A 57,671-nucleotide genomic window follows, 5' to 3' on the forward strand; every position below is an offset into this window, starting at 1 on the left:
CGATTGTGGTGAAGTGGATGATCCTATGCTGTCGAGAAAAGCCTCTAGCGAGTTTCATGGCGGCCCGTACCCTAAACCGACTCAGGTGGTCAGGTAGAGAATACCGAGGCGTTCGGGTGAACTATGGTTAAGGAACTCGGCAAAATGCCCCCGTAACTTCGGGAGAAGGGGGGCCATTCCTGGTGATGAGTCTTGCACTCTGAGCTGGGGGTGGCCGCAGAGACCAGCGAGAAGCGACTGTTTACTAAAAACACAGGTCCGTGCGAAGCCGTAAGGCGATGTATACGGACTGACGCCTGCCCGGTGCTGGAACGTTAAGGGGACCGGTTAGTGATCTTTCGGGGTTGCGAAGCTGAGAACTTAAGCGCCAGTAAACGGCGGTGGTAACTATAACCATCCTAAGGTAGCGAAATTCCTTGTCGGGTAAGTTCCGACCTGCACGAATGGCGTAACGACTTCTCGACTGTCTCAACCATAGGCCCGGTGAAATTGCACTACGAGTAAAGATGCTCGTTTCGCGCAGAAGGACGGAAAGACCCCGGGACCTTTACTACAGTTTGATATTGGTGTTCGGTTCGGCTTGTGTAGGATAGGTGGGAGACTTTGAAGCGGCCACGCCAGTGGTTGTGGAGTCGTCGTTGAAATACCACTCTGGTCGTGCTGGATGTCTAACCTCGGTCCGTGATCCGGATCAGGGACAGTGTCTGATGGGTAGTTTAACTGGGGCGGTTGCCTCCTAAAGAGTAACGGAGGCGCCCAAAGGTTCCCTCAGCCTGGTTGGCAATCAGGTGTTGAGTGTAAGTGCACAAGGGAGCTTGACTGTGAGACCGACGGGTCGAGCAGGGACGAAAGTCGGGACTAGTGATCCGGCAGTGGCTTGTGGAAGCGCTGTCGCTCAACGGATAAAAGGTACCCCGGGGATAACAGGCTGATCTTCCCCAAGAGTCCATATCGACGGGATGGTTTGGCACCTCGATGTCGGCTCGTCGCATCCTGGGGCTGGAGTCGGTCCCAAGGGTTGGGCTGTTCGCCCATTAAAGCGGTACGCGAGCTGGGTTTAGAACGTCGTGAGACAGTTCGGTCCCTATCCTCTGCGCGCGTAGGAATATTGAGAAGGGCTGTCCCTAGTACGAGAGGACCGGGACGGACGAACCTCTGGTGTGCCAGTTGTCCTGCCAAGGGCATGGCTGGTTGGCTACGTTCGGAAAGGATAACCGCTGAAAGCATCTAAGCGGGAAGCCTGCTTCGAGATGAGTATTCCCACCCCCTTTGAGGGGTTAAGGCTCCCAGTAGACGACTGGGTTGATAGGCCAGATGTGGAAGCCCGGTAACGGGTGGAGCTGACTGGTACTAATAGGCCGAGGGCTTGTCCTCAGTTGCTCGCGTCCACTGTGTTAGTTCTGAAATAACGAACGACCGTGAAGTCACCCGGTTTCGTTAATTTCATAGTGTTTCGGTGGTCATTGCGTTAGGGAAACGCCCGGTTACATTCCGAACCCGGAAGCTAAGCCTTTCAGCGCCGATGGTACTGCAGGGGGGACCCTGTGGGAGAGTAGGACGCCGCCGAACAATTTTTAGCCTCAGCCCTGGACCGTTATGGTCCGGGGCTGAGGCATTTTTGCGTTCACGGGCAGTTTTCATATCCAGGCCGATAAAGGATGTGGGCGGTCGTGCTCAGGAGGCCATAGGGGCACGGTCCCGGCGCCCCTGCACCCCCGGCGTGCGGTGGGCGCTCGGATGTCCCCGGGGCGGGTATCGCGGTCGCTGGGGTGGTCTTGGCCGCTTAGTTGGGACTCGGTCGCGACCGGGCCACCGGGGGTCCGGTCGGCACCGCCCGGTTCGGATCGCTGAGGCGGAGATGTGCCGGCTCGTCGGCGGTGAGGCCTCCCCGTATCCCCCCGTATGAAGTCCCGAGCCGCTGTGCGCCCCAGCAACGCCACAGCGGCCTTCGATCCACCACCGGATGTGGTTGGTGGATCGAAGGCCGCTGTGGGTTCGGTTCGTGCTCCGGGTGCGTCGGCTCGGGATGAGCTACGGCGCAGTGGCCGTGTTGCCGTCGCCGGCCCGTATCAGCTCGCGGAGTTCTCGTAGCCGGGTACGCCCGCGGATCGTGCGAGATCGATGTCGAGCGCCTCGCGGCGGATGCGCTGGTCGACATAGAGGAGCACCGTCACACCGGCTGTGAACGGGTAGGTGAGCGCCGACGTGAGCATCGCGCCGATGCCGCTGATGATCAGGTACGGCCAGCCGAACACCGGGGTCTTGCTGGAGACGAGGTCGCTGATGCCCTTGCCGTCGGCGATCGTGGCGGCCGCGTTGAACGGCAGGTCGATGAGTCCCGACACGAGGGCGGTCAGCAGCAGGGCCAGCAGCGTGATCCCGAAGATGCGCCACCAGACGCCCTTCACCAGCTTCGCCGAGCGGTGCAGTGCTGCCGCGATGCCCTGCCGCTCCAGCATCAGTGCTGGTCCGGCCAGGCTGAAGCAGATCCACAGCCAGACGACCACGACGACGGCGGCGATCCCGCCGAGGGCGGCGAGTCCGGCGCCCTCGGAGCCACCGACCAGGAGGCCGGGAAGAAGACCGACCGTCATCACCGCTGCGTAGCCGACGGGCAGCAGCAGGCTCAGCCCCATCAGCCGGGGGAGCTGCGGCCTGGCCTCGCGCCAGGCGTCGGCGAGCGTCACCGGGCGGCCCAGTACCGAGCGGCTGACGACCATGGTCAGTACCGCGGTGGTGAAGATCGTGCCGATCAGCGTGATCGCGTACACCGGACCCAGGCTGAGCAGGGTCGTTCGCAGCGACTCGACGCTCTGGTGCAGCTGCTCGGACGGGCTGGCCCCGCTGTCGATCTGGGTGGGCTCGGGGAGCAGGTAGTGCTGGATGAGGACCGAGCAGAGCTGGACGACGGCTGCCACGCCGATCGTGAGGCCGAGTGCGGTGCGCCAGTGGGCGCGCATCGTCGACACCGCGCCGTCGAGGATCTCTCCCACGCCGAGCGGCCTGAGCGGGATGATGCCCGGCTTGGCCACGACCGGCTGCTGGTGTCCCCAGCCGTCCTGCGGCGGTCCGGCCCAGCCGGTGTTCTGCCGGCCGTTCCCGCTACCGGCCCGCGCGCGCGGACCCCGGCCGGACGTCTGCTGCGAGGGCACGGGAGGGGCGCTCGGCGGGGTCCACTGTGCGGCCGGCGGCTGGTTGCTGGACCACTTCGGAGCGGCTTCTCCCTGGCCGGTCGGCTCGGCGGGCCGGGGGACGCCCGGCTCCTGGCCGTCGGAGGGGGCGGATCCGGGCGAGGCCCAGCCCGGAGAGTCGTTCATTGTCGCTCCTTCACATGCCTGTCCGCCACATGCCTGTCCGCGCGTCGAGGCAGCAGGTCGGCAGCCATCGTGTCATGGGAGATACAGCGGCGGAGTCGCTGCTGTATCTCCATTGCACCTTCAATTGTCGGTGCCACACGGGGCAGACTGTGCGGATGGCTGATCAGGACGAGCAAATCCCGCTGGGTGCGGGGCCGCCCATGCTTCCTTCGCTTCGTTGGGACGAGCCGCCGGAGGGGCCGGTCATCGTGCTGCTCGACCAGACTCGATTGCCCGGCGAGGAGGTCGAGCTGGTCTGCACGGATGTTCCCGCGCTGGTCCGGGCGATCCAGACACTCGCTGTCCGGGGGGCGCCGCTGCTCGGGGTCGCCGGGGGGTACGGGGTCGTGCTCGCTGCCGTACGGGGATACGACGTGGAGGAGGCAGTGGCGCTCCTCGCGGGTGCGCGGCCCACCGCGGTGAACCTCGGGTACGGGGTGCACAGGGTGGCCGAGGCGTACCGGGCAGCTGTCCGGGGCGGTGCGGACACCGGTGCGGCAGCGGCGGCGGCGCTCACTGAAGCCAGGGCACTGCACCAGGAGGACATCGAGGCCAGCCGGCAGATGGCGGTCCGGGGCCTGGCGCTCCTCGACGAGCTGCTGCCGGGCGGCGGGCACCGGATTCTGACACACTGCAACACCGGGGCGCTGGTCTCGGCCGGTGAGGGCACCGCTTTCGCCGTGGCACTGGCGGCGCACCGTGCGGGCAGTCTGCGGCGTCTGTGGGTGGACGAGACGCGGCCACTGCTGCAGGGGGCGCGTCTGACGGCGTACGAAGCGGCCCGCAACGGGATGGCGTACACCCTGCTCACGGACAGCGCGGCCGGTTCGCTCTTCGCGGCGGGCGAGGTGGACGCCGTGCTGATCGGTGCCGACCGGATCGCCGCGGACGGCTCCGTGGCCAACAAGGTGGGCAGCTATCCGCTGGCCGTGCTGGCCAGGTACCACCATGTGCCGTTCGTGGTCGTCGCTCCGACGACCACGGTCGACCTGTCCACGCCGGACGGTGCGTCCATCGAGGTGGAGCAGCGTGCGGGCGGGGAGGTCATGGAGTGCGGCGGGGTGCCGGTGGCGCCGCTGGGGACGCAGGCGTACAACCCCGCGTTCGATGTCACACCGCCCGAGCTCGTGACGGCCGTCGTCACGGAATCGGGGGTCGCGTCCCCTGTCACCAGGGACGCACTCACCGCATTGTGTGGCAGGTCACGCCAGGTAACGATTAGCTAATGGGATGATGTCGGTATGAAGGGACGCGTCCTTGTCGTCGATGACGACACCGCACTGGCCGAGATGCTCGGCATTGTGCTGCGTGGTGAAGGTTTTGAGCCGTCATTTGTAGCGGACGGCGACAAGGCACTGGCTGCATTCCGTGAGGCCAAGCCGGACCTGGTGCTGCTCGATCTCATGCTGCCCGGACGGGACGGCATCGAGGTCTGCAGGCTGATCAGGGCCGAGTCAGGTGTGCCGATCGTGATGCTCACGGCGAAGAGCGACACCGTCGATGTGGTGGTGGGGCTCGAATCAGGGGCCGACGACTACATCGTCAAGCCGTTCAAGCCCAAGGAACTCGTCGCCCGTATCAGGGCGAGGCTGAGGAGGTCGGAGGAGCCCGCACCGGAACAGCTGGCGATCGGTGATCTGGTCATCGATGTGGCCGGTCACTCCGTGAAGCGGGAGGGGCAGTCGATCGCCCTGACCCCGCTGGAGTTCGATCTGCTGGTCGCGCTGGCCCGTAAGCCCTGGCAGGTGTTCACCCGCGAGGTGCTGCTGGAGCAGGTGTGGGGGTACCGCCATGCCGCGGACACCCGGCTGGTCAACGTGCACGTCCAGCGGTTGCGCTCGAAGGTCGAGAAGGACCCCGAGCGGCCGGAGATCGTGGTGACCGTCCGCGGTGTCGGATACAAGGCGGGACCGAGCTGACATGGCCCGCAGCAGTGCCGCTCCGGCGCCCGGGGAGCCGGGAGCACGGCCGGAGCGGGCTGCCGGACCCGCGGTGAACGCGTCCCGGTTCACCTCGTCGACCGGTTCCGCCGGTTCCGCCGGTTCGTCCGGTGCGCCGGACGTATCCGGTACATCCCGCTCGTCCGGCTCGTCTGTCGGAGGGGCCGCGCTGCGCAGGTTCGGCGAGCGTTTTCTGCGGGGCGGCCGGCTGCTCCAGGACGGAGCGCCCGGCGGTCCTGTGCTGCGGCTCTTCGCGCGCTGGGTGCGCCGTCCGCTGCTTCCCGCTGTGCGCCTCTGGCGGCGCAACATCCAGCTCAGGGTGGTCGCGGGCACGCTTCTGATGTCGCTTGCCGTGGTCCTGGTGCTCGGATTCGTCGTCATCGGCCAGGTGCGCAACGGTCTGCTGGACGCCAAGGGGAAGGCCGCGGTCAGCCAGGCCGCGGGCGGTTTCACGGTCGCCAAGGACAAGGCCAACGCGACAACGGTGGCCGACAGCGACTCCGCCGACACCGGGGCGGCCAGCAACTCCCGCCAGTGGCGTACCGACCTCGTCGCCCAGCTCGCCAGCGGCGGTCAGGGTGCGTACAACGTGGTCACCCTCGCCCCGGCCTCCGAGGAGACGGGTGCGGGCAACGGCGGGGAGCGTACGTCCGGCCAGGTGAGCCCCGACAGCGTCTCCGGGAAGCTGCGCCAGAGCGTTGACCAGGGCACGGCGCCGTACAAGACGTACACGGACATCAGGTACGTCGACGGGCGGGCGCCGGAGCCCGGTCTGGTCGTGGGGCAGCGTCTTGAGGACATCGACCACAAGCCGTACCAGCTCTACTACCTCTTCCCGCTCTCGCAGGAGGAGAAGACCCTCAGCCTGGTCAAGCGCACCCTGGCCACCGCCGGGCTGTTCGTGGTGGTGCTGCTCGGGGCGATCGCCTGGTTCCTGGTGCGGCAGGTGGTCACGCCCGTGCGGATGGCCGCCGGGATCGCCGAGCGGCTCTCGGCCGGGCGTCTCCAGGAGCGGATGAAGGTCACGGGCGAGGACGACATCGCCCGGCTCGGTGAAGCCTTCAACAAGATGGCGCAGAGCCTCCAGTTGAAGATCCAGCAACTGGAGGACCTCTCCCGGATGCAGCGCCGCTTCGTCTCCGACGTGTCGCACGAGCTGCGCACCCCGTTGACGACCGTACGGATGGCCGCCGACGTCATCCATGACGCGCGCAGCGACTTCGACCCGGTGACCGCGCGCTCCGCCGAGCTGCTCGGCGATCAGCTCGACCGTTTCGAGTCGCTGCTCGCGGATCTGCTGGAGATCAGCCGGTTCGACGCGGGCGCCGCCGCGCTGGAGGCGGAGCCGATCGATCTGCGGGAGACCGTGCGCCGGGTGATATCCGGTGCCGAGCCGCTCGCGGAGCGCAAGGGCAGCCGGATCCGGGTCGTCGGTGACGAGCAGCCCGTGGTCGCCGAGGTCGACGCGCGGCGGATCGAGCGCGTGCTGCGCAATCTTGTCGTCAATGCCGTGGAGCACGGCGAGGGCAACGACGTGGTGGTCCGGTTCGGTGTCGCGGGGGGCGCCGTCGCGATCGTCGTGCGCGATTACGGTGTGGGGCTGAAGCCGGGCGAGGCGACACGGGTCTTCAGCCGTTTCTGGCGGGCCGACCCCGCGCGGGCCCGTACGACCGGCGGTACCGGGCTCGGTCTGTCCATCGCCGTCGAGGACGCGCGGCTGCACGGAGGCTGGCTCCAGGCGTGGGGCGAGCCGGGTGGCGGTTCACAGTTCCGGCTGACCCTGCCGCGTACCGCGGACGAACCGCTGCGCGGCTCCCCGATACCGCTGGAGCCCGACGACTCGCGGCGCGCCCGCGCCACACAGGCAGAGGCGGGGCGGCTGATGGCGGTGCCGGCCCAGCCCGGTGCGGACCGTTCGCCGCTCCCGCCGCTGCCTCGCGCGATACCGGCCGACCCGACGGCGCTGCCGGGCAGTGGTGCCCGGGTGGTGCCGAGGGCCGGTGACTGTGCAACGCACGCCGGTGAATCCGCAGCGCACGCCGGTGATTCTGCAACGCAAGCTTCGGACCGGGAGGACACCGCCCGTGGGCGATGATCGTGGGGGCAGCCGCGGCATACGGAGACTTCGGACGTACGCCTGGCTCGGCTGCGGCGGCATACTGCTGGCCGGCTGTGCGTCGATGCCGAACAGCGGGGACATCGAAGCCGTCGATCCTTCGCAGCGCAGCGACTCGCAGGTCAAGGTGTACGCGGTGCCGCCGCGCGAGGGGGCCGCGCCCGCCGAGATCGTGGACGGTTTCCTGGAGGCGATGACCAGCGACGATCTGCAGTTCGCCACGGCCAGGAAGTATCTGACGAAGGAAGCGTCGCGCAAGTGGGATCCGGGCGCGCGGACCACGGTGCTCACCGACGGGCCCACGCGCCGGGCGAATCCGGCCAACGACCGGGACGCGCCGCAGGTCTCCTCGACGTTCGAACTGAGCGGCACGGAAGTCGCCGTGGTCGACAAGCAGCACGCGTACCAGCCCGACAAGGGCACGTACCGCAACTCCATCCACCTGGTGCATCAGAACGGCAACGGGTGGCGCATCGACGATCTGCCCGCGGGTCTGCTGCTCAGCCTCTCCGACTTCCAGCGCAACTATCACTCCGTCAACAAGTACTACTTCGCCTCCGCGCCCACGTCCGGGGTGCCCGGGGGGTCGGGGGCCAACGGCTCGTCAAGCAGGAACTGGCTCGTCGCCGACCCGGTCTATCTCCGTCAGGGCATCGACCCCGAGACGAGGATGGATCCGCTGACGCAGACGGTCGCCTCGCTGCTTGACGGGCCGACCAACTGGCTGCGTCCGGTGGCGGATTCGCGCTTCCCGGCCGGAACGGCGCTCAAGAAGGGCGTCCGGTCCCTGACGCTCGACGACCGGAACAGCCTGAAGGTGCCGCTCAACGAGAGGGCGTCGGGCGTCGGTCAGGGGCAGTGCCGGCAGATGGCGGCCCAACTGCTCTTCACCCTGCGCGATGTGACGTCCATGCGGGTCGGGCAGGTGGAGCTGGAGCGTGCGGACGGCTCGCAGCTGTGTGTGCTCAGTGCGGACCAGTCGCAGGAGTACGCGCCCGACCACACATCGGGCAGCCCGGCCGGCGAGTACTTCGTGGACGCCAAGGGCCGGCTCGTACGGATGCAGGCCATCGGCGGTGACACCTCGGCGAAGGCGGAGCCCGAGCCGGTCGCGGGTCCGCTCGGCACGGGCGCCAAGCCGCTGAGCACGGTTGCGGTGGCGCGCGACGAACGCCGGGCGGCGGGTGTGTCGAAGGACAGCAGCACGCTGTCCACGTCGTCGATCGTCTCCGGGGACGAAACGGCCGAGAAGTTGTACACCAGCCATGCGAAGCAGGAGAAGAACCGTCTGTCGGCCCCTAGTTGGGACGGCTGCGGAGATCTCTGGGTGGCTGACCGGAACCCGGCGAATCCGCAGTTGCTGCGGTTCCCCGGCGGTTCGGGCGATCCGCAGTCGGTGCCGGTCCTCGGGCTGGACGGCGCGCGCATCGCGGGGCTGCGGATGTCGTCCGACGGGGTACGGATCGCGCTGCTGCTGACGAAGGACGGGCATACGACGCTGAAGGTGGGACGGGTGGTACGGCAGGGGAACGTCGACAGCCCGACGGTCTCCGCCGTGGACGAACTGCGCCCGGCCGCACCGCAGATGGCGGATGTGACAGCGGTGTCCTGGGCGGGTCGCAGCCGGCTCGTGGTGGTCGGCAAGGAAGCCGGCGGGGTGCAGCAGGTGCGCTATATGCAGGCGGACGGTTCGGTTTCCGGTGTGAACCCGCTGCCGGGCGCCAACCGGATCACCGCCGTGGCCGCTTCGGACGACGACAGGCTGCCGCTGATGGCGCTCTCGGACGAGGACGGAATTGTGCGGCTGCCTCCGCGTGCGAATTGGAAAACGGTGGTGGAGGAAGGTAAGTCGCCGGTCTATCCCGGATAGGCGGCTTATCCGGGGACAGCTGTCCGGATAGCTTCCGGATAGCTGTCGCGCGGCTTCCGGGTGGCTTCGGCATTGTTGTCGGGCAGCTGCTGGACAGCTGCTGGATGGCTGCGGGACTGCGGTATCGGGACTGTTGTATGCGGCAGTCGTCCGTGATCGCCCCCGGGTTATCCACAGGGGTGGCAGGAAGCGCCGCTGCTTGGCAGAGTGGAAGCCATGAGGGGGTGGTGGCGGGAAATCTCCGAAGTGGTGCTGCCGAGCGCATGCGGAGGCTGCGGCAGATCCCGCACGGCGCTCTGCGCGGAATGCGCCGAGGCTCTCTGCGGCGGTCCGGTGCGCAGGGCCAGACCGGATCCCGAGCCGTCGGGACTGCCGGCGGTGTGGGGCGCCGCGGCGTACGAGGACGCGGTGCGGGCGGTGCTGCTCGCGCACAAGGAGCGGGGAGCGCTGGGGCTGGCGGGGGCGCTCGGCCGTGCGCTCGCCGCGGCGGTGCGGGCCGCGGCACGGCATCGCGTGGGTGGGGAGACGTTGCTGCTCGTCCCGGTGCCCTCGTCGCGTGCAGCGGTGCGGGCCCGGGGGCATGACGCGGGCCGCCGGATCGCCTGCGCTGCCTCGGCCGAGCTGCGCAGGAGCGGGACACCGGCGCGGATGCTGGGGGTGCTCCGGCAGCGGCGTGCGGTGGCCGATCAGGCGGGCCTGGACGCCCCGCAGCGGCTGGCGAATCTCTCGGGGGCACTGGAAGTGGTGCCCGGGGGCGTAGGGCTGCTGGACGGGGGCAGGGTGGTGTTGGTGGACGATCTCATGACGACCGGAGCATCACTCGTGGAGGCGGCGCGTGCTGTACGGGCAGTGTCAGGCAGGGAATTCCCCGGAGCCGGGGAACCGATGGCCGCGGTCGTGGCCGCACCGCCGTTGTCTTTCGAAATAAACCGGAACTGATAGCTAACTTGCATCGTTGCAGGTAGCGAGGGACAAAAACCACCTGAACGGGGGTACGCGTCAGTAGCGGGTGCCGATACCCGTCCCAGCGAGCTATGTTCGGTTGTGAGGAATGGCGAAAGCTGTGGCTCACTTGAATACACGGACGTGCATGGCGCTTTCCGGTTTCCGCCGGTTCCGTGGAAACCCGGATGCTTGCGAGGCCGGAGGTTGGTGTGGGTGGGGATCTTCCCGACGGGGGAGGAGGAGGTGAAAGTCACCAAGTCCGAGACTCCGGTGCTCACCGGGGTCTGGTGCAAGAGGGAGCTGCTCCGCCGCTGAGCGGAGCGATCCGGGAACGGAGTTCTGCGTGGACATCGTCGTCAAGGGCCGCAAGACCGAAGTACCCGAGCGGTTCCGCAAGCACGTCGCCGAGAAGCTGAAGATTGAGAAGATCCAGAAGCTGGACGCCAAGGTGATCAGCCTTGACGTCGAGGTGTCCAAGGAGCCCAATCCGAGGCAGGCCGACCGTTCGGACCGTGTGGAAATCACGCTGCACTCCCGAGGCCCGGTGATCCGGGCGGAGGCAGCGGCAGGCGACCCGTACGCAGCGCTGGATCTGGCCACGGGCAAGTTGGAGGCGCGGCTGCGGAAGCAGAACGAGAAGCGCCACAACAGGAGGGGCGCGGGCCGTATTTCGGCGGCCGAAGTCGTCGACGCGGTGCCGGAAGCGGCGCCGATCAACGGCAACGGTGAGTTCACCGCCGATGTGGCGGCCCAGACCATTCCGACCACCAGGATCGGTTCGCTCGAAGTCCAGGGCGAAGGCCCGCTGGTGGTACGCGAGAAGACGCATATCGCGGCAGCGATGTCGCTCGACCAGGCGCTCTACGAGATGGAGCTGGTGGGGCACGACTTCTATCTGTTCGTCGACGCGGAGACAAAGGAGCCCAGTGTCGTCTACCGGCGGCACGCCTACGACTACGGTGTCATCCACCTGACGACCGACCCGCTCGCCGACATGGAGGCGGCGGGCGCCGGCGGTGCGCTCGGCGGATGACTTCATTACCCGTCGCGGTGCCCCCGGACGTGTACATGCGCACCGGGGGCGCCGCCGTGCGGTGGGGATCAGGGTGAGGGATCGGGGCTGGGGACCACCGTTCCGTCGTTCCGGCATGAAATCATGGCGACGCGCGCCAATCGGGCTTCTGTGAGCTGCGGTTGGTGTCGTAGTTGAACGTCGTACATGAACTTCGGGCCCATGCTTCAGGGGGAGGAACGATGGCGGACCGCTTCGGTCCCGCGCACGACCGGGACGAGGACCCCATGGACCATGGTGCGGCGGACCATGGTGGTGTGGACCGCGGTGGTGTGGACCACGGTGGGGCTTCGTGCAAGGAGCCGATCCGGGTCCTGGTGGTGGACGACCACGCGCTTTTCCGGCGCGGTCTGGAGATCGTTCTCGCCGCGGAGGAGGACATCCAGGTCATCGGCGAGGCGGGTGACGGCGCGGAGGCGGTGGACAAGGCCGCCGATCTGCTGCCCGACATCGTGCTGATGGACGTACGGATGCCCAAGCGCGGTGGCATCGAGGCCTGTACCTCCATCAAGGAGGTGGCACCCAGCGCGAAGATCATCATGTTGACGATCAGCGACGAGGAGGCCGACCTCTACGACGCGATCAAGGCCGGGGCCACCGGCTATCTCCTGAAGGAGATCTCGACCGACGAGGTGGCGACGGCGATCCGGGCGGTGGCCGACGGGCAGTCGCAGATCAGCCCCTCCATGGCGTCGAAGCTGCTCACCGAGTTCAAGTCGATGATCCAGCGCACCGACGAGCGCAGGCTCGTACCGGCCCCGCGGCTCACCGAGCGCGAGCTGGAGGTTCTGAAGCTGGTGGCCACCGGGATGAACAACCGGGACATCGCCAAGGAGTTGTTCATCTCCGAGAACACCGTGAAGAACCACGTCCGCAACATCCTGGAGAAACTGCAGCTGCACTCCAGGATGGAGGCCGTGGTCTACGCGATGCGCGAGAAGATCCTCGAAATCCGCTGAGACCGGAGGTTGAGTTCGGAGGTTGAGTTCGGGGCCGCTACCGGGCCGCGTCCAGTGCCCCGCTCAGGGACGCTGCCAGCGGGGCCCGCAGCTCCGGTTCGTTGATGCGCTCCACCCGCACGTCCGTGCACCCCACCCAGGCCGCCGCCTCGGCCAGCGCATCGGCCATCGGCCGCACCGCCTTACGGTCCGCCAGGGAGATCTGCCTGGCCACCAGGGTGCTGCCCTCCCGCGCGGGGTCGACCCGCCCCACCAGCTTCCCGCCGGCCAGCAGGGGCATGGAGAAGTAGCCGTGGATCCGCTTGGGCTTGGGGACGTACGCCTCCAGCCGGTGGGTGAAGCCGAAGATCCGCTCCGTACGGGCGCGCTCCCAGACCAGTGAGTCGAACGGCGAGAGCAGCGTCGTACGGTGGCGGCCGCGGAGCGGGGACGACAGTGCCTCCGGGTCCGCCCAGGCCGGTTTGGACCAGCCCTCGACCCTGACGGGGACCAGGCCCGAGTCCGCGACGACCGCGTCGAACTGCTCGCCCTTGAGACGGTGGTAGTCCGCGATGTCCGTACGGGTACCGACCCCCAGGGACTTCCCCGCTAGCGCGACGAGCCGCCGGACACACTCCAGGTCGTCCAGCTCGTCATGGAGCAGTGGGCCGGGGATCGCGCGCTCGGCCAGGTCGTACACCCGCTTCCAGCCGCGCCGCTCCGTGCACACCACCTCTCCGTACATCAGCGCCCGCTCGACCGCGACCTTTGACGCCGACCAGTCCCACCACTCGCCGCCGTTCTTCGCGCCGCCCAGTTCGGTGGCCGTCAGCGGGCCCTCCGCGCGCAGCTGCTTGATCACGGTCTCGTAGGCCGAATCGGGCAGGTCGTGGTTCCAGTGCGGGCGGTCGCGGTAGGCGCGGCGGCGGAAGGCGAAGTGCGGCCACTCCTCGATGGGCAGGATGCAGGCCGCGTGCGACCAGTACTCGAAGGAGCGGCCCCCGGACCAGTACGCGTCCTCGACGGTCCTGCGCCCGACGGCGCCCAGCCTGGCGTACGGGATGAGCTCGTGCGAGCGCGCGAGGACCGAGATGGTGTCCAGCTGCACCGCGCCGAGATGGCGCAGCACCCCGCGCACCCCGCCCCGCCGGTCGGGCGCGCCCAGGAACCCCTGGGCGCGCAGCGCTGTCCGGCGGGCCTCGTCGGCGGAGAGTTCGACGGCTGGGGGCGGCACAGGAGTCATGCCCCGAACGATAGGCGGCAGCACTGACAACCGGGGTGGCGCCGGTGGATCCGGATCAGCGGAGCGGGCGGATCCGGACGCGGGGGTGAGGGCGGGCTCGGGTCACGGACCGGCCGGGAGGTACGCGTGTTCCGTGGGCAGCCCCAGGTCGGAGGGGAGTATCGCGCCCAGCCAGCCGTCTCTGCGGGTGCCCTTGTTCAGCAGGTCCGCGCGCAGGACGCCCTCGACGCGGAACCCGGCCTTCTCCGCCACCGCCCGCGACCCGGTGTTGCCGACCTCGGCCCGCCACTCCAGACGCTCCGCTCCCAGCTTGGTCAGCGACCAGTGCGTGAGTACGGTCACGGCCTCGGCCATGTATCCGTTGCCCCGGTGCTCCTTCGCCATCCAGTAGCCGATCTCCCAGGTGCCTGCCTGTCCGCGCTGGAACACGGAGATCGCACCGACGAGCCGGGCGTCCGCACGGGCCAGCACGGCGAAGGCCAGGCTGGTGCCGGCCCGCCAGCCGTCCGGGACCAGCCGGCTGGTGAAACTCTCCGCGTCCTCCCGGCGGTAAGGGGAGGGGACGACCGTCCAGCGCTGGATGTCGGGGTCCTGACAGGCCCGGAACACGGGCTCGGTGTCAGCGGCGGTGAAAGGGCGCAGCAGCAGCCGCTCTGATGTCAGTGTCACGGGGTCCATCGGCTGATTCTGCTGCCCGTGGGGAGCAGGTGCCATGGCTTTTTCGGGGTTCTCCCGGCACCTTCCGGACGCCCCGACCGTTGTCCTGAGCGGCAGGCCTCCCGGCGCGGCGGGGTCCTCGCTTACGATGGCCGTTGCTCTACCCCGGTTTGCCGCGTGAAAGTAAGCCGGGCTCCCTGGTCGGTCTGTTTCTCCGGCCCGGGTCCGGGGGTAGCACCCCGGGAGGTTCAGACCATGAACTCGACCGCGCCAGGCCCGACCGGCAAGGAGACCAACCCCCGTGTCCGTCTTCAACAAGCTCATGCGTGCAGGCGAAGGAAAGATCCTGCGCAAGCTGCACCGCATCGCGGACCAGGTCAACTCCATCGAAGAGGATTTCGTCAACCTCTCCGACGCCGAGCTGCGGGCCCTCACCGACGAGTACAAGGAGCGGTTCGCCGGCGGCGAGAGCCTCGACGACCTGCTGCCCGAGGCCTTCGCGACGGTCCGTGAGGCCGCCAAGCGCGTCCTCGGCCAGCGTCACTACGACGTACAGCTGCTGGGCGGCGCCGCCCTGCACCTCGGCTATGTGGCCGAGATGAAGACCGGCGAGGGCAAGACTCTGGTCGGCACGCTCCCCGCCTATCTGAACGCGCTGTCCGGCAAGGGCGTCCACCTGATCACGGTGAACGACTACCTGGCCGAGCGCGACTCGGAGATGATGGGCCGGGTCCACAAGTTCCTGGGGCTCGAAGTCGGCTGCATCATCGCCAACATGACCCCGGCGCAGCGCCGTGAGCAGTACGAATGTGACATCACGTACGGCACGAACAACGAGTTCGGCTTCGACTACCTCCGCGACAACATGGCGTGGGCCCAGGACGAGCTCGTCCAGCGCGGCCACAACTACGCCATCGTCGACGAGGTCGACTCGATCCTGGTCGACGAGGCCCGTACGCCGCTGATCATCTCCGGCCCGGCCGACCAGGCCACCAAGTGGTACGGCGACTTCGCGAAGCTCGTCACCCGGCTGACGAAGGGCGAGGCGGGCAACCAGCTCAAGGGCATCGAGGAGACCGGCGACTACGAGGTCGACGAGAAGAAGCGCACGGTCGCCATCCACGAGCCCGGTGTCGCCAAGGTCGAGGACTGGCTCGGCATCGAGAACCTCTACGAGTCGGTGAACACCCCGCTCGTCGGTTACCTCAACAACGCGATCAAGGCCAAGGAGCTCTTCAAGAACGACAAGGACTACGTCGTCATCGACGGCGAAGTCATGATCGTCGACGAGCACACCGGTCGTATCCTCGCCGGCCGCCGCTACAACGAGGGCATGCACCAGGCCATCGAGGCGAAGGAAGGGGTGGACATCAAGGACGAGAACCAGACGCTCGCCACGATCACCCTGCAGAACTTCTTCCGCCTGTACGGCAAGCTCTCCGGCATGACCGGTACGGCCATGACCGAGGCCGCCGAGTTCCACCAGATCTACAAGCTCGGTGTGGTGCCGATCCCGACGAACCGGCCGATGGTCCGCATGGACCAGTCCGACCTGATCTACCGCACCGAGGTCGCCAAGTTCGACGCGGTCGTCGAGGACATCGCGGAGAAGCACGAGAAGGGCCAGCCGATCCTGGTCGGCACCACCTCGGTCGAGAAGTCCGAGTACCTCTCGCAGCAGCTCTCCAAGCGCGGCGTGCAGCACGAGGTGCTCAACGCGAAGCAGCACGACCGGGAGGCGCCGATCATCGCGCAGGCCGGCCGTAAGGGCGCTGTCACCGTCGCGACGAACATGGCCGGACGTGGCACCGACATCAAGCTCGGCGGCAATCCGGACGACCTCGCCGAGGCTGAGCTGCGCCAGCGCGGCCTGGACCCCGACGAGAACGTCGAGGAGTGGGCCGCGGCCCTGCCCGCCGCGCTGGAGAAGGCCGAGCACGCGGTCAAGGCCGAGCACGACGAGGTCAAGGACCTCGGCGGGCTGTATGTGCTGGGCACCGAGCGCCACGAGTCGCGCCGTATCGACAACCAGCTGCGCGGCCGTTCCGGACGACAGGGCGACCCGGGCGAGTCCCGGTTCTACCTCTCGCTCGGTGACGACCTGATGCGGCTGTTCAAGGCCCAGATGGTCGAGCGCGTCATGGCGATGGCCAATGTGCCCGACGACGTGCCCATCGAGAACAAGATGGTGACGCGGGCCATCGCATCGGCGCAGTCGCAGGTCGAGCAGCAGAACTTCGAGACGCGTAAGAACGTCCTGAAGTACGACGAGGTGCTGAACCGGCAGCGCGAGGTCATCTACGGCGAGCGCCGCCGGGTCCTGGAGGGCGAGGACCTGCACGAGCAGGTGCAGCACTTCATGGATGACACCATCGACGCGTACATCCAGGCGGAGACGGTGGAAGGGTTCGCCGAGGAATGGGACCTGGACCGCCTGTGGAACGCGTTCAAGCAGCTCTACCCGGTGAAGGTCACCGTCGAGGAGCTGGAGGACGCGGCGGGCGACCGGGCCGGCATCACCGCCGAGTTCATCGGTGAGTCGATCAAGGACGACATCCACGAGCAGTACGCGGGCCGTGAGGAGCAGCTCGGCTCCGAGATCATGCGTGAGCTGGAGCGCCGCGTGGTCCTGTCGGTGCTGGACCGCAAGTGGCGTGAGCACCTCTACGAGATGGACTATCTCCAGGAGGGCATCGGCCTCCGTGCCATGGCGCAGAAGGACCCGCTGGTCGAGTACCAGCGCGAGGGCTTCGACATGTTCAACGCCATGATGGAGGGCATCAAGGAGGAGTCCGTCGGCTATCTGTTCAACCTGGAGGTCCAGGTCGAGCAGCAGGTCGAGGAGGTTCCGGTCCAGGACACGGCGGAGAAGACCTCGCTGGAGAAGGACGCGGTGCCCGCGGGTGCGCGTCCGGAGATCCGGGCCAAGGGCCTGGAGGCCCCGCAGCGGCCCGACAGGCTGCACTTCTCGGCCCCGACCGTGGACGGTGAGGGCGGTGTCGTCGAGGGCGACTTCGAGAACGAGGACGGCCCCCGCTCCGAGGCGGACGGCATGACGCGCGCCGAGCGCCGCAAGGCTCAGAAGGGCGGCCGGCGCCGCAAGAAGTAGGGGCAGCGGCGCGAGCCGCATGTCGTGAGGGCCGGGCCGGACACCGCGGAATCAGCGGTGTCCGGCCCGGCCCTTTCTGTACGGCTGACCGGTCATACGCCGACGCGTTCGCCGCCCAGTTCCACCGCGGCGCACCGCCAGCGCAGATCGGCGCCCTGTTCGAGCCGGAACGCCATCGCCTGTACGTGCTCGCCCGAGCCGATCCTGGCGAACGCCTCGATCACGCCGGGCGCCGGGACGAACTCGCCGCAGTGCCGTACGACGGGCCGCACGCCCGGTGCGCGCAGCGGTGTGCCCGGTGCCAGGAGCACCAGCTGGTCGTAGGCCGCACCGATGGTGTGCCCGAGCATCCAGTGGACCGGCCGCTGCCCGCTGAGTACGGCGAGGAGCCGTTCGGCGAACCAGTAGTGCGGCTTGAGCCGGCGGCGCTGGATCGGGGTGGTTCCTGGCCTGTGCTGGTCGTGCCGGCCCGCCGGCCTGGTCCGCTGCATGTGGTGAGAGCCCCCGCTCTGCCGGGCCCGGTTCGATACCGGGCGGTAGCTTCTGTTGCGCCTCTTCTACGGGGGGCCGCGAAGCCGTGGCAAGGGAGCCGGAGGCGCGCGTGCGGTGCCGTCCAGGATCACCTATCCGGGTGACGGGCCGGTGGCACGGGCGGATACGGCGTGCTCCCGGGCGCCACCGGGTGGACGCCGTCCCGGGCTGCTCCCGGCGCCACGAAGGGGGACCCGGTACGTATCCTGGGACCCTCTTCATCAGGCATCACCGGGCTCTGCCGGGCCGTCCTCCGGTCCTCCGGACGGAGCCCGGGGCGCCCCATCCGACGACGAAAGCGGCCGGCCATGCGTGTGTACGTCCCACTGACCCTCCCCGGTCTCGCAGCGGCGCACGCGGCGGGCGAACTGGGCCCAGGACCGCTGACCGCCTACGCCGTCACGCCCGGCCTGCGGGAGTGGTACGTCTCCGACGACATCGAGGAGCTGGAGTACGCGGCGCTCAACCGGGCCGCATCGGCCTCGCTGCGGCTGCTGGCCGGGGACCCGGGCATCGCCCGCCGCCGGGTGGTCGTCGCTGTCGACGTGCCGGACCAGGACGCGGTGGCCGACCCGGACCGCGGTCTCGACGCGAGCTCGCTCGGCGAGGTGCGGATCGCCTCCGCCGTGCCGCTGTCGAAGGCCGCGGCCGTCCACGCCGACGCGGACGACGCCGAGCCGGATGTCGCGGCCGCGGCCGGTGCGCTGGGCGCTGCCGACCACGGGGACGACGACGCGCAGTTCACGGTGGACGGCGCCGAGGACCACGAACTGCTCTGGTTCGGTGTGCAGGAGATCCCGCATCTGATCGCCTGAAGGTCCGTTGTCGGACCCCCCGCGTACGGTTGTCGAAGTGGGGAGAGCGGGAGACGGGCGGTGCCCCGCCCGGTCCGGGAGAGGTTCGAACGGGGGCTGGACATGAGTACGGACGCGGGCACGAACGCGGTCACGGACACGGGCACGGGCACGGGGCCGGGTGCACCGGCGGGGACGCACATCGTCTGGGACTGGAACGGGACGCTGTTCCACGACATCGACGCGGTGATCGCGGCGACGAACGCCTCGTTCGGCGAGGCCGGTCTGGCGCCGATCACGCTGGAGCGGTACCGGGACCTGTACTGCGTGCCCGTTCCGCGGTTCTACGAACGGCTGATGGGCCGGCTGCCGACGGACGCCGAGTGGGCTGTCATGGACGAGGCCTTCCACCGGCACTACTGGGCGCTTGCCGAACAGGCGGGGCTCGCTCCGGGGGCGGAGCAGCTGCTCAGGGAGTGGCAGGCGGCCGGGCTGACCCAGTCGCTCTGTTCGCTGGCGCCGCACGACCAGTTGATACCGATCGTGCGGACGCACGGGATCGAGCGGCACTTCCTGCGTGTGGACGGCAGGACCGGTCCGTCGAACGGGGGGAAGGCGGAGCACATGGTGCGCCACCTGGCCGGGCTCGACGGTGTCGTTCCGGAGCGCGTCGTGGTGATCGGTGACGCGGTCGACGACGCGGTGGCGGCCGCGCACGCCGGGGCACGGGCCGTGCTGTACACGGGCGGATCGCACAGCCGGGCCAGCCTGGAGACCGCCGGGGTGCCGGTGGTGGACTCGCTGGCGGAGGCGGTCAGTACCGCACGCGACTGGGCACTCTGACCGGTTTTCGCACCTGGCCGAAGTGTCGAAGTGCGGTGTGCCGACTTGTACAGATGCGGCCGGTGACGTCCACCGGTCCGGGCGGGATAGCCTAGGTCCCGTGATCAGCGCGATATCTCGCGGGGGCATTGACGCCTCCGCCCTGCGCCCGGAGCACTACGGTGTCCGGGTCATCGCTGGCACCCCTCACCCGGACCGGCCTCCGAAAATGGCCAATAACGTCACGGGTATCTCTCATTGCGGCATAACGTCGACTTCGACCGGATACCTCGCGTCGTGGTCGTGGCGTTGTGCCGCTTCTTTCACCTACGTCACGCAACGGCGCGCGACAGGAGCCAGAGGACATGCAGACCAAGCTGGACGAACCCAAGGACGAACTGCTCGCACGCGCGGCCCAGGTGGCTGAGAACAGCCCGGCGGGAGGACAACTTCCGGGCGGGTCCACGAGCGGGGGGAGTCCGGACCGGGACATGGTCCTTGCGTACCTCCAGCGCTACTACCTGCACACGGCTCCGGAGGACATCGAGAACCGTGACCCCGAGGACGCGTTCGGGGCGGCACTCTCGCACTACCGGCTCGCCGAGAAGCGCCCGCAGGGCACCGCGAACGTCCGGGTGCACACCCCGAGCGTCGAGGAGAACGGCTGGACCTGCAGCCATACGGTCGTCGAGGTCGTCACCGACGACATGCCGTTCCTGGTCGACTCGGTCACCAATGAGCTGACCCGCCAGGGCCGCGGCATCCACGTCGTGATCCACCCGCAGCTCCTGGTACGCCGTGACGTGACCGGCAAGCTCATCGAGGTGCTCGGCAAGGACGAGACCGGCGAGGGCGTCCACGACGCCCTGATCGAGTCCTGGATCCATGTGGAGATCGACCGCGAGACCGAGCGCGGCGATCTGAAGCAGATCACCACGGACCTCCTGCGCGTGCTCTCCGACGTACGGGAGACCGTCGAGGACTGGGACAAGATGCGTGACGCCGCTGTGCGCATCGCCGACGAGCTGCCCGCAGAGCCGACCGCGGCCGATCTGCCGGTACGCGAGGTGGAGGAGTCCCGTGAGCTGCTGCGCTGGCTCGCCGCGGACCACTTCACCTTCCTCGGCTACCGCGAGTACCGGCTGACGGACGACGACTCGCTGACCGCGGTGCCCGGCACCGGGCTCGGCATCCTCCGCTCCGACCCGCACCACAGCGTCGACGAGGAGCACCCGGTCTCGCCGTCGTTCGGCAGGCTGCCGGCCGACGCCCGTGCCAAGGCCCGTGAGCACAAGATCCTCGTACTCACCAAGGCCAACAGCCGCTCGACCGTGCACCGCCCCAGCTACCTCGACTACGTCGGCGTGAAGAAGTTCGACGCCAAGGGCAACGTCGTCGGCGAGCGGCGCTTCCTCGGGCTGTTCTCCTCCGCCGCGTACACCGAGTCCGTACGCCGGGTCCCCGTCCTCCGCCGCAAGGTCGCCGAGGTCCTCGAAGGCGCGGGCTTCACGCCCAACAGCCACGACGGCCGCGACCTGATGCAGATCCTGGAGACGTACCCGCGCGACGAGCTGTTCCAGACGCCCGTCGACCAGCTGCGCTCCATCGTCACCAGCGTGCTCTACCTCCAGGAGCGGCGCAGGCTCCGGCTCTACCTGCGCCAGGACGAGTACGGCCGCTACTACTCGGCGCTCATCTACCTGCCGCGCGACCGCTACACGACCGCGGTGCGGCTGCGCCTCATCGACATCCTCAAGGAGGAGCTCGGCGGCACCAGCGTCGACTTCACCGCGCGCAACACCGAGTCCATCCTCTCCCGGCTGCACTTCGTCGTGCGGGTCCCCGCGGGCACCGAGCTGACCGAGCTCACCGACGCCGACGCGGACCGGATCGAGGCCAAGCTCGTCGAGGCCGCGCGCTCCTGGGCCGACGGGTTCGGCGAGGCGCTGACCGCCGAGTGCGGCGAGGAGCGCGCCGCCGAACTGCTGCGCCGCTACGGCCAGTCCTTCCCCGAGGGCTACAAGGCGGACCACTCGCCGCGTGCCGCCGTCGCCGACCTCGGCCACCTCGAACACCTCCAGCCGGGCGAGAAGGACTTCGCGCTCTCGCTGTACGAGCCGGTGGGCGCGGCCCCCGGCGAGCGCCGCTTCAAGATCTACCGGATCGGCTCGCAGGTCTCCCTCTCCGCGGTGCTCCCGGTGCTCCAGAAGCTGGGCGTCGAGGTCACCGACGAGCGCCCGTACGAGCTGCGCTGCGCCGACCGTACGCACGCCTGGATCTACGACTTCGGGCTGCGGATCCCGCAGATCGAGGGGGGCGAACACCTCGCCGATGACGCCAGGGAGCGGGTCCAGGACGCGTTCGCCGCTACCTGGACCGGCGAGGCCGAGAACGACGGCTTCAACGCGCTGGTGCTCGGCGCCGGGCTGACCTGGCGGCAGGCGATGGTGCTGCGCGCGTACGCCAAGTACCTGCGCCAGGCCGGATCGACCTTCAGCCAGGACTACATGGAGGACACCCTCCGCAACAACGTCCACACCACCCGGCTGCTCGTCTCGCTCTTCGAGGCCCGGATGTCGCCGGGCCGCCAGCGGGCCGGCACCGAGCTGACCGACGGGCTGCTCGAAGAGCTCGACGGCGCGCTCGACCAGGTGGCGAGCCTGGACGAGGACCGCATCCTGCGCTCCTTCCTCACCGTCATCAAGGCGACGCTCAGGACCAACTTCTTCCAGAGCGCGGACGAGAGCGGCGACCGTAAGGGCCGGGGCACCGAGCACAGCGCGCACCACCCGTACGTCTCCATGAAGTTCGACCCGCAGGCCATCCCCGACCTGCCCGCGCCGCGCCCGGCGTACGAGATCTGGGTGTACTCGCCGCGCGTCGAGGGCGTGCACCTGCGATTCGGGAAGGTCGCCCGAGGCGGGCTGCGCTGGTCCGACCGGCGTGAGGACTTCCGTACGGAGGTGCTCGGCCTGGTCAAGGCGCAGATGGTCAAGAACACGGTGATCGTGCCGGTCGGCGCCAAGGGCGGCTTCGTCGCCAAGCAGCTGCCCGACCCGTCCGTGGACCGGGACGCCTGGATGGCCGAGGGCATCGCGGCGTACAAGACCTTCATCTCCGCGCTGCTCGACATCACCGACAACCTGGTGGCCGGCGAGGTCGTGCCGCCCACCGGTGTCGTACGCCACGACGAGGACGACACCTACCTCGTCGTCGCCGCCGACAAGGGCACCGCGACCTTCTCCGACATCGCCAACGCGGTCGCCGAGTCGTACGACTTCTGGCTCGGGGACGCCTTCGCGTCCGGTGGCTCCGCCGGTTACGACCACAAGGGCATGGGCATCACGGCCCGCGGCGCCTGGGAGTCCGTCGAGCGGCACTTCCGGGAGCTCGGCCACGACACCCAGACCGAGGACTTCACCACGGTCGGCGTCGGCGACATGTCCGGTGACGTCTTCGGCAATGGCATGCTGCTCTCCGAGCACATCCGCCTGGTCGCCGCCTTCGACCACCGGCACATCTTCATCGACCCGACCCCGGACGCGGCGACGTCCTACGCCGAGCGGCGCAGGCTGTTCGAGATGCCGCGCTCCTCGTGGGCCGAGTACAACACCGCCCTGCTCTCGTCCGGCGGTGGCATCCACCCGCGCAGCGCCAAGTCGATCCCGCTCAACGCCCACGTCCGTGAGGCGCTCGGCATCGAGTCGGGCGTGGCCAAGATGACCCCGGCCGATCTGATGAGGGCGATCCTCAAGGCCCCGGTCGACCTGGTGTGGAACGGCGGCATCGGGACGTACGTGAAGTCCTCCGCCGAGTCCAACGCGGACGTCGGCGACAAGGCCAACGACGCCATCCGGATCAACGGCGAGGACCTGCGCGCCAAGGTCGTCGGCGAGGGCGGCAACCTGGGCCTGACCCAGCTCGGCCGTATCGAGTACGCCAGGTCCGGCGGCGACGGCACCGGCGGCAAGATCAACACCGACGCGATCGACAACAGCGCGGGCGTGGACACCTCCGACCACGAGGTGAACATCAAGATCCTGCTCAACGGGATGGTCACCGAGGGCGATCTGACCGTCAAGCAGCGCAACAAGATCCTCGCGTCGATGACCGACGAGGTCGGCGCCCTGGTCCTGCGCAACAACTACGCGCAGAACACCGCGCTCGCCAACGCCGAGGCCCAGGCCCCGTCACTGCTCCACGCCCACCAGCGCTTCATGCGCAGGCTGGTCCGCGACGGGCATCTGAACCGGGCGCTGGAGTTCCTGCCGACCGACCGCCAGGTCCGTGAACTGCTCAACGCGGGCAAGGGGCTGAGCCAGCCCGAGCTGGCAGTGCTCCTCGCGTACACCAAGATCACCGCCGCTCAGGAGCTGATCAGCACCGATCTGCCGGACGACCCGTACCTGCAGAAGCTGGTGCACGCGTACTTCCCCAAGCCGCTGCGTGAGCGCTACCCCGAAGCGATCGAGGGGCACGCCCTGCGTCGCGAGATCATCACGACGGTCCTGGTCAACGACACGGTGAACACCGGTGGTTCGACCTTCCTGCACCGGCTCCGGGAGGAGACGGGCGCCTCGATCGAGGAGATCGTACGGGCGCAGGCGGCAGCCCGTGAGATCTTCGGCCTGGCCGAGGTGTGGGACGCCGTCGAGGAGCTGGACAACAAGGTCGCGGCCGATGTCCAGACCCGCATCAGGCTGCACTCGCGCCGGCTCGTGGAACGCGGTGCGCGCTGGCTGCTCGGCAACCGTCCGCAGCCGCTCGACCTCAGCGAGACCATCGCCTTCTTCACCGAGGGTGTGTCGAAGGTCTGGCGGGAGCTGCCGAACCTGCTCAAGGGCGACGACCTGGAGTGGTACCAGGGCATCCTGGACGAGCTGACCGCTGCCGGCGTGCCGGAGGAGCTGGCCGGGCAGGTCGCCGGGTTCTCGGGGGCCTTCCCCGCGCTGGACATCGTGGCGATCGCCGACCGTACGGACAAGGACCCGATGGCCGTCGCCGAGGTGTACTACGACCTCGGCGACCGGCTGGCGATCTCCCAGCTGATGGACCGGATCATCGAACTGCCGCGGGCCGACCGCTGGCAGTCCATGGCCCGCGCCTCCATCCGCGCGGACCTGTACGCGGCGCACGCCGGGCTCACCCTCGACGTGCTCTCGGCGGGGAACGGCGCATCGACGCCTGAGGAGCGCTTCCAGGGCTGGGAGGAGAAGAACGCCTCGATCCTGGGCCGTGCGCGCACCACGCTCGACGAGATCCAGACCTCGGACGCCTTCGACCTGGCGAACCTGTCGGTCGCGATGCGAACGATGCGCTCGCTCCTGCGGACGCACGTCTGAGGCGTCGAAGTGTGATGCGGGGGCACGCCGTGTGCGTGCCCCCGTGATCGGGGGGCACGCCTCGCGTGCCCCAGCCGCAGCCCTGGCTGCGGCCCCGGCCCCGGTCCGCCTGTTGTCAGTACAGGCGGGTCGGGGCCGCGGCGTCTCCCGGCGGCGGTGGCGGATCGCGGCGCCAGGCCGCGGCCGGCTCGGTCGGGGTCCTGGGCCGCGATCTGCACCCGGCCGAGTCCGAGATGGCCCAGATGCTCCGGCTGGCGCAGCCCGTCCAGCAGGATGCGCCACATCGGCGCCGCACCGGCGGACCTGCCGCAGGAGGTGCGCGCCGCGCTGCTGGACGCTGGGGGAGCTGCTGATGCTGCCGGGGCCCGCGCCCGTGCTGTACCGGCTGGTCACCGGGAACGGTCTGCCCGCGGGCTGCCGGCCGGGTGCGGCCGCGCTGCTTGCGGGAGGCGAAGAACCGGACCGGGTGCTGCTCCGGCTCTGGAGCAGCACCCGGCGGGGCGGCTGAGTACAACGGGCATGGGGCGGCTGACCCGGCGGGGCTGCTGAGCGCACGGTGCGCTCAGCCGTGCGGCGGGGTCACTTCTTCGAGGTGAACTCCTCGTAGGCGGCGACGACTTCATCCGCCGGGCCGTCCATCCGCATCGTCCCCGACTCCAGCCAGATGGCCCGCTCGCAGGTCTCCAGGATCGACTTGTTGCTGTGGCTGACCAGGAAGACGGTGCCCGCCGACTCGCGCAGTTCGGCGATCCGGTCCTGGCTGCGGCGCTGGAACCTCGCGTCGCCGGTGGAGAGCGCCTCGTCGATCATCAGCACGTCGTGGCTCTTGGCCGCCGCGATGGAGAAGCGCAGCCGTGCGCCCATGCCCGATGAGTACGTCCGCATCGGCAGCGAGATGAAGTCGCCCTTCTCGTTGATGCCGGAGAAGTCGACGATCTCCTGGTAGCGCTCGCGGACCTCCTCGCGCGTCATCCCCATGGCCAGGCCGCCGAGGATCACATTGCGCTCGCCGGTCAGATCGCTCATCAGGGCGGCGTTGACGCCGAGCAGCGACGGCTGGCCCTGGGTGTAGACCCGGCCCGACGCGGCCGGCAGCAGCCCGGCGACGGCCTTCAGCAGGGTCGACTTGCCGGACCCGTTGGAGCCGATCAGGCCGATGGCCTCGCCCTTGTGCGCGACGAAGGTCACCCCCCGGACGGCGTGCACCTCGCGGGTGCCCGGCCGGGGCTTGCGGGAGACGATCCGGTTGAGGGCGGAGGTCGCGCTGCCCTTGCCGGATCCGGTGCCCTGGATCTTGTAGACGATGTGCAGGTCGTCGGCGATGACGGTCGGGGCCGCCGGGGCCGTCGGGCCCGCGGGGGCCGCCGGCACCGTGATGGGCGTCATGGTCGGGGTCAGGGTGTCCACCGGGTTCTCAGCCACGTCCGTACTGCTCCTCTGCCTTCCAGAAGTAGATGAAGCCGCCCACCCCTGCGACGACCGCCCAGCCGATGGCCAGCGCCCACACGTGCGGGGGGAGCTGGTTCGCCTTGTAGCTGCCGATGAGCGCGTAGCGCATCAGGTCGATGTAGACCGCGGCCGGGTTGCACTGGAGCCCCAGCAGGACGAGGTGCGGCAGGTTGTCGTGCGCCAGCACCTTCTTGATGCTCCACATCACGCCCGAGACGTACATCCAGGTGCGCAGGATGAAGGGCATCAGCTGCGAGACGTCCGGGGTCTTGGCGGCGAGCCTGGCCATGACCATCGACAGCCCGGTGTTGAACATCGCCTGGAGCACCAGCGCGGGGATCGCGAGCAGCCAGCTGGCCTTCGGGTACTCGCCGAAGCAGACCAGGATGACGATCAGCGCACCCATCGAGAACAGCAGCTGCTGCAGTTGCTGGACGGCGTACGCGATCGGGAGCGAGGCCCGCGGGAAGTGCAGGGCCCGCACCAGGCCCAGGCTGCCGCTGATGGCGCGGGTGCCCGTCTGGATCGAGTTGCTGGTGAACGTCCAGATGAAGACGCCGGTCACCAGGAACGGGATGAAGTCGGGGACGCCGTGGCTGGTGCCGAGCAGGACGCCGAAGATGAAGTAGTAGACCGCCGCGTTCAGCAGCGGCGTCATGATCTGCCAGACCTGCCCCAGCTTCGCCTGGCTGTACTGCGCGGTCAGCCGGGCGGTGGCGAAGGCGGTGATGAAGTGCCTGCGCCCCCAGGTCTGCCGGATGTACGTGAACAGCGGGGGGCGGGCGCCGCTGATGGTCAGGCCGTGTGCGGCGGCCAGCGCGGCCAGATCCTGCGGGGGCTGCGGGGAGACCCGCGGAACCGCCGCCTCCGTGGCGGGCGCGTTCCGGGCTGTCGTGGGGATCACAGCATTCGCTTTCGACGGAGTTCGACGGGATTCACACGGGAGGGGCGGAAGTGAACGCCCCCGACATACGTCGCAACGGATCCGTATCGTCGTAACGCCGAGGTTAGGACGGAATGACGTCGAAACGCAACCGTCTCGTCGCGACGAATAGGTAAACTTCTCCCCATGGCATCCCCTGATCCCCGTACGACTGATCCCCGTACGACCCGCCGCGCCCCCGCCGGGGCCGCCGTGCTCCGCGAGGACGTGACGGAGGCGATCCGTGCCGCCGTCTTCGAGGAACTGGCGTCCGTCGGATACGCGCGGATGTCCATCGAGGCCATCGCCCGCCGGGCCGGAGTCGGCAAGACCGCGGTCTACCGCCGCTGGAAGTCGAAGCTGTACCTGGTCCTGGACCTGGTCACGGCGTTCGCGGCGCAGGGCCTGCCCGCGCCCGCGACCGGTTCGCTGTACGGCGATGTGCGCGCTCTGCTCGCCGTGGCGTCGACGGCGCTGCGGCACCCGGTCGCCTCCCAGGTCATCCCCGATCTGCTGGTCGAGGCCGCCCGGCAGCCGGAGATCGCCGACGCGATCAAGGCGGCGCTGCTCGACAACCAGAAGGGCGTCGCCGCCGCGGTGGTCCGCGACGCGGTGGCCCGCGGTGAGCTCCCGGCCGACGCCGACCCCGCCCGGGCGCTCGAACTGATCGTGGGGCCGCTCTACTGGCGGCTCGCGGTGGTCAGGGACGGCCTGCCCAAGGGCTACCTGGACGGACTCGCGGCGGCGGCGGTGGCGGCGCTCAAGGCGTGACGGCGGGGTGGGCGTCCGGGACGGGTACCGGGCCGGGGCCGGCCGCTGAGCAGCGATGAACGCGGCGGATCCCCGCGGACACGGCAGGCCGACCCGATGGGGCGGATGTTCCCGGCGATAGTACTGTGCACCCGCAACGAGAGATCGCCGGCGCAGAGCAGTGGGAAACGAGTGCACAGCATGACGATCAAAGTCAGCGTGATCATTCCGGTCTACAACCCGGGGCCCTATATCGAGGACTGCATCGCATCGCTGCTGAGACAGTCACTTCCTGACGACGCCTACGAAGCGATCTTCGTGGACGACGGTTCCACGGACGGCACCGGCGAGCGGCTGGACCGGCTCGCCGAGGAACACCCGCTGATCCATGTCGTCCACCAGGAGAACTCCGGCTGGTCGGGCAAGCCGCGCAACGTGGGGATCGCCGCAGCGCGGGGCGAGTTCGTCATGTTCGTCGACAACGACGACTGGCTGGGCGACGAAGCGCTGGAGCGGATGTACGACTACGGCGTCAAGAACGGCGCCGATGTCGTCGTGGGCAAGATGGCCGGTAAGGGGCGGCCCGTGCCGCGCGAGCTCTTCCGCGTCAACCGGCCACGCGCCACGGTCAGGAACGCCCCGTTGATCGACAGCCTCACCCCGCACAAGATGTTCCGCAGGTCCTTCCTGGACGAGACGGGGCTGCGCTTCCTCGAAGGGCGCCGCCGGCTGGAGGACCACGTCTTCGTCACGGAGGCGTACCTGCGGGCGAAGAGCGTCGCCGTGGTCAGCGACTACGTCTGCTACTACCACGTCAAGCGGGACGACGCCTCTAACGCGGGCTTCCGGCGCATCGAGCCGGTGGGCTACTTCCACAACCTGGGCGAGGCGCTCGACGTCGTGGAGAAGTACACCGAACCGGGACCGCTGCGCGACAAGCTGCACCGCCGCTGGTTCCGCAACGAGATGATCGAGCGGATGCGCGGCGCCCGGCTGCTGGCCACGCCGGACGACGGCTACCGGCAGGACATGTTCCAGGAGATGCACAAGCTCGTCGTGGAGCGGTTCGGCCCGGGGGTCTCCGCGTCCCTGCTGCCCACACAGCAGCTCGTCGGCGCGCTCATCAGGGCCGACCGCTACCAGGACGTCGAGCACTTCGCCCGCTGGGAGCGCGACATCGCCGCACACGCCGAACTCACCGGGCTCGCCTGGGAGGACGGCACGCTGAAGCTGGCGTTCACCGCCGGACTCGAGGCGGGGGACGAGCCGGTCCACTACGTCAGGGACGGCGGCGACGAGCTGATCGGCCTGCCCGAAGGTCTGGACAGCCCCGAGACGCTCGCGCAGCTCGGGGTGAAGCCCCTGGCGGCCGCCGACCGGGCCAAGGCCGAACTGGTGGTACGGGAGCGGTCGAGCGCCGCCGAGTTCTACCAGCCCGTCGAGTTCACCCGGGAGCGGGTGGACGGCCCGCGGGCCGGCGAGTTCCGGCTGGTGCTGCGGGGCACGGCGACGGTCACCCCCGGCACAGCGGCCGGCGGCGCACCGCTGGGCGCCGGTATCTGGGACGTACTGGTGCGTGTCCATCAGAGCGGATGGAACAAGAACGTCAGGCTCGGCTCGGTACGGACCGAGGCGGTCACGGCCGGCCGGGAGGCGGCCGTGGTGGGCGAGCCCGCCCAGGTCGTCGTGCCGTACTGGACGGCGTCGCACGGCAACCTCTCGCTCGACGTCGGCGCGACGACCAGCGTCCTCCGCGGGGAGTACCGGAAGCTCGGCGTGCGGGAGGTCCGGGTGATGGACGAACCGCTGCTGCTCGAAATGCTGCTGCCGCTGCACACCGAGGCCGCCGACGGAGCACCCGCCGAGCTCCACCTCACCGACCGGAGGGGCTCGGGCGGCACCGTACGGGTGGCCGCGACGCTGACCACGTCCAAGGGGCGCGCGGGAACGGTTCTGTGCGCCGAGCGGCCCGCCGGGCAACTGACGGCAGGCACCTGGGAGATGGCGGTGAGCGTCGGCGGTGAGGACGCGGAGCGCACGCCGCTGCCGCTGGTGCTCGTCGCCTCCGGGGCCTCCGGCGCGCTGACGGTCCGCCGCCCGCGCGAGAGCCTGGCGCACCGGCGGGCCCGGCTGAGGCGGACGCTCCGGCGCAGTGTGCTGGGGCGGGTGGTGCGCAAGATGCGGCGGATGGCTGCGACGCGATAGAGGCGCGGCAGCGGGCGCGGGCTTCGGGGGCTTAAGGGGCGCGGAGGTCATCCTCCGCGCCCCCTCCTCGTACGGTGCGGCCGTTCCTCGTACGTGCGGCCGTTGCGAAGCGGCTCAGTAGCCGCGCAGGGCCGCCAGTTCCCGGCGTACCGTCCGCAGGCCGGCGGTCCTGCCCCGCCTGCGGGCCAGCGCCGGCCAGATCCGGGAGCCGAGCAGGGCCTCGGGCTCGACGGCCTCCACCCGTTCGAGCAGCGCCTCCGGGACCTTCTGCGGGTCCGGTGTCAGCCACTCCTGGATGATCCCGTCGTACCCGTCCTTGAGGGCGGTGTTCGACCGGTCCATGCCGAACACCAGGAAGACACCGGTCGGCTGGGTGTCGACCTGGACGGTGATCAGATCCGGCCGGTGCCTGGCCACCACCGGGATGAACTTGTAGACGTCCCCGGTCCACGGGCCGGACGGCACTGCCCGGTCGCGGAGGGCCTCCGCGTTGTTGCGCGGCAGCATGTCGTCGAGCACCACCACGCTCGACCAGCCGGTGAACCGCTCGGTGTTGATGAAGTCGCGGAGCGCGTACTCGAACAGGTGCATCCCGTCGATGAACGCCAGATCGACCTGGTTGGCACCGGTGTACGCGCCGAGCAGTGGACGGCCCTTGCGCATGTTGCGCAGCGGATTGCGGCAGCTCATCAGATGACCCATCGGCTGCCGGCCGGCGAAGAAGGTATCGCTGGTCGCCGTGATCAGCTGGAGGTCGCAGTGCAGCTGCGTCCGGATCTTCGGGGCCGGGTCGACCGCGATGCTGGGGACGCGGGAGAGGGCGAGGCTCCGCCCGTCGTTGGTCCCGATCTCCAGATAGGTGCGCGGCTTCAGCACCGCGTGCAGCCGCTGCAGGAATTCGTGCCTGTGCATGGGGGCTCTCTCACGTGGGGGGATGGCACATCGTGATCAAAAGGCCATGTCGGGCTTAACGAAGGCGCCATGACGCAGTTGCGCCGGAGCACATCCCGGCCGCCCGAACCACCCTTTCGGGCAGACGCACGCCCCGGCCCGGTACGCGGCGGACAGGCGGGTCCGTACCCCGTACACCCGGGAATCGGGCCCGCCCGTCCGCTGTCCGTCCACCTGCCCGCAGGCGTCCCGCCCCGGCGGTCTACTTCACCGCGCCCGCCATGACGCCGTTGACGAACTGCCGCTGGAACGCGAAGAACACCGCCAGCGGGATCACCATCGAGATGAACGCGCCGGGTGCCAGCACGTCGATGTTGTTGCCGAACTGCCTGACCTGCTGCTGGAGCGCGACCGTGATCGGCGGGTGCTTGGAGTCCGCGAAGATCAGGGCGACCAGCATGTCGTTCCACACCCAGAGGAACTGGAAGATCCCCAGCGAGGCGATGGCCGGACCGCCGAGCGGCATCACGACTCTGGTGAACAGCCTGATCTCCCCGGCCCCGTCCAGCCGCGCCGCCTCCAGGAGTTCCCTCGGGATCTCCGCGAAGAAGTTGCGCAGCAGGAAGATCGCGAACGGCAGCCCGAACGCCACATGGAAGAGGACCACCCCCGCCGTGGTCTCGAAGAGCCCGATCTCGCCGAAGAGCTTCGAGACCGGGATCAGGGCCACCTGGACCGGCACGACCAGCAGGCCGACCACGACCAGGAACCACCAGTCGCGGCCCGGGAAGTCCATCCACGCGAAGGCGTACGCGGCCAGCGAGCCGATGACCACCACCAGGAGGGTCGCCGGGACGGTGATCATGACCGTGCTGAGCAGCGAGTCGGTGATGACCTTGTTGTCGAGGATCTTGGAGTAGTTGTCGAAGGTCAGCTGCGAGGGCGCTGTGAAGACCTTCCACCAGCCGGACGCCGCGATGTCGGACGAGCCGCGCAGCGAGGAGAGCAGCAGGCCGATCGTCGGCATCAGCCAGAACAGGCCGACCAGGACGAGGAAGACCCGCATCACGCTGCCGCCCGCGCGAGCCGCGATCCGGGAGGCCAGCGGCTCCTTCGGCTTCGCCGCCGGGGCCGCGGACAGCCGCTCGCCGGGGGCCCGTGGTGCGGGAACCTGGGCTTCGGTGGTCATCGGCGCCCCTCCTTCCGCATCCTGCGGATGTTGACGAGCATGATCGGGACGACCAGGAGCAGCAGCAGTACGGCGATGGCGCTGCCGGTGCCCAGATCCGCGTCCGTACCGAACGACGAGCGGTAGAGCTGGAGCGCCAGGACGTTCGCGTCGTCCTGCGAGGAGCCGGGCGCCACGATGAAGACCAGGTCGAAGATCTTCAGGACGTTGATCATCAGCGTGACCAGCACCACCGCGAGGACCGGCGCGAGCAGCGGGACGGTGATCCGGCGGAAGACCTGCCACTCACTGGCCCCGTCCACCCGGGCCTGTTCGAGGAGTTCACGCGGGAGACCGGCCAGGCCCGCCGCGATCAGGACCATGGCGAATCCGGCCCACATCCAGACGTAACTGCCGATGATCGACGGGGTGACCAGGGTCGGCCCGAGCCAGTTGACGCCGTTGTACGGCTCGCGGAAGTTCGAGTCGGGGAGCCGGAGCAGCGCCCCGTCCGCCTTCGCGGGCAGGGTGAACGTACCGTCGGGCGCCGCCTTGGCGCTCGCCACCACCTTGCCGTCCTTGACCGCCTCGACCGTGACGCCCTTGAGCCCCAGCTCCTTGGGGTCGATGATGTTCGGCCTGCCGCCGCCGCCCAGGGTGAAGTCCAGCCAGGCCGTGCCGGTCACCGAACCGGCCGCGGCCTCCGGGGCTTTGGCGGGCTTCGCCGACGACGGCATCTTCGTGGGCAGCACGCCGACGAGCGGCAGCCGGACCGGGGTACCCGCGTGCACCGGCTGCCTGGTGACGAACGAGCCACCGCCGCCGGACTTCAGCGGGGCCCCCGGCAGCGGGTGCGCACCCGGATACCCCGCCGACTCGGCGAAGGTGTCGTGCACGCCCACCCAGACGGCGTTAGCCACTCCGCGCCCCGGATCCTGCTCGTACACCAGCCGGAAGATGATGCCGGCCGCGAGCATCGAGATGGCCATCGGCATGAAGACGACCAGCTTGAACGCCGTTCCCCAGCGCACCCGTTCGGTGAGTACGGCGAAGATCAGGCCGAGCACGGTGGCGACGGTCGGGGCGACCACGACCCAGATCGCGGTGTTCTTGATCGCGGTGCGGATCGCGTCGTCGGTGAAGAGGGTCTTGTAGTTGTCGATGCCGATGAAACTGGAGCCTGCCTGGTCGAAGAAGGACCGGTAGACCGAATACCCGATCGGGTAGACCACGAGCGCGCCGAGCAGCACCAGGGCGGGCAGCAGGAAAGCCGCCGCCAGGGCTTTACGTGTGCCTGTCACGCTCTTGTGCGGCTTTCCGGCGGGGGGCGCCCCGTTGAGGACGTCCCCCGCGACAGCGGAGGTCATCGCGGCGTCAGTTCTTGTACGCCTTGGCCGCGTCGGACTCCAGCTTCTGCTGGGTCCCCGCGATGTCCTTCGGGTTCTTCAGGAAGTCCTGGAGGTCCTTCCACTCGCCCTTGCCCGGTGTGCCGCCGAAGGACTGCGGTGCCTGGTCCGACATGTCGAAGCGGATATCGTCGCCCGCCGCGACCAGGGCCTTGGCGATGGTGCGCTGCACGTCATTGGGGTAGGCCGACAGGTCCAGGCCCTTGTTGGGCGAGACGAAGCCGCCCGAGCCCGCGGCGATCTTCGCCGCGTCCGTGGACGCCAGCCAGGTCAGCAGCGCCTGCGCGCCCTTGGAGTCCTTGAGGATCACCGCGGCGTCGCCGCCGGTCACCACCGGGGCCTTGGCGCCCACTGCGGGGAACGGGAAGACCTTCGCGTCGGTGCCCACCTTCGCCTTGGTCTGCGCGATGTTGGTCTGCGCGAAGTCGCCCTCGAAGACCATCGCGCCCTTGGGCTGGTCACCGCCGGTGAAGGTCTGGGTGACCGACGCCGGGAACTCGGTCTGGAGCGCGCCGTCCGCACCGCCCGAGATGAGCGACGGCTTGCCGAAGAGCTGCGCGAGCGTGGTCAGCGCGGCCTTGACCGACGGATCCGTCCACTTGATCTTGTGCTGGGCCAGCTGGTCGTACTTGTCCGGGCCCGCCTGGGAGAGATAGACGTTCTCGAACCAGTCGGTCAGGGTCCAGCCGTCCGCGCCGCCGACCGAGACCGGTGTGACACCCGATGCCGACACGGTCTCCGCGGTCTTGAGGAACTGCGGCCAGGTCTTGGGCTCGGTCGCCCCCGCGTTCTGCAACACCTTGGCGTTGTACCAGACCAGGGACTTGTTGGCGGCCTTGAAGTACACGCCGTACTGCTTGCCGCCGACCGCGCCGAGGTCCTTCCAGACCTGCGAGTAGTTCTTGTCCAGCTGCGCCTTCGCGTCCGGGCCCACCGGCTTGGCCCACTTCTTGGCCACGGCCTGGGTGATCGCGCCCACCTGCGGCATCATCGCCACGTCCGGCGGGGCGCCGCCCGCGATCTTCGTACCGAGGAAGTTGACGATCGGGTCCTGCGCGGGCACGAAGGTGACCGACGCTCCGGTCCGCTTCTCGAACTCCTTCAGCACCTTGACGAAGTTCGCCTGCTCGGGGCCGGTCCAGACCGCGGCCACTTCGAGCTTCGTACCACTCAGCTTGGGCAGCTCGACGCCGGAAGCACTGCTCTGCCCCGCGGGCTTGTCACTCCCGCTGCCCTTCTTGCTGTTGCTGCCGCCGCCGCATCCCGCGGCCAGGACGAGCGAGCCCGCGGCCACCACCGCGAGAACGGTCCTGCGTGAACGTAGAGCTGTGCCTGTTGTGCGCATTTGCCCCGACCTCTCCCATGCGCGTGCGGTCGGCGCGCCCATGACGTCGGCGACGCCGTTGTCCCGTGAGCACAGTCCTACGCCGAGTGACTCCGGCGCCGCAATACCGGGCCTTGGTCCAACTATTCGATTGTGATGGGCCTGTGACGTTACGTCAGGCGAGCATGTCGGACATGCCCTTCGGGCAGTCAGGCATTCAGGGCGGGTATGGACATCGCGTCGACGGACCTGGCGGCCCGTTCCAGGGCGCTGGCCAGCAGGGCCAAGTCCGTTGGCCCGTTGCCGAGTTCGCGGACGGGGCGGCGGTCGGGCGGGTCGCCCATCCGCTCCCACTCCAGGGGTACGACGGTGGGGCGCAGCGTCGCCGTACGCGGAATGCGGCCGGTGACCCTGCCGCCCTGGAACGGTGTCACCTCGCCGTCGGGGCGGCCCAGCCTGCCCCGGCCCGGTGCGGGTGCGTCCGGCGCGGGGGAGGCCGGCGGGGCGTCGAGCACCACCCGCAGCCTGCTGACCCTGGCCAGCTCGGTGTCGGCCGTACGGTCCGGCCGGGCCGAAGCGGCGATCAGATGGACGCCGAGCCGCTCACCTTCCCTGGCCACCGCCTCCAGCGCCCGGACGACCGAGCCCGCGGTGGGGCGTCCGGGGCTGCCGAGCGCCGGTGCGACCAGCGCGTCGAAGTCGTCGACGATCACCACGAGGCGGGGGAGCGGGGTGGGTTCCGGCATCGGGTCCGTACGCGCTCCGGCCGGGCGAAGCCGCAGGGTGCCGCTGGTCGGCGACTCGATGTCGCCGTTCTGCTCGGCCGGGCCGGGCTGCCGTCGGCCCACCATTCGCTCCGCCACCTCACGGGTCCGGTGCCACTCGGCGAAGCTCCCGGCGCCCAGCAGCTCGGCCCGGCGCTTCAGCTCGCCGCCGAGCGCCTGCGCGAACTCCCGCATCCGGACCGGGTCGGACGCCACCAGATGGGTCGAGGTGTGCGGCAGTTCCGTGCAGGCGCGGAGGCCCTCGCCGCGCTCACCGCCCGCGCCGTCGACCAGGATCAGCCCGAGCCGGTCCGGCCTGGCGGCTGCCGCCAGCGAGGCCGCCGCGGCGCGCAGCAGCTCCGTACGGCCGCTGCCCGCCGGGCCCTCGACCAGCAGATGCGGACCCTCGGTCGCCAGGTCCACGGTGACGGGGCCGCGGGGGCCCGCGCCGAGCACGGCGGTCGTCTCGGCCGCCGCCGCCCAGCGGGCCATCAGCGAGGCGGGGGTGGCACGGGCCAGCCCCAGCTCGTCGAGCAGCCGGGACGACGCGGGCAGCGCCGCGGCCTGCCGGGCGGGGGTGCCGGCCGCCGACGCGTCGGCCCGCAGCGGTGCGAGCGCCCGGCCGAACCGCTCGGCCCAGGCCGCCGACACCGCGTCGACCACGGCGAACGTGCCGCGGCTCGCGGACTGCCCGCCGGCCGCCGGATGGATCCCGCGCGCGGTGCGCAGCAGCCGCAGCGAGGTGGCCACGTCGCCGCTCAGCAGCGCGGCGGCGCCGCACTCGCGGAAGGCGAGCGAGGCGGTGCAGGCCGCCTCATAGGTCGCTTCGAGCGGAGACGCGGGGGAGGCCGCCGCCGTCTCGGCGAGGCAGAGGACATGGACCCCGCAGGCGGCGCCCGCGGATGCCAGCCGTGCGGTGGTCTCGCGCAGGGCGGCCGAGCCGGGGTCGCCGTCCACGATCAGCAGGGTGCAGGGGCCGTCGTACCGCCCGGCTGCCGCCGAGACCGTCCCCGGGTCGGCAGAGGCCCAGCCGGTGCCGAGCGGACTGTCGTCCAGCCGGCGCACCAGCTCGGCGGTGCGGGCGGTCGCCTGGTCCCTGTCGTACGCGAGGAGGAGCCGGCAGTCCTGGCCGTGGGCGGGCCGCACATGCGGCAGCCAGCCGAGCCAGCCCCAGTCGGACCTGCGCGCCTCCAGCGGACGGGCCCGGTCCGTACTGACCAGTACGATCTCCAGGTCCGTCGGCGGGTGCAGCGCGGCGAGCTGGGCGACCGCCGAACGGGCCAGACCGGCCAGCCGCTCGCGGGGGCCCGCGAGCCCCAGCGAACCGGCCTCGCGCAGTGAGACGGTCACCGGGACCGCGGGCACCACGCCGGCCCCGCCGGGGCCGGTCCGGTCGGCGGTGCCGAGCCGGATGACGAGCGCCTCACGGTGGCCGGGGGTGCGCTCCCAGAGCCGGGGGCCCGGCCCCAGCGCGGTGAGCAGCAGGGCGGCCGGGTCGGGCCAGATGTCCGCGCCGGGGATCCCGGCGGCCGGGGCCGGTGGCGCGCCGGACGGGTCGGCGGACTGCTCCGCCGGCCTGTCGCGTACGGCGTCGGGCCGGCTGCCCGCGAGCCGCCTCGCCCAGGCGCCTATACCGCCGCGTCTGCGGGCGCTTTCGTCCGCATCGGGGGCGGCGTCGGCGCTGTTGCGGGCGTTGCCGCCGCGGGTGCCGGTGCCGGTGCTGTCCGCACCGCTGTCGCCGTCGGCGGTGCCGCGGGTACGGGCGCTGCCGTGGCCGTCCGGTGTCCGCTCGTGGGTCTCCGCGCCCCGGTCGGACCGGAGCCTGGTGCCGCGCGGGGGCGTGCCCTGGCGGCCCCGGGAGGTGAACCCGGGGTCCTGGGCGTAGGCCGTCGCGGCCTCGTCGTACAGATTGCTGTAGGGGTCGTGCGGCCGCTGGGCCGCGACCGCGCTGACCCGCCGCGAGCTCGGTCCGCCGCCGGGTCCTGGGCCCGGGCCGCTGTCAGGGCTGCCGCCCTGCTCGGGTATCCGGGGCTCCGGCGGGGCGGCGGGGGCCGGGCGCGTTCCGGGAAGGGCACCGGCCGGGCGGCCACCGGTGGGCCCGGTGGCCTGCGCGGGCACGGAGGCGTGACGGGGCTCGCCCGCCCCGTAACCGGCCGCACCGGCGCCCGCCGACGTACTACCGGCGAAGCCGGAAGCGGAACCGGAAGCGGACTCGGAACCGGACCCCGGCCCGCCGTCCGGGGCCGTGCCGTCGCGGACCACCCGCAGATGGCCCTCGCCGTCCGGGACCGCCGTGAGCACCCGGTCCTGGACGCCACCCTGCGCGCCGCCGGTCGCCGTGGTGATCCGCAGCGCCGACTCGCCGACCCGGAGCAGGGACCCGGGTGTCATACGGACCGGGGCGTCGCCGACACCGGAACCGTCCAGCGTCGTGCCGTTCGTCGAGCCGAGGTCGGCGACCGTCACCCGGCCGTCCTGCTGCACCGTCACCGTGCAGTGCATCCGTGAGACGTCCGGGTCGTCCAGCGGGACGTCCGCCTCGGCGGAGCGGCCGATACGGATCCGGCCGCCGTGCAGCAGATGGACACCGCCCGCGTCCGGCCCGGCGACCACATGGAGCTGGGTGGCCGATCCGTCTCCCCGGTCGTCCTCCTCGGCGGGGACCTGGAGCGAGAGCACCGCTCCGTCCACCAGCGGGGGCTCGCCCAGCGCGGAGCGCTGCAGGTCGAGGCGGTGCCCGCCCGCGTACAGCACCACGCTCCCGGACCCCGTGCCCTCCGGGCCTGCGGCCGCCGTGGCGAGGCCGGACGCGACCGTGGCCAGCGCGGCCCCGGCGGGGGCTGTGACGAGCACGTCGCAGGAGCGCGCCTCGGACGCGGAGCGGCCGCTGCGCGGCGCGAGGACGGTCAGCCGGATCTGCATAGCCGTCAGCGGTCCCTTCTGCGGAGGGTGCCTGGCAGGAGCCGCCCTGTGATCTCCCCCACCCGGCAGGTCGGCACGGCTTCACGGGACTCCCGACCCCACAACTCCGTGCTGGAGGCATCCTCGCATCTGCCACTGACAACACGCCCGGGGGTCACCGCTAAGTGATCTTGAATGGTCGGCTCTGGACGCAAAAGTGCCTGGTTGGGATCGCACCTGACCTGCCAGGAGGTGCCCGCAGGCGTCCCGCGGCAACCAACGGGACGGTCTTCGCGTCTTCCTTTCGAACACAGCTGGAACACGACTGACCCCTGGCTGGAACACAGCTGGCGGGCGGCCGGAACCGGCTCCGGAACCTGATCCCGGGCACCGGCCGTCACACCGGCCGCACAGAGGGGAAGCCGCTCCGGAAGATCGTCGGCCGGTGCCCCCGCGGGCGGCACTAGAGTGGGGCGGACATCCGGGCGGGGGGCCGGTGGACCAGGCAAGGGACGACGATCACAGGGAGCGCATGACGTGCGGCCCGTAGGCAGCAAGTACCTGCTCGAGGAGCCGCTGGGACGCGGCGCCACGGGCACCGTCTGGCGTGCCAGCCAGCGGGAGACCGCGGGCGCCGAGGCGGCCGTCGCGGGTCAGCCCGGCGAGACCGTGGCGATCAAGGTCCTCAAGGAGGAGCTGGCCGAAGACCCGGACGTGGTGATGCGGTTCCTGCGGGAGCGCTCCGTCCTGCTGCGGCTGACCCACCCCAACATCGTGCGGACCCGGGACCTCGTGGTCGAGGGCGATCTCCTCGCGCTCGTCATGGACCTGGTCGACGGCCCGGACCTGCACCACTACCTCCGGGACAACGGCCCGTTCAGCCCGGTCGCCGCCGCGCTGCTCACCGCCCAGATCGCCGACGCACTCGCCGCCAGCCATGCCGACGGCGTCGTCCACCGCGACCTGAAGCCGGCGAACGTGCTGGTCAAGCAGGACGCCGACGGCCAGATGCACCCGATGCTGACCGACTTCGGCATCGCCCGCCTCGCGGACTCGCCGGGCCTGACCCGTACCCACGAGTTCGTCGGCACGCCCGCCTATGTCGCACCGGAGTCCGCCGAGGGCCGCCCGCAGACCTCCGCGGTCGACATCTACGGCGCGGGCATCCTGCTGTACGAACTGGTCACCGGACGGCCCCCGTTCGCGGGCGGCACAGCCCTGGAGGTCCTCCAGCGGCACCTCAGCGAGGACCCTCGCCGGCCCACCACCGTCCCCGAGGCGCTCTGGACGGTCATAGAGCGCTGCCTCAGCAAGGACCCGGACCGCCGCCCCAGCGCCGAGAACCTGGCCCGCGGGCTGCGCACCGCCGCCGAGGGCATCGGTGTCCACGCCACGCCCGCGCAGGTCGCCGCCGCCCTCGGGGTGGCCGCGCTGCTCGCACCGGACCCCGCGCCCGCCGAGGTCCCCGGGACGCCCGGAGCCGCCGACCCCACCCAGGTCCTGCCGAACAACGCGGGGGCGTACGACCCCGCCGCGCGCACCAGCGTGCTGCCGAGCACGGGCGCTCCGGGCCCGGGCGGCCGCCCCGGCGCCGGTGCGGCGGACCCGACCGCCGTGCTGCCGCCCGTGCCCGGCCACGCACCGGATCAGCCCGACATGCCGCCCACCTGGCAGAGCCAGCTCAGCGCGGCCCGCGACCGCAACGAGCAGACCCAGGTGCAGTATCTGGCCCCGGAGCAGGACCCCCTGCGCCACCGGCCGCAGCGGCCCCAGCAGCCGCGGCAGTACCCGCCCCAGCAGCAGCCGCAGCAGTACGCACCGCAGCAGCAGCCCCAGCAGTACGCGCCGCAGCGTCAGCCCCAGCAGCGCCCGCAGCAGCAGTACGCGCCCCCGCAGCAGCCCCAGGCGCCCGCCCCGCGCGAGCCCCGGGAGCCGAGGCGGCGCAGCGCCAACCCGGTGAAGATCCCCGGCCTCGGCTGCCTCAAGGGCTGCCTCGTCATGGTCGTGATCCTCTTCGTCGGTTCCTGGCTGATCTGGGAGCTGACCCCGCTGCAGGAGTGGATCGGCACCTCCAAGAGCTTCATCTCGGAGATCTCCTCCGGCTTCAACTCGGTCCGGGACTTCGTCCAGGGCCTCGGCGGAAGCGGAAGCGGATCCGGCGGAGGCGGAAACTGACAGCCCGCGCGGAACGGCCGGGGCGGACAGGGCGCCGTACCTCAGCGCTCAGCCCCGGCAGCCGGTAGCGCCCAGCCCCGGCAGTCGGTAGCGCTCATTGCGCTCGGCCCCGGCAACCGGCCTGTATACATGTCGACTTCTGCGGAATGAATTACCCCCGCAGAAGTGAGGGTTCCTGCCATCCGGGGCACTGAACACCCCGACGCCCGCGTATTTTGGGAGCCGGGGACCGCCCGGAACCCTGCGCCTGTCCAGGGACGCACCCCCGGGCACGGCACAGCGCCAGCCGCTGAGGGAGCAGTCTTGGCACGGAAGATCGGCAGCCGTTACACCGCGCACCAGATCCTGGGACGCGGGAGCGCCGGCACGGTGTGGCTGGGCGAGGGACCGTCGGGGCCCGTCGCCGTCAAGCTGCTGCGTGAGGACCTCGCCGCCGACCAGGAGCTCGTCGGCCGCTTCGTACAGGAGCGCACCGCGCTGCTCGGCCTCGACCACCCGCACGTCGTCTCCGTACGCGACCTCGTCGTGGACGGCAACGACCTCGCCCTCGTGATGGACCTGGTCCGCGGCACCGATCTGCGCACCCGGCTCGACCGCGAGCGCCGGCTCAGCCCCGAGGCCGCCGTGGCCATCGTCGCGGACATCGCGGACGGCCTCGCCGCCGCGCACTCCGCGGGTGTCGTGCACCGCGACGTCAAGCCCGAGAACATCCTCCTGGACATGCAGGGCCCGCTCGGCCCGGGCGGTTCCCACCCGGCGCTGCTCACGGACTTCGGCGTCGCCAAGCTGATCGACGCCCCGCGCCGGGCCCTGCCCGCGGGCCCGGCCGGACCCGGCCGCCCGCAGGCGTCGAAGATCATCGGTACGCCCGACTACCTCGCCCCCGAGATCATCGAGGGCCTGCCGCCGCGCGCTTCCGTCGACATCTACGCGCTGGCGACGGTCCTCTACGAACTCCTCGCGGGCTTCACACCCTTCGGCGGCGGACACCCCGGCGCGGTCCTGCGCCGCCACGTCACCGAGACCGTCGTACCGCTCCCCGGCATCCCGGACGACCTCTGGCAGCTGCTGGTCCAGTGCCTGGCGAAGGCCCCCGCGTCCCGGCTGCGCGCGTCGGAGCTCGGCGAGCGGCTGCGCGAACAGCTCCCGCACCTCGCGGGCATCCCCCCGCTCGACGTGGACGAGCCCGACGAATCGGAGCCGGGGGAGCAGCCGTACGAGGAGACGTCGTACGAACCGGCCACGCCCACCGAGACCCGCCGCCGCGGCGCGGTCCCGCTCGTCCCCGGTTCCTCCGCCGACTCCAACCGCGACACCCACACGAGCATGCGCGTCCCGGGCCCCGACGAGCTGGCGGGCGGCCCGCTGGGCACGGCCCGCGCCCCGCGCTCCCCGAGCAGGCCGGGCTCCGCCCGCCACCGCTCCACGGCCGAGGCGGTGCGCAGACGCCGTATCAAACTGGGCGCCGCCGCGCTGGGCGTCGCCGTCGTGGTGGGCGTCGGCGGCTGGCTGGCCACGTCGTTGGACGACAACGGCGGACCGGCCCCGCAGGACAGCCACCGGTCGGCGCCGTCCGGACCGTAGGCATACGGCGGGGGCCCGCCCGGCGCTCCACCGGCCCCGGCCCCCGGTCCGATCGGAAGGGCCGGGGACCGCCCCCTCGCCAAGCCGTTACGCTGGTGGCGTGGCAGTCGTCGATGTTTCCGAAGAGCTGAAGTCCCTCTCCTCGACCATGGGGTCGATCGAGGCCGTCCTGGACCTCGACAAGCTGAGGGCCGATATCGCCGTGCTTGAGGACCAGGCCGCGGCGCCGTCCCTGTGGGACGACCCGGAAGAGGCCCAGAAGATCACCAGCAAGCTGTCGCACCTGCAGGCCGAGGTCCGCAAGACGGCGACGCTGCGCGGGCGGATCGACGATCTGGGTGTGCTCTTCGAGCTCGCCGAGGCCGAGGACGACGCCGACACCCTCGCCGAGGCCGAGTCGGAGCTGCTCGCCGTGCGCAAGGCGCTCGAAGAGATGGAGGTCCGCACCCTCCTCTCCGGCGAGTACGACGCCCGTGAGGCGCTCGTCAACATCCGCGCGGAGGCCGGCGGCATCGACGCGGCGGACTTCGCCGAACAGCTCCAGCGCATGTACCTCCGCTGGTCCGAGCGGCACGGCTACAGCACCGAGGTCTACGAGACGTCGTACGCGGAGGAGGCCGGCATCAAGTCGACCACCTTCGTGGTGAAGGCGCCGTACGCGTACGGCACGCTCTCCGTCGAGCAGGGCACCCACCGGCTGGTCCGTATCTCGCCCTTCGACAACCAGGGCCGCCGCCAGACCTCCTTCGCGGGTGTCGAGGTGCTCCCGGTGGTGGAGAAGACCGACCACATCGAGATCGACGAGACCGAGCTGCGCGTGGACGTCTACCGCGCATCGGGCCCCGGCGGCCAGGGCGTCAACACCACGGACTCGGCGGTCCGGCTGACGCACATCCCCACCGGCATCGTCGTCTCCTGCCAGAACGAGCGCTCGCAGATCCAGAACAAGGCCAGCGCGATGAACGTCCTGCAGGCGAAGCTCCTTGAGCGCCGCCGTCAGGAGGAGCAGGCGCTGATGGACTCGCTCAAGGGCGACGGCGGCAACTCCTGGGGAAACCAGATGCGTTCGTACGTCCTGCACCCGTACCAGATGGTCAAGGACCTGCGTACGGAGTACGAGGTCGGCAACCCGCAGTCGGTGCTCGACGGCGAGATCGACGGCTTCCTGGAAGCCGGAATTCGCTGGCGCAAGCAGCAGGAGAAGTAGACCGCCTTTCCGGCGCCGAGCCGGCGCTTCATCTCGGTTTATCGACTTAGTCAGTAGAGGAACTGCCGTTCTGGGGACGGCAGTTCCTCTACTGCGTCACAGTCGTATTCCCGTACGCCGGGCAAGTCATTGCATTTCCGGCATTGCGCTCGCAACGGCCTTGACGCGGTTCTTAAAAGTGGGAAAAGTGACACGCTGCATGCGTAAATCTGGGGCGCGTGTGATCGGGGGGACGGACCACATGATCCCTACGGCCTGCCTGCCCCGTGCGCTGCACCATTGACAATGAGCTACTGGGGGTAGCAGCCAGATGACCAAGAAGACGCGGATTCGCGTAGCGCGCATAGCTGCGGGCGCAGTGATCGCCGCAGGCGCCTCGCTGACCGCCGCGGGCGCGGCACAGGCCGCCGATATTCATGTCCCGCTTCTCGGCACCGACATCTCGGTCCAGGCCGGGGACGACAGTGGCGGCTCGACCGGCGGCGACCCGTGCTCGCCGCTCGACCCCACCTGCAGCGACACGACGGGTGGCAACAGCACCGGCGGTGACACGACCGGTGGTGACACCACGGGCGGTGACACGACCGGCGGGAACACCACGGGTGGTGACACCACGGGCGGTGACACGACCGGTGGGAACACCACGGGTGGTGACACCACGGGCGGTGACACGACCGGTGGGAACACCACGGGTGGTGACACCACGGGCGGCAGCACGACCGGTGGTGACACGACCGGCGGTGACACGACCGGTGGTGACACCACGGGCGGCAGCACGACCGGTGGTGACACGACCGGCGGGAACACCTCCGGCGGCAGCACGACCGGTGGTGACACGGCCGGCGGGAACACCTCCGGTGGTGGCACGACCGGTGGCGACACGTCCGGCTCGACCGGCGGCGGCCACCACGGTGGCACCTCCGGCTCCACGAGCAACGGCAGCTCCACCACGGGCGGTTCGTCCACGGGCGGTTCGTCCACCACCGGCGGTTCCAGCACCAGCACCCAGCCCGACACCCTCGGCTCCCAGCCGGTCGAGCAGGGCAAGCCCAAGCAGGAGCTCGCCGAGACCGGTGCGGGTCAGACCACGTTCCTGATCATCGGTGCCGCGACGATGATCGCCGGTGGCATCGGCTTCCGTATGCTGCCGCGTCTCGCCGGCCGCGGCGGAAACCTCGCCTGAGGGTTCAGCGCGTACGAGGAAGGGCCCCGGGTTCCAGTCGGAATCCGGGGCCCTTCCCCATGATCAAGCGGACGCTCTCAGATGGTCTGGTTCGCCAGCAGGGCCAGCGCGGCCACCAGCACTATCAGCGCGCTCACCAGCAGCAGCGGGCTCACTCCGCCGAAGGGGCCCTCCTCCTGCTGAAGGCGCTCCCTACTGGCCCGGCAGACCCGGCAGCGGCCCTCACTGACAGGGGACGCGCAATTGGCGCACACCAATCGGTCGTAGGTCATGCGCACTCCTCCCATGCGGCGGAGCCGTTCCACGCGCTGTCACTCCCGACAACGCCCGGCGAACCGCAACTGTTCCCCTTACCACTGTGCCAGCTCCCGCGCGTTTCGGCGCGCCCCGCCGGATTCCGCCCGGTCCGTACCCGGGCTCAACGCGGACATACCACGCATCGACGGATGCTGCATGCGGGCGCACTGCGGCTTCGCGTAATGTCACGCTCACCTATTCCCGGCCGACGTGGTGCACTCGTGATCCGATTCGACAACGTCTCCAAGACCTACCCCAAGCAGAACCGCCCCGCCCTGCGGGACGTCTCCCTTGAAATCGAGAAGGGGGAGTTCGTCTTCCTGGTGGGTTCATCCGGCTCGGGCAAGTCGACCTTTCTGAGGCTCGTCCTGCGCGAGGAGCGCACCAGCCACGGCATGGTGCACGTCCTCGGCAAGGACCTCGCGCGCCTGTCGAACTGGAAGGTGCCGCAGATGCGCCGCCAGCTCGGCACGGTCTTCCAGGACTTCCGTCTGCTGCCCAACAAGACCGTCGCGGAGAACGTCGCGTTCGCGCAGGAGGTCATCGGCAAGCCGCGCGGTGAGATCCGCAAGGCCGTACCCCAGGTCCTCGACCTGGTCGGCCTCGGCGGCAAGGAGGACCGGATGCCCGGTGAGCTCTCCGGCGGTGAGCAGCAGCGCGTCGCCATCGCGCGGGCCTTCGTCAACCGCCCCATGCTGCTGATCGCGGACGAGCCGACCGGCAACCTCGACCCGCAGACCTCCGTCGGCATCATGAAACTGCTGGACCGGATCAACCGGACCGGAACCACTGTCGTGATGGCCACCCACGACCAGCAGATCGTCGACCAGATGCGCAAGCGCGTCATTGAACTTGAGAAGGGCCGTCTCGTACGCGACCAGTCGCGCGGCGTCTACGGCTACCAGCACTGAAAGGACGCCATGCGCGCCCAGTTCGTCCTGTCGGAGATCGGCGTGGGTCTCCGCCGCAATCTCACGATGACCTTCGCGGTCATCGTCTCCGTCGCCCTGTCCCTCGCCCTGTTCGGTGGCTCGCTGCTCATGCGCGACCAGGTGAACACGATGAAGGGCTACTGGTACGACAAGGTCAACGTCTCGATCTTCCTCTGCTCCAAGGGTGATGTGGAATCCACCCCGAAGTGCGCCAAGGGTCCGGTGACCGAGGAGCAGAAGAAGTCGATCGAGACCGATCTGAACAAGATGACCGACCTTGTCGAGAAGGTGAGTTACGAGAGCACCGACGAGGCGTACAAGCACTATCAGCAGGAGTTCAAGGGTGCCCCGATGACGGGCTCCATCACGCCGGACCAGCTCCAGTCGTCGTTCCGCGTCAAGCTCAAGGACCCCACCAAGTACAAGGTGATCGCCACCGCGTTCGCCGGCCGGGACGGCGTCATGACCGTCCAGGACCAGCGCGGCATCCTGGAGAACCTCTTCGCGCTCCTCAACGGGATGAACGTGGCCGCGCTCTGTGTGATGGCCCTGATGCTGGTGATCGCGCTGATGCTGATCGTGAACACCGTGCGCGTATCGGCGTTCAGCCGCAGACGCGAGACAGGGATCATGCGCCTGGTGGGCGCGTCCAGCTTCTACATCCAGATGCCGTTCATCATGGAGGCGGCGTTCGCCGGTCTGCTGGGCGGACTTGTGGCCTGCGGGATGCTGCTCGTCGGCCGCTACTTCCTGATCGACCACGGACTCGCCCTGCACGACAAGCTGAACCTGATCGACTTCATCGGGTGGGACGCCGTCCTTTCGAAACTGCCGCTGGTACTGGCGATCGGGCTGCTGATGCCCGCGCTTGCCGCTCTCTTCGCATTGCGCAAGTACCTGAAGGTGTGAGACACGCCCCGGGCGCCGTGGGGTGAACGCCCCATGCGGCGCACGGGCGTCGGTCTACAGTGGTCGCCATGTCAGGCCCGGAATTCGTTTCGCCGCCCCGCAGCATTCGCCGCGGGGCGGCTCTGAGTTTGGTCTTCGTGAGCGTTCTCGCCACGGCGGCGGCCACCAACTCCCTGCCGGGAGACGAGCGGACGCCCCGCCCGGCGCGAACCCGCAGCGCCGCGGCCACCGTCGACCGCGCCGAACTCGTCAGGGCGGCGTCGGACGCGGTCGCCGACGGCAAGTCCGGTACGAAGGCGGCCGAGGGTGTCGTCGGCCGCAGCGGCGACCGCTGGGGGGCGGTCTACGACCGGACCGACTACGAGCAGTTCGAGGACGCGCTCGACGGCGAGTACACCGGCGTCGGGCTGTGGGCCAGGCGCGTCCGCGACGGCCGGATCGAGGTGTCGCGGGTCCAGCCGGGCGGCCCGGCGGCGCGGGCCGGTCTCCGGGCCGGCGACCTGCTCCGTACGATCGACGGCCGCCAGGTAGGCACCCGCCCGGTGACCGACGTCGTCTCGCAGCTGCGCGGCGGCGACACGGCGTCCGTCCCGGGTACGCCGGTGGTCATCGGCGTACGGCGCGGCGCGGACACCGTGACGAGGACCCTGCGCAGGGCCAGGCTCACCACCGACCCGGTCACCGTGGCGCGGCTGCCAGGACGGGCGACGCTGATCAAGGTCACCGCCTTCACCAAGGGCTCGGGCGCCCGGGTGGACGAGGCCGTCCGGACCGCTCCCGCGGGCGGCGGCATCCTGCTGGACCTCCGGGGCAACAGCGGCGGCCTGGTCACCGAGGCCACCACGGCGGCCTCCGCGCTGCTGGACGGCGGCCTGGTCGCCACGTACGACGTGCACGGCGCGCAGCGCGCCCTCTACGCGCGCCGGGGCGGCGACACGGCCCGCCCGCTGGTCGTCCTGATCGACGGCGGCACGATGAGCGCGGCGGAGCTGCTCACGGGGGCCCTCCAGGACCGTGGCCGGGCGATCACGGTCGGTTCCCGCACCTTCGGCAAGGGCTCGGTGCAGATGCCGAGCGCACTGCCGGGCGGATCCGTGGCGGAGCTCACCGTCGGCCACTACCGCACGCCTGGGGGCCGCAGCGTCGACGGGCGGGGCATCACACCGGACGTGACGGCGGGCGATCGGGCGGAGGCGCGGGCCGAGACAGTATTGAGTGGCCTCGGGGGAGGGGCTTAGTGCGAAAATGGATGCACTATGGCTAAGGAAACCGGGCGGAAAATGATCGCCCAGCACAAAAAGGCACGGCACGACTACCTCATCATCGACACGTACGAGTGCGGTCTCGTCCTGACCGGGACCGAGGTGAAGTCGCTGAGAATGGGCCGGGCGTCCCTGGTCGACGGCTTCGTCCAGATCGACAACCACGAGGCGTGGCTGCACAACGTGCACGTCCCCGAGTACACCCAGGGCACCTGGACCAATCACAGCGCGCGCCGGAAGCGGAAGCTGCTGATGCACCGCATGGAGATCGACAAGCTGGAGTCGAAGGCACAGGAGTCGGGCCACACGATCGTGCCCCTGGCGCTGTACTTCAAGGACGGCCGGGCCAAGGTCGAGATCGCGCTGGCGAAGGGCAAGAAGGAGTACGACAAGCGGCAGACCCTGCGCGAGAAGCAGGACCGCCGCGAGACGGACCGGGCGATCTCGGCGGTCCGCAGGAAGCAGCGCGCCTGACCGACGGTGACGGGCCCGGCGCGGGGGAATACAGTGGCACCGTCGTGCGTTGGTCACGTACGATGGCACTGCACCCCACGGGGCGCGGTACCACCTTGAAAAAACAACATGGGGATGATCGGTTTCGACAGCGGCTGTCGAAGCAGGTGAAGCGAGCCGAGGAAGCGGCAATGATCTCGTAAACCATATGTCGCAAAAAATAATCGCCAATTCTAAGCGCGATTCCCAGTCCTTCGCCCTCGCTGCCTAATAAGCAGTGACTGAAGGACCCTAAATGGGTGTCAGCCCGGGGAAGTTCCCGACCCGGATCCTGGCATAAGCTAGGGAACTAAACCACCGGTCCCGGTCACGGGGATCGGTGGGAAATCAAACAGTGACTGGGCCTGTCGGAGACTTGTTCGCGAGATCTCCGGGGCCGAGAAAATCGCAGCGAACTGCGCTCGGAGAAGCCCTGGTTCTGCACCGTTGGACGCGGGTTCGATTCCCGCCATCTCCACCACCCCATGTGTGGCTCATGCCCTGCCGGATTTTTCTGGTGGGGCATGAGCCTTTTTTGTGGCCCTGGCTGCTGCAAGGGTGTCGCGCAAGAAGCGGGATTCAGGGCCAGTCGACCAGCCCACGGAACAGCAGGAAGACCAGGAGCAGGGAAACGGGGGCGCCCAGGGCCAGGAGCAGCCGGCGGTCGCTATTGCGTTGCTGCCACGCCAGGGACCAGCTTGCGAGCAGCAGGCCCAGGGGGAGCAGGAGGCCGAGAACGAATACGTTGAAGCCGGTGGCGTAGCTGGGGCTGAACCGATTGAGCTCGGCTTCGCTACAGGAGTCGCAGGCCATGGCGGAGAGCGCGGCCACGGCGAAGGCAAAGAGGCCGCACGGCAAGGTGATGAATGTGGAGACCAGCGGCGCGATCCAGGGGCGTTGGGTGCGGGTGTTGTTCTGTGCGGTGCCGGTGCCGGTGCCGGTGTCGGTGTCGGTATCGGACATGCGGCCACTCAACCCCACCACTGCTCCGGGAGCATGAGCTTCTGTACTCAGCAGCGGTGACGGATTTGCTCAGTGCCTCTTGTGTGCGGATCAGGCCGAACCAAGTCGGGCTGCGGAGCTGGCTCTGGTGTGCCGTACGCCGCAGTCCCGGGTGTCAGGCCCCGCTTCCAGCCGACCGGGTCCAGGAGTGGCTGGATTGGCGGGTGCCTTCGGTGATCTCGCGTCGGCCAAGGGCGTGATGGGCATTTCGCCGCGTCGGCAAGGGACTTCGGCCTGTTTGCGACCACGCCTGTCGGGACCGTGACACCCGCGGTGGTGTCACCCTTCGGTCGCGGATAGCGTTGGGGCCTTACTTGTCCTTTACCCGCCTGCCCCATGGGAGTCCGAGAGTGAACCGCCCGATTCGGCTAGTGACAGCCGCGCTCACCGTGTCCGCTGCCCTGCTGCTGGCTTCCTGCGGCTCAGGGGCTGGTAGCGACTCCACCTCGGGCAAGATCAAGGGGGCTGATGGCGGGACCGGGAAGGCGTCGGCTCCGGCCGGCGATACGACGTCGGCGGCGCCTGGTGGGGCCAAGCGACCGGTGATCACGTTTCCAAGCGATTTCCAGACGGACTTCCAGGGCTGGACGAACAGTGACCCGAAGCTTCAAGCCATTCTGAATGACGGACGGGAGCAGCTGAAGTCCGAATACGCTGCGATCATTGCTGCCGATCCGACGCCGACCGCCGATGCGGTGGCGTTCTACAATTCAGGCGCCTCCCTTGCGTCAACCCGCAAGTGGATCAAGAGTTACGTTGACACTGACGACAGTTTGACCGGGAAGATCAGGGTCTTCTCTCCGCAGGTCCAAATCAATGACACGGGCTCGGGTGTGCTCTTCTACTGCGTGGATGAGGGCAAGGCGTACACCAAGAACCGCAAGACCAAGAAGGTGACGGGCACCCCGGGCGACGTCAATCCGAAGCTCCAATACCGCACCACGCTGAACAAAACATCACAGGGAGTGTGGAAGACCGTATCCCTGAAAACGGCCCGGGGGGCGTGCAATTGATGCGCGCCTCGACTTACGTCTACGGAGCGCTGGTGTCGTGCCTGGCAATCGCTCTCTCGGCGCCTGCGGCGTATTCCATCGGTGACAAGCATGACAATGGGCCTGTGACGCCTCCAGCTGGCCCCTCTGGTGACGCCTCAGCCAGCACGCTCACTGCATCCGTCGGCACCAGCAGTATCAAGGTTACGCAAGTTGGTGGAGGGCCCGGAAGCAATGCCCCTAAGGCTCTTGCACCGGTGGATCCCAACTGGAAGCCCCCTGCGTGCTGGTACGAACCGGTCGCGACCCCTGAGCAGCTGAAGGCCGCGGTGGACCAGCTCAAGAAGGGCGGCGACATGGTGCAGGTCACGCCCTCGCTCAGCTGGGGAGAGGACCTGATGGTGAACAGCTATGAGAAAGGCAAGCCATCTGGCCCGGGCGAGGCGAGCTACAAGAACTTCAACCTCGGTAAGGACGGGATGTTCTGGCGTGGGGTCATGAACAAGGACATGGAGAGCGACATGGCGTCCTACAGCTGTGAGCGGACTCTGTTCTGGCAGGCCGCCAATACTGTCCCAAAAGACAGCCACGCCCCCACCCCTGAGGTCCTCGCCTCCTACGCCTATGACCGGATCAAGGTTCCGGACACGAAGATTGAACTTAAGCCGGCTGCCCAATCCACGGTGAATCTGCCGACTTGGGTGTGGTCGGAAAAGGGCAGGTTCAAGGACGTCAAGGTCCGTGCTGAATTGCCCCATACGAATCTGTGGGCCGAGACAACTGCCAAGCCCGTCAGTCTCCACCTGGAGGCCGGTACGCCGGACGCGGAGACCTACCCCGCATCCGGCGAGTGCCCGATCAACGATGACGGCAGTATCGGCGCCCCGTACAGCAAGGGTGACGCGGACAAGACGCCCCCGTGCGGCATCACGTACCTGCGGGCGACCAACGGCAAGGCGTATCAGCTGAAAGCCTCGGTGACGTGGCAGATCTCGTGGACAGGTTCCGGCGGGGCGAACGGGGATCTCCCGGACGGGGCCTTCGAATCCACGCAGGACATGAATGTTCAGGAGATCCAGTCCGTCAACCGATGACTCGCGGAAGAGGTGCCTGGCTACCGTTGCCGAGGGCTGCCCGCCGCCGCGCAAGTCCTCACCAGCGGACTCCGCCGACTGCGCTTCATCGCCCGCCAGCCCCGGACCGACATCATCACCCCGGCGATCTACCGGTTCCAAGTACTACCGATCCTTGACTGACCAGCCAATTCGACCAGCCCCAGCAACCCGAACGGCCGCACCGGAGAGTGGAACCCGGGGCCCACCTGTCACGACAGCTGGGCACTCGGCCTGCTCTGACCCCGGTAAATCTGCACTACTCAGACACAGAGCCCCGCCAGCGAACCGACGAGGACTTATGAACGTTCGAGGCTAAGGTGCAGAGAAGGAACGTCCCAGCGGGGAGGGGAACGACATGACCGATGCAAAACCGAAAGTGGACAATCCATACCGGGCCCGACTGGTTTCTCTGAAGCGGGAGTTGCTTCTTGAGGTTGACGATCTCAAGAAGCTTCTGAAGAAGCCTGCAGGGGATGTCGGTGGCAAGCACGCGCCCTCCTGGGTGGGTAAGAACGCCCGGAAGTGGCATACGGACATCGAAGGTCGCCGCACACATCTGCAGAAGCTCGTCAATGATCTCGTACCGGCGGTTCAGGCCGAGATCGATCGGTCTCCCGAAAAGGTGAGCCCGGCGGAAGCCAAGATGATGCGAATGGATCTGCAGGACAACTGAAAATAGTTGGAGGGGGATCATAGTGATCAGGCCCGATGAAGGCGGCAACGGCGGGGACTTCTCAGGGATCAACCCGGAGAGGCTGAAGGAGACAATCAGCGCACTCGAGAGGGACCAGAAGACACTGCATTCCAGGGCGTCGTACTACAAGCAGCAGTTCGAGCGCTACGGCATCTCGATAGCTAGTCCGAACGGGCTGATAAAGATTGCCGGTTGGGCCGACGGCGAACTGCCCATGCTGCGCAGGCGACATCACTTGGCGCTGAACATGGAAGTGGACTTCCCCGGCTTCAAGGGCATGACCCAGATCAACGAGAACGACGTGACTAAGTCCGCTGTGACACAGGCGAGAAAAGATGGCAGGGCTCTTGGTGAGGAGTTCAAGAAGGCGCTGAAGAGCGGAGACGTGGCCTCCGAAGACCTCTTCCACACCCTCGACGCCCACTCGAACGACGCCGATTACCTAGCGTCCTTCTACAAGGCGCTGGGCCCAGGTCAGGTGGCCTGGTTGGCCAACAAACTTGCCGACGATCAACCGTACGACAACCGGTACGCCGACCACCCGGACCAGCGCGGCTTCGACCGCGGCGTCTTGGCCGCGTCGCTCGGCAGCTTCACTCAGGTCGCAACCGAAGGCATGACGTCGAAGCAGAAGCAGGATTACTGGAACCAGTGGTTCGATAAGTTCGCCCTTGATCCGGACCACCAGGGTTTCCGGCCCGACCGGTTGATACCCCTCCTTGAAGGTGACACCCCCGACAAGGACTTTCTGGTGGCACTGGGCGACAGGGTCTTCAACGCGAAGTCCCGGACGCATGAGAACCAGTTCATGAACGGATCTGACCAAGGTCCGTGGAACAACGACCACTTCTCGCAGCTCTTCACCGCTCTATTGAAGAATCCCGCAGCAGCGGGAGAGTGGATGGAACACAATCCCACGGTTGTGAACGACGGCATCTACCCGGGCGGGATAGCGCACAGCAACCCGGCGCGGGAGAAGGCGTTCTTCAAGGTCCTGCAGGCCGGCACCATCGGGCTCGGAAAGACCGACCCTGCACTTGCCGAGAAAAATACGGCAATGCTCGTCATAAATAACTTCCACCACCAGAAAGACGACAACCTCAAGGGGGTTCACGCACTTCCAGGTGCTCAGGTGCTGTACTCCGAACTCATGGCGAAGAATTGGAACGCCATGGAGGGAGCCATCACCTCTCCGGCTCAGGACGGATACTGGAGCTCGGACAAGTGGGACTACACAAAGTTCAGCAAGAGCCAGAACCCTGAAGCGCCTGGCATTGAGGTGTCGCCCGACGTCTGGCAGGCCTTTATGCAGGAGTCGATCCGCGAGCCGCACGCTGCGGGGGCAATGAGCGCACTGTTTGATTCGAACCAGGAGAAGTATTCGCACCTGACAACGCTCGCCACCACGTCGAACCCTGAGGCCAAGCACTTCAACGCCTTCAAGCAAGGCCTTATGGGAAACTTTTACGCCACCGCCTACGACGCTACGGAGAAGGCGCTCGGCGATGACGCGCAGGCGTGGGCTGACGGCGTGAATGGCTTCAGGGGTGCACTGATCGACAGCGCGCTTACCGTTGGCAAGGGTGCGGCGGGTGGTGCGGGTCTGGCTGGCTCTGCGGCTGCTGCCACCGGTATCGGACAGGACCTCGCGACAGGACTGTTGACCGGATGGGTAAAAGACCAGATGTTCGTGAAGCCGAGCGAGGCTCCGAAGAATCTACTGAGCTCCATCAAGGCCTTGAAAGAGCTGAAACCGAACAACAACTGGCGTAGTGCGTTTAGCAGCAAGGTGGAGGTCCTGGCTGAACAGAACTTCGATCCACATAAGATTCCCGATTTTAAACCCGTTTCTTACTACGACGCCGGTAAGAAATCGCACGTATACACTGGAAATCCTTGGGGGAATCCGAAGTACATCACGTCATCGAAGGATGACTTCGTCAAGGCAATCAAGGACAACGACGGCAAGGTCGACGCCAGCAAGATGACGCCTCAGCAGCGGGAGTCGTACAGTCGCTGGCTTGCGGACCCCGCGGTCGTAGCTAAGTTCGGTAGCGACGGGGTCTGGGTACAGGTGATGGGGCAGAGATAGCGACTGCTGGGTTCAGGCGATGCGGGGTCCGTCAAGAACCCTTGTAGTCCCTCTGCACGATCTGCCAAGCAATGAAACCATCAGCATGCGACGGGTCGACTTCGAAAGAGAGAGCGTCGGCGTCGGTAAAGCCGAACGAATTCGGCCTGCGATCACAATTAATGTCGCTGTCTCCGGATGCCCCGGTGCTCTCCGACTTGTAGTGCATCACTGTCGTGCCTGCCCCGGCGCAGGCGATCTCCAGGACGTACCGCTTATCTCCACGCAACTTCCTTGCCTTGCGGCGTGTCACGCCGTCCTTCGCCGGAGCACCACCCTGCATCGCCGCCTTCCCCTTCGGAAGCGCAGCCTCGGCCTGCTTGCGGAGTTGTGTATCGCTCAGGGTCGTCGACGGTGACGGAGTGCTCAACGCGGGACTGGACACGGGAGGTGAGGAAGCTCCGCTCTTCGGCTCAGAACCACTGGACGTACAGGCAGCAGTGGTCAGCGCCAGGATGACGGTTGCGCCGAGAGTTGGCGCGGCTATCCGAAGCTTCCGATTCAGTATGCAGAGCATCGCTGCGGTAACTTTCTTCGTGGACGTCACAATCGGCTGATGGTACGGATCGCCGGGGCGATCAGAACGATGGTGCCACGGGGCGTCCCTCCTGCCGGTCGGCATCGGTGACCCGGCCCCGCATCACCGCAGTGCCCGTCCGGGATTGTTTCACGCCTGACGACGGCTGCGACGATCCGCGACAACGCATGCGGTCTTCCCCTGGCCCGGCGCTCTCCTGGTGATCCCGCACCGGCAATCGTGAGTCCCGTTGCGCGTGGGACATCGAGCCCACTTTGACGGGGATTTTCGGGGTTCGGGATGCGGACATCGGAGATCCATGCCTAGGAGCGAATCGCACGGTGGAAGCGGCAGAAGGGTGGCGGCTTCGGCGGCCTCGAACACCGCGATCGGGGCGGCCCCGTCCAGGCTCGCTCGCCAGGCTGTCCTTGAGTGCACTGACTCTCCCTGGGTGTGGATCGTCCTGGACGAGGCTGTTCTCTATCGCGTGCTAGGCGGCGGGTTGGTCATGCGAGACCAGCTCGCACGTCTGCTGGATTTGGGGAAGAGGCCGCGTATCCACGTGCAAGTGCTTCCCTTCGGGACTACGGATCCCGCTGCCATGGGAGGCTCGTTCACGCTCTTGGCCCTGCCGGACGGGCGCGAAGTGGGTTACGAGGAGGGCATCATCCTCGGACGCCTTGTTGAGGACGCGGACGAGGTCATGCGGAGAACGGTCCTTTTACGATCGGCTGCAAGCCAATGCCCTGTCTCCGGCGGCATCAGTGCGGTTGATCCGAACGGTGATGGAGGAGTACCGCTGATGCGCGCTGCACGAGTCGACCCGGCCGACGCCCAGTGGCGAAAGAGCACGTATAGCAACGGCCAGGGCGGCGACTGCCTGGAAGTCGCCGACGGGGTGTCCAGTGTTGTCCCCGTCCGCGACAGCAAGAACCCCGCCGGCCCCGGGCTGGTCTTTCCGGGGGCTGCCTGGGCTGTGTTCATAGACGCCGTGCGTCGGGATTGAGCAGTCTGCGATTCGTCAAGTCCGGTCGCATACAACCGCGTTCGCGCAGGTCGACGCCGGGGCCCGGGATTCCGCGTCCCGGTGGGGCGCGCTCTTCTTTAAAACAACGGGAGAGAAACCACTACCCAACCAACCTCCCAACTGCCCCCGTCACACGTACGGGTGATGGCGCCGTCGGTTGTCGGATCGGTGCGGTACGGTCGGCCGCAGCAGTGCCATCACGCACTCACCTTCACGTGTTCACCACCACAACCGAAAACAGACGGCCCCCGACAGGACGGCAATCCTGGCCGAGGGCCTGACCACTCAGGAAGAAAAGACCTTCCCAATGGCTGAGCCGCAGTTTAGCGCTGGCATGTCCGCGCTCCCCGAGGGCGTTCCGCGTGCCGGAGTCCTCCACGTACGTCACCGTCACACCGACCGGTTCACGGTGATCGGCAACCATCTCGCCCAGCACCCGCGCCTCTCCGCGACCGCGATGGGTCTGGCTCTGCACATCCTGTCGCTCCCCGATGGCGCCTCCGTCACCGCCAAGGCGCTGACCTTGCGCTTTCCGGAGGGCGAGACGACCATCCGCCGGTCCCTCAACGAGCTTGAGACAGCGGGTTACTTGGAGCGTCGGCGGGTTCCGCTGGGTGGTGGGCGTGTTGCCACTCGTACCTTCGCCTATGACAAACCGGGGTGTGCGCCTGAGCCGGACCGAGGCCCGCCGCCCCCGCCCCCGTCGCCGTCGCCGTCGCCGTCGATGGTCGTGCAGGCCGGTCGTTCGCTGCCCGTCGCAGTTTCCGTGCCGGGTCCCGTCGGCCCCGTACGCCCCCAGCCGCCGTTACTTTCCCCGCAGCCGCCCTCCGCGACCGGCCCCGCCGCTGATCTTCTGGCCCGGCTTCGGGTGGTCGACCCCCGGCTGCTTCTCTCCGCCCGCGATATCCACCGCCTCGCCCCGGCCGTCGAGGACTGGTTCGCTCGGGATGCTGCCCCGGCCCAGGTCACCCGTACTCTCACCGCGAACCTGCCGCGTGAGCCCGAGCCCATCCGGCATCCGGCCCGCTTCCTGGAACACCGCCTTGCCACGCTTCTTCCACCACCGCTTCCGGCCGGCCCCGCGCGGCAGCCCCTCGCCCCGCTCCGCACCTGCGACGGCTGCGAACGCGCGCACCGCACCCATGACCCGGCCGAGCTGTGCGCCGACTGCCGCCCGGCAGGCCGGGCTGTGGCCTGATGGCTTCAGGCGAGCGCTCGGCTTCCGGCGGTCGACGGGCGGAACGGACCGAGAGCGGTGAAGCGATCGCACGAGGGGCCTCGCACTCCGGCGGAGCCGCATCGCGGACCGCGTCGTAAACGACTGGCCGATCACATCGTCCGGGAGGGAGGCTGGGCACCATGACGACAACCTTGATCACCGGAGCCAACAAGGGCCTCGGCCATGAGACCGCCCGCCGCCTGCTCGCCGCGGGGCACACCGTCTACGTGGGAGCGCGCAACACCGACCGGGGCGCGGCGGCCGCGTCCGAGCTCGGCGCCCGGTTCGTACACCTCGATGTCACCGATGACGCCTCGGTCGCTGCGGCGGCTGCCGCCATTGAGGCCGACGGGGGCCTGGACGTGCTGGTCAACAACGCCGGCATCGAGGTGCGGTCGACGGAGGGCGCCATTGTCGG

At 68.9% G+C, this 57,671-nt stretch carries 44 protein-coding genes, 2 rRNA genes and 1 other RNA gene (2 of these 47 only partly in view); 31 read left to right on the forward strand and 16 right to left on the reverse strand.

The genetic code is table 11. The features are described 5' to 3' along the window. A 23S ribosomal RNA gene (locus tag OG210_RS19665) occupies positions 1–1,374 on the forward strand; it begins 1,751 nt to the left of the window's first position. Positions 1,375–1,452: 78 nt separating this feature from the next. Continuing rightward, positions 1,453–1,569, forward strand: a 5S ribosomal RNA gene (gene rrf / locus OG210_RS19670). A 500-nt stretch (positions 1,570–2,069) separates the two neighbouring features. Here rrf and OG210_RS19675 read toward each other — a convergent pair. Then, on the reverse strand, positions 2,070–3,317 hold the full coding sequence (locus OG210_RS19675) for a hypothetical protein (RefSeq protein ID WP_328327170.1): 1,248 nt from the start codon (positions 3,315–3,317) through the stop codon (positions 2,070–2,072). A 155-nt stretch (positions 3,318–3,472) separates the two neighbouring features. Between OG210_RS19675 and mtnA the strand changes: the two genes are divergently transcribed. The 7 genes from mtnA (at position 3,473) to OG210_RS19710 (ending at position 12,258) form a co-directional block, all read left to right on the forward strand. Next, positions 3,473–4,582, forward strand: a complete 1,110-nt coding sequence (mtnA, locus tag OG210_RS19680; protein WP_371537933.1) for an S-methyl-5-thioribose-1-phosphate isomerase — start codon at positions 3,473–3,475, stop codon at positions 4,580–4,582. A 15-nt stretch (positions 4,583–4,597) separates the two neighbouring features. Then, on the forward strand, positions 4,598–5,275 hold the full coding sequence (gene mtrA / locus OG210_RS19685; RefSeq protein ID WP_005486885.1) for a two-component system response regulator MtrA: 678 nt from the start codon (positions 4,598–4,600) through the stop codon (positions 5,273–5,275). Position 5,276: 1 nt separating this feature from the next. Continuing rightward, positions 5,277–7,391 carry an MtrAB system histidine kinase MtrB gene (gene mtrB, locus OG210_RS19690; protein ID WP_371537939.1) on the forward strand — a complete coding sequence of 705 codons (2,115 nt, stop codon included), beginning with the start codon at positions 5,277–5,279 and terminating at the stop codon, positions 7,389–7,391. Positions 7,392–7,476: 85 nt separating this feature from the next. Beyond that, positions 7,477–9,282, forward strand: a complete 1,806-nt coding sequence (locus tag OG210_RS19695; protein ID WP_371540380.1) for an LpqB family beta-propeller domain-containing protein — start codon at positions 7,477–7,479, stop codon at positions 9,280–9,282. 216 nt (positions 9,283–9,498) lie between these two features. Further along, a complete protein-coding gene (locus OG210_RS19700) occupies positions 9,499–10,221 on the forward strand; it encodes a ComF family protein (RefSeq protein ID WP_371537942.1) in 723 nt (240 codons plus the stop codon). A 349-nt stretch (positions 10,222–10,570) separates the two neighbouring features. Continuing rightward, positions 10,571–11,260 carry a ribosome hibernation-promoting factor, HPF/YfiA family gene (gene hpf / locus OG210_RS19705; RefSeq protein WP_328327162.1) on the forward strand — a complete coding sequence of 230 codons (690 nt, stop codon included), beginning with the start codon at positions 10,571–10,573 and terminating at the stop codon, positions 11,258–11,260. A gap of 221 nt (positions 11,261–11,481) precedes the next feature. Then, the gene (locus OG210_RS19710) at positions 11,482–12,258 is read left to right on the forward strand and encodes a response regulator transcription factor (protein WP_328327159.1); all 777 of its coding nucleotides are present in this window, start codon (positions 11,482–11,484) and stop codon (positions 12,256–12,258) included. Positions 12,259–12,295: 37 nt separating this feature from the next. Here the strand turns inward: OG210_RS19710 and OG210_RS19715 are convergent, their stop codons facing one another. Beyond that, complete coding sequence (locus OG210_RS19715) at positions 12,296–13,480, reverse strand: DNA glycosylase AlkZ-like family protein (RefSeq protein WP_328327157.1); 1,185 nt, start codon at positions 13,478–13,480, stop codon at positions 12,296–12,298. Between the two features lie 102 nt (positions 13,481–13,582). Continuing rightward, positions 13,583–14,158, reverse strand: coding sequence for a GNAT family N-acetyltransferase (locus OG210_RS19720; protein WP_328327155.1), 576 nt, complete (start codon positions 14,156–14,158; stop codon positions 13,583–13,585). A gap of 280 nt (positions 14,159–14,438) precedes the next feature. Here OG210_RS19720 and secA point away from each other — a divergent pair, with 280 nt between their 5' ends. Continuing rightward, positions 14,439–17,246, forward strand: coding sequence for a preprotein translocase subunit SecA (gene secA, locus OG210_RS19725; RefSeq protein ID WP_328327153.1), 2,808 nt, complete (start codon positions 14,439–14,441; stop codon positions 17,244–17,246). Positions 17,247–17,338: 92 nt separating this feature from the next. On the opposite strand, the gene OG210_RS19730 is transcribed toward secA, so the two are convergent. Next, positions 17,339–17,737, reverse strand: coding sequence for an Rv3235 family protein (locus OG210_RS19730; RefSeq protein ID WP_328327151.1), 399 nt, complete (start codon positions 17,735–17,737; stop codon positions 17,339–17,341). Between the two features lie 348 nt (positions 17,738–18,085). On the opposite strand from OG210_RS19730, the gene OG210_RS19735 reads away from it, so the two are divergent. The 4 genes from OG210_RS19735 (at position 18,086) to OG210_RS19750 (ending at position 25,243) form a co-directional block, all read left to right on the forward strand. Then, positions 18,086–18,592 (forward strand): hypothetical protein, encoded by a 507-nt coding sequence (locus OG210_RS19735; RefSeq protein ID WP_328327149.1) that lies wholly within the window; start codon positions 18,086–18,088, stop codon positions 18,590–18,592. A 102-nt stretch (positions 18,593–18,694) separates the two neighbouring features. Continuing rightward, a complete protein-coding gene (locus OG210_RS19740; protein WP_328327147.1) occupies positions 18,695–19,414 on the forward strand; it encodes an HAD family hydrolase in 720 nt (239 codons plus the stop codon). 344 nt (positions 19,415–19,758) lie between these two features. Further along, positions 19,759–24,735 (forward strand): NAD-glutamate dehydrogenase, encoded by a 4,977-nt coding sequence (locus OG210_RS19745; protein ID WP_328327145.1) that lies wholly within the window; start codon positions 19,759–19,761, stop codon positions 24,733–24,735. Positions 24,736–25,087: 352 nt separating this feature from the next. After that, positions 25,088–25,243 (forward strand): hypothetical protein, encoded by a 156-nt coding sequence (locus OG210_RS19750; RefSeq protein WP_328327143.1) that lies wholly within the window; start codon positions 25,088–25,090, stop codon positions 25,241–25,243. Between the two features lie 71 nt (positions 25,244–25,314). On the opposite strand, the gene OG210_RS19755 is transcribed toward OG210_RS19750, so the two are convergent. Together OG210_RS19755 and OG210_RS19760 are read right to left on the reverse strand one after the other, a co-directional pair. After that, positions 25,315–26,121: an ABC transporter ATP-binding protein gene (locus tag OG210_RS19755; RefSeq protein WP_328335448.1), complete on the reverse strand. Its 807-nt coding sequence runs from the start codon at positions 26,119–26,121 to the stop codon at positions 25,315–25,317. 28 nt (positions 26,122–26,149) lie between these two features. Beyond that, the gene (locus OG210_RS19760) at positions 26,150–27,010 is read right to left on the reverse strand and encodes an ABC transporter permease (protein WP_328335447.1); all 861 of its coding nucleotides are present in this window, start codon (positions 27,008–27,010) and stop codon (positions 26,150–26,152) included. 243 nt (positions 27,011–27,253) lie between these two features. Here OG210_RS19760 and OG210_RS19765 point away from each other — a divergent pair, with 243 nt between their 5' ends. Both OG210_RS19765 and OG210_RS19770 read left to right on the forward strand, forming a co-directional pair. Next, on the forward strand, positions 27,254–27,877 hold the full coding sequence (locus OG210_RS19765; protein ID WP_328327141.1) for a TetR/AcrR family transcriptional regulator: 624 nt from the start codon (positions 27,254–27,256) through the stop codon (positions 27,875–27,877). A gap of 180 nt (positions 27,878–28,057) precedes the next feature. Continuing rightward, a complete protein-coding gene (locus OG210_RS19770; RefSeq protein ID WP_371537949.1) occupies positions 28,058–30,061 on the forward strand; it encodes a glycosyltransferase family 2 protein in 2,004 nt (667 codons plus the stop codon). Between the two features lie 114 nt (positions 30,062–30,175). On the opposite strand, the gene OG210_RS19775 is transcribed toward OG210_RS19770, so the two are convergent. The 5 genes from OG210_RS19775 to OG210_RS19795 form a co-directional block, all read right to left on the reverse strand. Next, entirely contained in the window at positions 30,176–30,973 is a 798-nt protein-coding gene (locus OG210_RS19775; RefSeq protein WP_328327137.1) for a class I SAM-dependent methyltransferase, read from the reverse strand. 241 nt (positions 30,974–31,214) lie between these two features. Beyond that, the gene (locus OG210_RS19780) at positions 31,215–32,141 is read right to left on the reverse strand and encodes a carbohydrate ABC transporter permease (protein ID WP_371537952.1); all 927 of its coding nucleotides are present in this window, start codon (positions 32,139–32,141) and stop codon (positions 31,215–31,217) included. Beyond that, entirely contained in the window at positions 32,138–33,487 is a 1,350-nt protein-coding gene (locus OG210_RS19785) for a carbohydrate ABC transporter permease (protein WP_371537954.1), read from the reverse strand. The genes OG210_RS19780 and OG210_RS19785 overlap by 4 nt, the downstream gene beginning before the upstream one ends. Positions 33,488–33,494: 7 nt before the next feature. Continuing rightward, positions 33,495–34,871, reverse strand: a complete 1,377-nt coding sequence (locus OG210_RS19790; RefSeq protein WP_328327131.1) for an ABC transporter substrate-binding protein — start codon at positions 34,869–34,871, stop codon at positions 33,495–33,497. A gap of 188 nt (positions 34,872–35,059) precedes the next feature. Continuing rightward, positions 35,060–38,536, reverse strand: coding sequence for an FtsK/SpoIIIE domain-containing protein (locus OG210_RS19795; RefSeq protein ID WP_371537957.1), 3,477 nt, complete (start codon positions 38,534–38,536; stop codon positions 35,060–35,062). A gap of 516 nt (positions 38,537–39,052) precedes the next feature. Here OG210_RS19795 and OG210_RS19800 point away from each other — a divergent pair. The 4 genes from OG210_RS19800 to OG210_RS19815 all read left to right on the forward strand — a co-directional run bounded on the left by OG210_RS19800 (position 39,053) and on the right by OG210_RS19815 (position 44,664). Then, complete coding sequence (locus tag OG210_RS19800; RefSeq protein WP_371537961.1) at positions 39,053–40,690, forward strand: serine/threonine-protein kinase; 1,638 nt, start codon at positions 39,053–39,055, stop codon at positions 40,688–40,690. Between the two features lie 303 nt (positions 40,691–40,993). Further along, complete coding sequence (locus OG210_RS19805) at positions 40,994–42,274, forward strand: serine/threonine-protein kinase (RefSeq protein WP_371537964.1); 1,281 nt, start codon at positions 40,994–40,996, stop codon at positions 42,272–42,274. Positions 42,275–42,374: 100 nt separating this feature from the next. Next, positions 42,375–43,481, forward strand: coding sequence for a peptide chain release factor 2 (prfB, locus tag OG210_RS19810; RefSeq protein ID WP_328327123.1), 1,107 nt, complete (start codon positions 42,375–42,377; stop codon positions 43,479–43,481). Positions 43,482–43,791: 310 nt separating this feature from the next. Next, positions 43,792–44,664 (forward strand): hypothetical protein, encoded by an 873-nt coding sequence (locus OG210_RS19815; RefSeq protein ID WP_371537968.1) that lies wholly within the window; start codon positions 43,792–43,794, stop codon positions 44,662–44,664. 77 nt (positions 44,665–44,741) lie between these two features. Here the strand turns inward: OG210_RS19815 and OG210_RS19820 are convergent, their stop codons facing one another. After that, complete coding sequence (locus tag OG210_RS19820) at positions 44,742–44,936, reverse strand: hypothetical protein (protein ID WP_371537971.1); 195 nt, start codon at positions 44,934–44,936, stop codon at positions 44,742–44,744. A 246-nt stretch (positions 44,937–45,182) separates the two neighbouring features. On the opposite strand from OG210_RS19820, the gene ftsE reads away from it, so the two are divergent. From ftsE to ssrA, 5 genes are all read left to right on the forward strand, one after another. Then, positions 45,183–45,872 carry a cell division ATP-binding protein FtsE gene (gene ftsE, locus OG210_RS19825; RefSeq protein WP_164266073.1) on the forward strand — a complete coding sequence of 230 codons (690 nt, stop codon included), beginning with the start codon at positions 45,183–45,185 and terminating at the stop codon, positions 45,870–45,872. A 9-nt stretch (positions 45,873–45,881) separates the two neighbouring features. Further along, positions 45,882–46,802 (forward strand): permease-like cell division protein FtsX, encoded by a 921-nt coding sequence (gene ftsX / locus OG210_RS19830; RefSeq protein WP_328327117.1) that lies wholly within the window; start codon positions 45,882–45,884, stop codon positions 46,800–46,802. 68 nt (positions 46,803–46,870) lie between these two features. Continuing rightward, positions 46,871–48,040, forward strand: coding sequence for a S41 family peptidase (locus tag OG210_RS19835; RefSeq protein WP_328327115.1), 1,170 nt, complete (start codon positions 46,871–46,873; stop codon positions 48,038–48,040). An 18-nt stretch (positions 48,041–48,058) separates the two neighbouring features. After that, a complete protein-coding gene (smpB, locus tag OG210_RS19840; RefSeq protein ID WP_328327112.1) occupies positions 48,059–48,538 on the forward strand; it encodes an SsrA-binding protein SmpB in 480 nt (159 codons plus the stop codon). A gap of 110 nt (positions 48,539–48,648) precedes the next feature. After that, positions 48,649–49,037, forward strand: a transfer-messenger RNA (tmRNA) gene (gene ssrA / locus OG210_RS19845). A gap of 98 nt (positions 49,038–49,135) precedes the next feature. Here the strand turns inward: ssrA and OG210_RS19850 are convergent. Then, positions 49,136–49,519: a hypothetical protein gene (locus OG210_RS19850; protein WP_371537975.1), complete on the reverse strand. Its 384-nt coding sequence runs from the start codon at positions 49,517–49,519 to the stop codon at positions 49,136–49,138. Between the two features lie 389 nt (positions 49,520–49,908). On the opposite strand from OG210_RS19850, the gene OG210_RS19855 reads away from it, so the two are divergent. The 4 genes from OG210_RS19855 to OG210_RS19870 all read left to right on the forward strand — a co-directional run bounded on the left by OG210_RS19855 (position 49,909) and on the right by OG210_RS19870 (position 54,451). Then, the gene (locus OG210_RS19855; protein ID WP_328327108.1) at positions 49,909–50,571 is read left to right on the forward strand and encodes a hypothetical protein; all 663 of its coding nucleotides are present in this window, start codon (positions 49,909–49,911) and stop codon (positions 50,569–50,571) included. Further along, on the forward strand, positions 50,571–51,644 hold the full coding sequence (locus OG210_RS19860) for a hypothetical protein (RefSeq protein ID WP_328335446.1): 1,074 nt from the start codon (positions 50,571–50,573) through the stop codon (positions 51,642–51,644). Before OG210_RS19855 ends, OG210_RS19860 begins: the two co-directional genes overlap by 1 nt. 376 nt (positions 51,645–52,020) lie before the next feature. Next, on the forward strand, positions 52,021–52,338 hold the full coding sequence (locus OG210_RS19865) for a hypothetical protein (protein WP_328327106.1): 318 nt from the start codon (positions 52,021–52,023) through the stop codon (positions 52,336–52,338). A gap of 22 nt (positions 52,339–52,360) precedes the next feature. Then, on the forward strand, positions 52,361–54,451 hold the full coding sequence (locus OG210_RS19870) for a hypothetical protein (protein ID WP_328327104.1): 2,091 nt from the start codon (positions 52,361–52,363) through the stop codon (positions 54,449–54,451). Positions 54,452–54,482: 31 nt separating this feature from the next. Here OG210_RS19870 and OG210_RS19875 read toward each other — a convergent pair whose 3' ends face one another. Beyond that, positions 54,483–55,037, reverse strand: a complete 555-nt coding sequence (locus OG210_RS19875) for a hypothetical protein (protein WP_371537978.1) — start codon at positions 55,035–55,037, stop codon at positions 54,483–54,485. Between the two features lie 289 nt (positions 55,038–55,326). On the opposite strand from OG210_RS19875, the gene OG210_RS19880 reads away from it, so the two are divergent. After that, positions 55,327–56,013: a DUF397 domain-containing protein gene (locus OG210_RS19880; RefSeq protein ID WP_371537981.1), complete on the forward strand. Its 687-nt coding sequence runs from the start codon at positions 55,327–55,329 to the stop codon at positions 56,011–56,013. Positions 56,014–56,245: 232 nt separating this feature from the next. Here OG210_RS19880 and OG210_RS19885 read toward each other — a convergent pair whose 3' ends face one another. Both OG210_RS19885 and OG210_RS19890 read right to left on the reverse strand, forming a co-directional pair. Further along, positions 56,246–56,509 carry a hypothetical protein gene (locus OG210_RS19885; RefSeq protein ID WP_371537984.1) on the reverse strand — a complete coding sequence of 88 codons (264 nt, stop codon included), beginning with the start codon at positions 56,507–56,509 and terminating at the stop codon, positions 56,246–56,248. A gap of 330 nt (positions 56,510–56,839) precedes the next feature. Then, positions 56,840–57,169 carry a hypothetical protein gene (locus OG210_RS19890; protein ID WP_371537987.1) on the reverse strand — a complete coding sequence of 110 codons (330 nt, stop codon included), beginning with the start codon at positions 57,167–57,169 and terminating at the stop codon, positions 56,840–56,842. Positions 57,170–57,393: 224 nt separating this feature from the next. Between OG210_RS19890 and OG210_RS19895 the strand changes: the two genes are divergently transcribed. Next, on the forward strand, positions 57,394–57,671 hold the start of the coding sequence (locus OG210_RS19895) for an SDR family NAD(P)-dependent oxidoreductase (protein ID WP_371537991.1). Its footprint extends 412 nt past the window's final position; the window shows 278 of its 690 coding nt (coding positions 1–278); its start codon is at positions 57,394–57,396; the stop codon falls past the right edge of the window.

The organism is Streptomyces sp. NBC_00466 (assembly GCF_041433995.1).
Classification (GTDB): domain Bacteria; phylum Actinomycetota; class Actinomycetes; order Streptomycetales; family Streptomycetaceae; genus Streptomyces.

Bases quoted from the DNA above. Each gene is read 5' to 3' on its own strand.
- OG210_RS19785 (WP_371537954.1), bottom strand. From the start codon at position 33,487: ATGACCTCCGCTGTCGCGGGGGACGTCCTCAACGGGGCGCCCCCCGCC.
- OG210_RS19720 (WP_328327155.1), bottom strand. From the start codon at position 14,158: ATGGACCCCGTGACACTGACATCAGAGCGGCTGCTGCTGCGCCCTTTC.
- OG210_RS19790 (WP_328327131.1), bottom strand. From the start codon at position 34,871: ATGCGCACAACAGGCACAGCTCTACGTTCACGCAGGACCGTTCTCGCG.
- OG210_RS19820 (WP_371537971.1), bottom strand. From the start codon at position 44,936: ATGACCTACGACCGATTGGTGTGCGCCAATTGCGCGTCCCCTGTCAGT.
- mtnA (WP_371537933.1), top strand. From the start codon at position 3,473: ATGGCTGATCAGGACGAGCAAATCCCGCTGGGTGCGGGGCCGCCCATG.
- OG210_RS19835 (WP_328327115.1), top strand. From the start codon at position 46,871: ATGTCAGGCCCGGAATTCGTTTCGCCGCCCCGCAGCATTCGCCGCGGG.
- OG210_RS19865 (WP_328327106.1), top strand. From the start codon at position 52,021: ATGACCGATGCAAAACCGAAAGTGGACAATCCATACCGGGCCCGACTG.
- OG210_RS19775 (WP_328327137.1), bottom strand. From the start codon at position 30,973: ATGCACAGGCACGAATTCCTGCAGCGGCTGCACGCGGTGCTGAAGCCG.
- OG210_RS19730 (WP_328327151.1), bottom strand. From the start codon at position 17,737: ATGCAGCGGACCAGGCCGGCGGGCCGGCACGACCAGCACAGGCCAGGA.
- OG210_RS19710 (WP_328327159.1), top strand. From the start codon at position 11,482: ATGGCGGACCGCTTCGGTCCCGCGCACGACCGGGACGAGGACCCCATG.
- mtrB (WP_371537939.1), top strand. From the start codon at position 5,277: ATGGCCCGCAGCAGTGCCGCTCCGGCGCCCGGGGAGCCGGGAGCACGG.
- OG210_RS19755 (WP_328335448.1), bottom strand. From the start codon at position 26,121: ATGACGCCCATCACGGTGCCGGCGGCCCCCGCGGGCCCGACGGCCCCG.
- OG210_RS19715 (WP_328327157.1), bottom strand. From the start codon at position 13,480: ATGACTCCTGTGCCGCCCCCAGCCGTCGAACTCTCCGCCGACGAGGCC.
- OG210_RS19815 (WP_371537968.1), top strand. From the start codon at position 43,792: ATGACCAAGAAGACGCGGATTCGCGTAGCGCGCATAGCTGCGGGCGCA.
- OG210_RS19880 (WP_371537981.1), top strand. From the start codon at position 55,327: ATGCCTAGGAGCGAATCGCACGGTGGAAGCGGCAGAAGGGTGGCGGCT.
- OG210_RS19700 (WP_371537942.1), top strand. From the start codon at position 9,499: ATGAGGGGGTGGTGGCGGGAAATCTCCGAAGTGGTGCTGCCGAGCGCA.
- mtrA (WP_005486885.1), top strand. From the start codon at position 4,598: ATGAAGGGACGCGTCCTTGTCGTCGATGACGACACCGCACTGGCCGAG.
- OG210_RS19850 (WP_371537975.1), bottom strand. From the start codon at position 49,519: ATGTCCGATACCGACACCGACACCGGCACCGGCACCGGCACCGCACAG.
- OG210_RS19740 (WP_328327147.1), top strand. From the start codon at position 18,695: ATGAGTACGGACGCGGGCACGAACGCGGTCACGGACACGGGCACGGGC.
- OG210_RS19795 (WP_371537957.1), bottom strand. From the start codon at position 38,536: ATGCAGATCCGGCTGACCGTCCTCGCGCCGCGCAGCGGCCGCTCCGCG.
- ftsX (WP_328327117.1), top strand. From the start codon at position 45,882: ATGCGCGCCCAGTTCGTCCTGTCGGAGATCGGCGTGGGTCTCCGCCGC.
- OG210_RS19770 (WP_371537949.1), top strand. From the start codon at position 28,058: ATGACGATCAAAGTCAGCGTGATCATTCCGGTCTACAACCCGGGGCCC.
- OG210_RS19695 (WP_371540380.1), top strand. From the start codon at position 7,477: ATGCCGAACAGCGGGGACATCGAAGCCGTCGATCCTTCGCAGCGCAGC.
- OG210_RS19780 (WP_371537952.1), bottom strand. From the start codon at position 32,141: ATGACCACCGAAGCCCAGGTTCCCGCACCACGGGCCCCCGGCGAGCGG.
- smpB (WP_328327112.1), top strand. From the start codon at position 48,059: ATGGCTAAGGAAACCGGGCGGAAAATGATCGCCCAGCACAAAAAGGCA.
- OG210_RS19765 (WP_328327141.1), top strand. From the start codon at position 27,254: ATGGCATCCCCTGATCCCCGTACGACTGATCCCCGTACGACCCGCCGC.
- OG210_RS19860 (WP_328335446.1), top strand. From the start codon at position 50,571: ATGCGCGCCTCGACTTACGTCTACGGAGCGCTGGTGTCGTGCCTGGCA.
- OG210_RS19750 (WP_328327143.1), top strand. From the start codon at position 25,088: ATGCTGCCGGGGCCCGCGCCCGTGCTGTACCGGCTGGTCACCGGGAAC.
- OG210_RS19735 (WP_328327149.1), top strand. From the start codon at position 18,086: ATGCGTGTGTACGTCCCACTGACCCTCCCCGGTCTCGCAGCGGCGCAC.
- OG210_RS19745 (WP_328327145.1), top strand. From the start codon at position 19,759: ATGCAGACCAAGCTGGACGAACCCAAGGACGAACTGCTCGCACGCGCG.
- OG210_RS19675 (WP_328327170.1), bottom strand. From the start codon at position 3,317: ATGAACGACTCTCCGGGCTGGGCCTCGCCCGGATCCGCCCCCTCCGAC.